Origin of the sequence: Pseudoalteromonas sp. SA25 (assembly GCF_011378705.1) — a bacterium.
Lineage (GTDB): Bacteria > Pseudomonadota > Gammaproteobacteria > Enterobacterales > Alteromonadaceae > Pseudoalteromonas > Pseudoalteromonas arctica.
In genome coordinates this window covers 1-57,671 of record NZ_WTKV01000018.1, presented here as the reverse complement: position 1 = coordinate 57,671, position 57,671 = coordinate 1, and the positions used below count along the sequence as shown (strand labels likewise).

General features: G+C 38.5%; 44 protein-coding genes and 1 pseudogene (1 of these 45 running past the window's edge). 29 read left to right on the top strand and 16 right to left on the bottom strand.

All coding sequences use genetic code 11. The annotated features are described in order from the left end of the window. Window positions 1-487 carry the 5' portion of an SHOCT domain-containing protein gene (locus GQR45_RS14860; protein WP_165726348.1) on the bottom strand. The gene continues 287 nt to the left of window position 1, outside the view, so the window shows 487 of its 774 coding nt (coding positions 1-487); the start codon lies at window positions 485-487; its stop codon lies off the left edge, out of view. A gap of 757 nt (window positions 488-1,244) precedes the next feature. On the opposite strand from GQR45_RS14860, the gene GQR45_RS14855 reads away from it, so the two are divergent. From GQR45_RS14855 to GQR45_RS14830, 6 genes are all read left to right on the top strand, one after another. Then, window positions 1,245-4,556, top strand: coding sequence for a transglutaminase family protein (locus GQR45_RS14855; protein ID WP_165726347.1), 3,312 nt, complete (start codon window positions 1,245-1,247; stop codon window positions 4,554-4,556). Between the two features lie 112 nt (window positions 4,557-4,668). Beyond that, on the top strand, window positions 4,669-7,188 hold the full coding sequence (locus GQR45_RS14850) for a circularly permuted type 2 ATP-grasp protein (protein ID WP_024611321.1): 2,520 nt from the start codon (window positions 4,669-4,671) through the stop codon (window positions 7,186-7,188). Further along, a complete protein-coding gene (locus GQR45_RS14845) occupies window positions 7,185-8,063 on the top strand; it encodes a transglutaminase family protein (RefSeq protein WP_024590933.1) in 879 nt (292 codons plus the stop codon). The genes GQR45_RS14850 and GQR45_RS14845 overlap by 4 nt, the downstream gene beginning before the upstream one ends. A 46-nt stretch (window positions 8,064-8,109) precedes the next feature. Continuing rightward, on the top strand, window positions 8,110-9,564 hold the full coding sequence (locus GQR45_RS14840; RefSeq protein WP_007585223.1) for a circularly permuted type 2 ATP-grasp protein: 1,455 nt from the start codon (window positions 8,110-8,112) through the stop codon (window positions 9,562-9,564). A 1-nt stretch (window position 9,565) separates the two neighbouring features. Continuing rightward, the gene (locus GQR45_RS14835) at window positions 9,566-10,498 is read left to right on the top strand and encodes an alpha-E domain-containing protein (RefSeq protein ID WP_165726346.1); all 933 of its coding nucleotides are present in this window, start codon (window positions 9,566-9,568) and stop codon (window positions 10,496-10,498) included. A gap of 389 nt (window positions 10,499-10,887) precedes the next feature. Beyond that, window positions 10,888-11,541: an MOSC domain-containing protein gene (locus GQR45_RS14830; RefSeq protein WP_101216456.1), complete on the top strand. Its 654-nt coding sequence runs from the start codon at window positions 10,888-10,890 to the stop codon at window positions 11,539-11,541. Between the two features lie 6 nt (window positions 11,542-11,547). Here GQR45_RS14830 and GQR45_RS14825 read toward each other — a convergent pair whose 3' ends face one another. Further along, window positions 11,548-12,456, bottom strand: coding sequence for a LysR family transcriptional regulator (locus tag GQR45_RS14825; RefSeq protein WP_165726345.1), 909 nt, complete (start codon window positions 12,454-12,456; stop codon window positions 11,548-11,550). 130 nt (window positions 12,457-12,586) lie between these two features. Here GQR45_RS14825 and GQR45_RS14820 point away from each other — a divergent pair, with 130 nt between their 5' ends. The 3 genes from GQR45_RS14820 to GQR45_RS14810 all read left to right on the top strand — a co-directional run bounded on the left by GQR45_RS14820 (window position 12,587) and on the right by GQR45_RS14810 (window position 15,215). Next, the gene (locus GQR45_RS14820) at window positions 12,587-13,024 is read left to right on the top strand and encodes a PACE efflux transporter (protein WP_197192923.1); all 438 of its coding nucleotides are present in this window, start codon (window positions 12,587-12,589) and stop codon (window positions 13,022-13,024) included. Window positions 13,025-13,314: 290 nt separating this feature from the next. After that, a complete protein-coding gene (locus GQR45_RS14815) occupies window positions 13,315-14,769 on the top strand; it encodes a HAMP domain-containing sensor histidine kinase (protein ID WP_024593786.1) in 1,455 nt (484 codons plus the stop codon). Further along, complete coding sequence (locus GQR45_RS14810; protein ID WP_010552557.1) at window positions 14,766-15,215, top strand: response regulator; 450 nt, start codon at window positions 14,766-14,768, stop codon at window positions 15,213-15,215. The genes GQR45_RS14815 and GQR45_RS14810 overlap by 4 nt, the downstream gene beginning before the upstream one ends. A gap of 158 nt (window positions 15,216-15,373) precedes the next feature. Here the strand turns inward: GQR45_RS14810 and GQR45_RS14805 are convergent, their stop codons facing one another. From GQR45_RS14805 to nirB, 6 genes are all read right to left on the bottom strand, one after another. Continuing rightward, on the bottom strand, window positions 15,374-17,092 hold the full coding sequence (locus GQR45_RS14805; protein WP_165726344.1) for a GGDEF domain-containing response regulator: 1,719 nt from the start codon (window positions 17,090-17,092) through the stop codon (window positions 15,374-15,376). A gap of 58 nt (window positions 17,093-17,150) precedes the next feature. Then, the gene (locus GQR45_RS14800) at window positions 17,151-18,341 is read right to left on the bottom strand and encodes a HAMP domain-containing sensor histidine kinase (protein ID WP_165726343.1); all 1,191 of its coding nucleotides are present in this window, start codon (window positions 18,339-18,341) and stop codon (window positions 17,151-17,153) included. Between the two features lie 279 nt (window positions 18,342-18,620). Then, window positions 18,621-19,883, bottom strand: a complete 1,263-nt coding sequence (locus GQR45_RS14795; RefSeq protein WP_165726342.1) for a nitrate- and nitrite sensing domain-containing protein — start codon at window positions 19,881-19,883, stop codon at window positions 18,621-18,623. Window positions 19,884-20,157: 274 nt separating this feature from the next. Further along, entirely contained in the window at window positions 20,158-21,021 is an 864-nt protein-coding gene (gene cobA, locus GQR45_RS14790; RefSeq protein WP_010552560.1) for a uroporphyrinogen-III C-methyltransferase, read from the bottom strand. 9 nt (window positions 21,022-21,030) lie between these two features. Continuing rightward, entirely contained in the window at window positions 21,031-21,384 is a 354-nt protein-coding gene (nirD, locus tag GQR45_RS14785; RefSeq protein ID WP_002959861.1) for a nitrite reductase small subunit NirD, read from the bottom strand. Then, entirely contained in the window at window positions 21,371-23,944 is a 2,574-nt protein-coding gene (nirB, locus tag GQR45_RS14780) for a nitrite reductase large subunit NirB (RefSeq protein ID WP_165726341.1), read from the bottom strand. Before nirB ends, nirD begins: the two co-directional genes overlap by 14 nt. 394 nt (window positions 23,945-24,338) lie before the next feature. Here nirB and GQR45_RS14775 point away from each other — a divergent pair, with 394 nt between their 5' ends. Then, window positions 24,339-26,489, top strand: coding sequence for a pyridoxamine 5'-phosphate oxidase family protein (locus tag GQR45_RS14775; protein WP_165726340.1), 2,151 nt, complete (start codon window positions 24,339-24,341; stop codon window positions 26,487-26,489). Window positions 26,490-26,698: 209 nt separating this feature from the next. Here GQR45_RS14775 and GQR45_RS14770 read toward each other — a convergent pair whose 3' ends face one another. Both GQR45_RS14770 and GQR45_RS14765 read right to left on the bottom strand, forming a co-directional pair. Next, window positions 26,699-27,088 carry a hypothetical protein gene (locus GQR45_RS14770; protein ID WP_165726339.1) on the bottom strand — a complete coding sequence of 130 codons (390 nt, stop codon included), beginning with the start codon at window positions 27,086-27,088 and terminating at the stop codon, window positions 26,699-26,701. A 374-nt stretch (window positions 27,089-27,462) separates the two neighbouring features. Then, entirely contained in the window at window positions 27,463-28,086 is a 624-nt protein-coding gene (locus GQR45_RS14765) for a glutathione S-transferase (protein WP_165726338.1), read from the bottom strand. A 117-nt stretch (window positions 28,087-28,203) separates the two neighbouring features. Between GQR45_RS14765 and GQR45_RS14760 the strand changes: the two genes are divergently transcribed. Next, window positions 28,204-29,121, top strand: coding sequence for a LysR family transcriptional regulator (locus GQR45_RS14760; RefSeq protein ID WP_165726337.1), 918 nt, complete (start codon window positions 28,204-28,206; stop codon window positions 29,119-29,121). Between the two features lie 76 nt (window positions 29,122-29,197). Here GQR45_RS14760 and GQR45_RS14755 read toward each other — a convergent pair whose 3' ends face one another. Next, the gene (locus tag GQR45_RS14755; RefSeq protein WP_165726336.1) at window positions 29,198-30,049 is read right to left on the bottom strand and encodes a universal stress protein; all 852 of its coding nucleotides are present in this window, start codon (window positions 30,047-30,049) and stop codon (window positions 29,198-29,200) included. Between the two features lie 10 nt (window positions 30,050-30,059). Beyond that, complete coding sequence (locus GQR45_RS14750) at window positions 30,060-31,550, bottom strand: SulP family inorganic anion transporter (RefSeq protein WP_121954540.1); 1,491 nt, start codon at window positions 31,548-31,550, stop codon at window positions 30,060-30,062. A gap of 581 nt (window positions 31,551-32,131) precedes the next feature. On the opposite strand from GQR45_RS14750, the gene GQR45_RS14745 reads away from it, so the two are divergent. From GQR45_RS14745 to GQR45_RS14725, 5 genes are read left to right on the top strand one after another with little or no spacing between them, the layout of a single operon-like run. Then, on the top strand, window positions 32,132-32,530 hold the full coding sequence (locus GQR45_RS14745; RefSeq protein ID WP_165721814.1) for a type IV pilin protein: 399 nt from the start codon (window positions 32,132-32,134) through the stop codon (window positions 32,528-32,530). Next, a complete protein-coding gene (locus GQR45_RS14740; protein ID WP_007585191.1) occupies window positions 32,521-32,973 on the top strand; it encodes a prepilin-type N-terminal cleavage/methylation domain-containing protein in 453 nt (150 codons plus the stop codon). Before GQR45_RS14745 ends, GQR45_RS14740 begins: the two co-directional genes overlap by 10 nt. After that, window positions 32,967-33,377 carry a prepilin-type N-terminal cleavage/methylation domain-containing protein gene (locus GQR45_RS14735; protein WP_007585189.1) on the top strand — a complete coding sequence of 137 codons (411 nt, stop codon included), beginning with the start codon at window positions 32,967-32,969 and terminating at the stop codon, window positions 33,375-33,377. The genes GQR45_RS14740 and GQR45_RS14735 overlap by 7 nt, the downstream gene beginning before the upstream one ends. Then, complete coding sequence (locus GQR45_RS14730) at window positions 33,374-33,886, top strand: prepilin-type N-terminal cleavage/methylation domain-containing protein (protein ID WP_007585188.1); 513 nt, start codon at window positions 33,374-33,376, stop codon at window positions 33,884-33,886. The genes GQR45_RS14735 and GQR45_RS14730 overlap by 4 nt, the downstream gene beginning before the upstream one ends. Further along, a complete protein-coding gene (locus GQR45_RS14725; RefSeq protein ID WP_165726335.1) occupies window positions 33,887-35,809 on the top strand; it encodes a PilX N-terminal domain-containing pilus assembly protein in 1,923 nt (640 codons plus the stop codon). 90 nt (window positions 35,810-35,899) lie between these two features. Here the strand turns inward: GQR45_RS14725 and GQR45_RS14720 are convergent, their stop codons facing one another. Beyond that, window positions 35,900-36,628: an NUDIX domain-containing protein gene (locus GQR45_RS14720; protein WP_007585186.1), complete on the bottom strand. Its 729-nt coding sequence runs from the start codon at window positions 36,626-36,628 to the stop codon at window positions 35,900-35,902. A gap of 364 nt (window positions 36,629-36,992) precedes the next feature. On the opposite strand from GQR45_RS14720, the gene GQR45_RS14715 reads away from it, so the two are divergent. From GQR45_RS14715 to GQR45_RS14675, 9 genes are all read left to right on the top strand, one after another. After that, on the top strand, window positions 36,993-38,348 hold the full coding sequence (locus GQR45_RS14715) for an MFS transporter (protein WP_007585185.1): 1,356 nt from the start codon (window positions 36,993-36,995) through the stop codon (window positions 38,346-38,348). 62 nt (window positions 38,349-38,410) lie between these two features. Next, window positions 38,411-39,478 (top strand): glycoside hydrolase family 43 protein, encoded by a 1,068-nt coding sequence (locus tag GQR45_RS14710; RefSeq protein WP_007585184.1) that lies wholly within the window; start codon window positions 38,411-38,413, stop codon window positions 39,476-39,478. 387 nt (window positions 39,479-39,865) lie between these two features. Next, on the top strand, window positions 39,866-42,895 hold the full coding sequence (locus GQR45_RS14705) for a TonB-dependent receptor (protein WP_165726334.1): 3,030 nt from the start codon (window positions 39,866-39,868) through the stop codon (window positions 42,893-42,895). Between the two features lie 177 nt (window positions 42,896-43,072). Next, window positions 43,073-43,816, top strand: a complete 744-nt coding sequence (locus tag GQR45_RS14700) for a SapC family protein (RefSeq protein WP_165726333.1) — start codon at window positions 43,073-43,075, stop codon at window positions 43,814-43,816. Window positions 43,817-43,826: 10 nt separating this feature from the next. After that, window positions 43,827-44,837 carry a cupin-like domain-containing protein gene (locus GQR45_RS14695; RefSeq protein ID WP_165726332.1) on the top strand — a complete coding sequence of 337 codons (1,011 nt, stop codon included), beginning with the start codon at window positions 43,827-43,829 and terminating at the stop codon, window positions 44,835-44,837. 22 nt (window positions 44,838-44,859) lie between these two features. Then, window positions 44,860-46,344, top strand: a complete 1,485-nt coding sequence (locus GQR45_RS14690; RefSeq protein WP_165726331.1) for a tryptophan halogenase family protein — start codon at window positions 44,860-44,862, stop codon at window positions 46,342-46,344. 5 nt (window positions 46,345-46,349) lie between these two features. Next, window positions 46,350-47,093 carry a DUF6445 family protein gene (locus GQR45_RS14685; protein ID WP_165726330.1) on the top strand — a complete coding sequence of 248 codons (744 nt, stop codon included), beginning with the start codon at window positions 46,350-46,352 and terminating at the stop codon, window positions 47,091-47,093. A 7-nt stretch (window positions 47,094-47,100) separates the two neighbouring features. Then, a complete protein-coding gene (locus tag GQR45_RS14680) occupies window positions 47,101-47,937 on the top strand; it encodes a ThuA domain-containing protein (RefSeq protein ID WP_165726329.1) in 837 nt (278 codons plus the stop codon). A gap of 207 nt (window positions 47,938-48,144) precedes the next feature. After that, window positions 48,145-49,425, top strand: coding sequence for a glycosyl hydrolase family 8 (locus tag GQR45_RS14675; protein WP_165726328.1), 1,281 nt, complete (start codon window positions 48,145-48,147; stop codon window positions 49,423-49,425). Between the two features lie 152 nt (window positions 49,426-49,577). Here the strand turns inward: GQR45_RS14675 and GQR45_RS14670 are convergent, their stop codons facing one another. Beyond that, window positions 49,578-50,552 (bottom strand): SMP-30/gluconolactonase/LRE family protein, encoded by a 975-nt coding sequence (locus tag GQR45_RS14670; protein WP_165726327.1) that lies wholly within the window; start codon window positions 50,550-50,552, stop codon window positions 49,578-49,580. 115 nt (window positions 50,553-50,667) lie between these two features. On the opposite strand from GQR45_RS14670, the gene GQR45_RS14665 reads away from it, so the two are divergent. Next, the gene (locus tag GQR45_RS14665; protein ID WP_165726326.1) at window positions 50,668-51,801 is read left to right on the top strand and encodes an endo-1,4-beta-xylanase; all 1,134 of its coding nucleotides are present in this window, start codon (window positions 50,668-50,670) and stop codon (window positions 51,799-51,801) included. A 252-nt stretch (window positions 51,802-52,053) separates the two neighbouring features. After that, on the top strand, window positions 52,054-52,176 hold the full coding sequence (locus tag GQR45_RS21520) for a hypothetical protein (protein ID WP_277344611.1): 123 nt from the start codon (window positions 52,054-52,056) through the stop codon (window positions 52,174-52,176). Here GQR45_RS21520 and GQR45_RS21385 read toward each other — a convergent pair. Both GQR45_RS21385 and GQR45_RS14660 read right to left on the bottom strand, forming a co-directional pair. Next, a pseudogene (locus GQR45_RS21385) lies at window positions 52,135-52,503 on the bottom strand (transposase); the annotation flags it as partial. The gene GQR45_RS21520 and the pseudogene GQR45_RS21385 sit on opposite strands and share 42 nt — an antisense overlap. Window positions 52,504-52,802: 299 nt before the next feature. Further along, window positions 52,803-53,561: a YciK family oxidoreductase gene (locus GQR45_RS14660; protein ID WP_165726325.1), complete on the bottom strand. Its 759-nt coding sequence runs from the start codon at window positions 53,559-53,561 to the stop codon at window positions 52,803-52,805. A gap of 206 nt (window positions 53,562-53,767) precedes the next feature. On the opposite strand from GQR45_RS14660, the gene GQR45_RS14655 reads away from it, so the two are divergent. Both GQR45_RS14655 and GQR45_RS14650 read left to right on the top strand, forming a co-directional pair. Then, a complete protein-coding gene (locus tag GQR45_RS14655) occupies window positions 53,768-56,197 on the top strand; it encodes a VolA/Pla-1 family phospholipase (protein ID WP_165726324.1) in 2,430 nt (809 codons plus the stop codon). A 135-nt stretch (window positions 56,198-56,332) separates the two neighbouring features. Next, entirely contained in the window at window positions 56,333-57,658 is a 1,326-nt protein-coding gene (locus GQR45_RS14650; RefSeq protein ID WP_165725782.1) for an IS4 family transposase, read from the top strand. Window positions 57,659-57,671: the final 13 nt, after the last annotated feature.

Genomic DNA, 57,671 nt, shown 5'->3' with positions numbered 1-57,671 from the left:
ATGTAAGAGAGGTATTATTGCCTTGCTGTTGGCTTACACCACCAATATTATGATCTAACGTGTCGTATACGCTCACTTGTCCATTTAATTCAACGGCTAAGCGATTAGGGAATATAGCGTAGCGAATATTATTTTGCGCACCACTGCTAAATGGGCTGCCTAGATTACCTGGCCACCACTGATTGCTGCCAGGCGATCCTGCAGGAATAACCGGAAATATTTGGTTATTGCTCAATATATTAGCAAGTTCGTTGCACAAGTTATCAACGGTTGATTTTAAGCCGTTGTTAAACATGTCGCCAACCATAGTCATTCCGCCACGCATCCATTGACCAGAACCACCAAGTTCTGGGCAATTAAACTGTGCCATGGAGCAACCGCCGTTATTAACGCTAACTAACATGTGAATTACTGCATCGTGACTGAGGTTATAACGAGATGCTATACCATTAACTAAGTTTTCACCGACATCTGTTAGCTTTTGCATAAGAAAATATCCTATTAGGTAGATTGGGTTGATTTAAAAAATCTGAAAATACGCCAGGGCTGCATTACCTTTAGCATTGATGATAATGAAAAATTAACAGGTTAGTGAGGTGTGTTGGTTTTTCAAATTGGACGTGTTCTGTTTTGTTTGAAATTAAAACACACCACTGCAAAACTAATCTTTAAAGTAAGCATCTATGTATTAAAAGTTGCTTTTTTTATCTCATCGAGATTGTTAGTTTTACTGTAACGTAAGCGGTTAAAAATCGATCTAGTATAGCACCGTTACTTACTTTAACAGCAGCTTTATTGTGAACTATTTCTTACTATTTAATGATTGTTTTTAATGATTTTTAAACTCTAAATAAATACTTTTAATTATAACCGTTTAGCGTTATAAATAACGGAGTAAGTATTTTTAAAAATTAACTTTATTTGTTTTATTTCAATATTTTAAATTAATTAGCTTTAATTGTAAGTTATTTTAAAGCACTATTTTGGTGCATTTTCTGCACCATTAAAAATCTAAAATTGATGGTTTAAATTACACTAAGTTTACTATTTATTGAATTGGTGTGCTTTTCCTATTAATTAGGTCAAAACCTTTATGCATAACGTTGCTTTGTGCAAGAGCCGCGAGTGGATGAACAGTACTACTTAAGCAAGTCTTTTGGTATAAAAATTGCACAAGTGAATTAGTCCAAATAATATTTTCAGCGTTATATTGTGGCCATACATTATTAAAGGGGAATTAATAGATGACAATTACAGTTGGGATTTCGCACCATACTCAGTATAAATACGATCGGTCAGTTAATATGGGGCCGCATATATTCCGATTACGTCCAGCGCCACATAGCCGTACAAAAATTAAAAGTTATTCTTTAAAAATAGTTCCAGAAGATCACTATATAAATTGGCAACAAGACCCTTTTGGTAATTACCAAGCGAGGGTGGTGTTTAACAAGCCAACTACCGAATTTAGTTTTACAGTAGATTTGGTCGCCGAACTAACGGTTATTAATCCTTTTGATTTCTTTTTAGAAGATTACGCCGAAAACTTCCCGTTTGTTTACGATGCTATTTCAAAGTCAGAACTCACTCCTTATTTAAAAAAACGTAAAGCGAGTCCAAAATTTAAAGAATTAATTGAATCTTTAAATCCTAAAGAGCCGCTTAGAAGCGTTGATTTTTTAGTGGCTGTTAATCAAGCTATTTATGAATTAGTAGGTTATGGCATTCGGCTAGAACCCGGTGTGCAAACGGCAAACGAAACAATAAGTAAAAAAACAGGTTCGTGTCGTGATTCTGCTTGGTTGTTAGTACAATTGTTTCGTCATTTAGGGTTGGCATCTCGATTTGTATCGGGTTACCTAGTACAGCTAACCTCAGATCAAAAATCACTAGATGGCCCAAGCGGTCCAGAAGAAGACTTTACCGATTTGCATGCATGGACCGAGGTGTATATTCCGGGTGCAGGTTGGATAGGGCTTGATCCTACCTCGGGTTTATTTGCTGGTGAAGGTCATATTCCATTGGCGTGTACGCCAGAGCCAAGCTCGGCAGCGCCGGTAACCGGCGGTATAGACGACTGTAAATCTGAGTTTAGCTTTTATAATAAAGTAACGCGTGTACACGAAGACCCACGTGTTACTAAGCCGTATTCTGAGGCGCAGTGGGCGGCAATTAACCGCTTAGGTCAGCACGTTGACAATGTTTACAGTGAAGAAAACATACATTTAACTATGGGTGGCGAACCTACGTTTATTTCTATTGACGATATGGAACATCCTCAGTGGAATACTGATGCCGATGGTAAAGAAAAAAGAATATTAGCTCAAAATTTATTTGTAGAAATGAATAAAGTATACACAAAAGGTGGCTTTACTCATTACGGACAAGGTAAATGGTATCCGGGTGAGCCATTACCACGTTGGCAATATGCGTGCTATTGGCGCAAAGACGGCGAGCCTTTATGGCAAGATGCTGCACTATTAGCCGATCCTAATAAAGATTATAAATTTGATTATACCGATACTAAAAAGTTTGCTGATAAACTGTGTGACTCACTTGGTCTTGAAACCAAGGCACTTACTACGGCTTATGAAGATATTTTATATCACATGTGGCAAGAAGCCTCATTACCTACCGAAATAAAGCCAGATCAACCAGAACTTCTCCATGCAATGAGCCGAAAAGGCTTTTTAGCTAAAATGGATAAAGGCATAGAAAAGCCTGTTGGCTATGTTCTACCTTTAAAATGGAACGATAGTAAAAACTGTTGGCAGTCGTGTACGTGGGAGTTTAAACGGGGTCATTGTTTTTTATTACCGGGTGAATCACCACTTGGTTATCGCCTACCTTTAGACAGCCTTGAGTGGAGCGGCAATATTATTGACCGCGACCCGTTTGATATTCCAGAAAATTTTACCAAAGCTAAAAAGCTTAAAAAGGGCTTTATTGGTAAAGAAATGGTTAAAACTGCGCTTGTAATGGAAGTGAGAGAGGGGCGTTTATATATATTTATGCCACCAACAAGTCATTTTGAACATTACATGGGTTTAATAAGTAGTATAGAGAGTGTGGCTAAAGACCTTAAAATGCCGCTTGTTATTGAAGGCTATAGCCCACCTAAAGATAGCCGCGTAGAAAAATACGCTGTAACGCCAGATCCAGGTGTTATTGAAGTAAACATTCATCCTTCAACATCGTGGGATCAATTAGTCAGTCGAACCACAACGTTATACGGTTTAGCAAAAGAATGCCGATTAGGTACTGATAAGTTTATGGCAGATGGTCGCCATACTGGTACTGGTGGTGGTAACCACGTAACGCTTGGTGGCGAAACACCTGAGCAAAGCCCATTTTTACGTAGACCCGATATTTTAAGAAGTTTTATTACCTATTGGCAGCATCATCCTGGTTTGTCGTATTTATTTTCGGGGCTTTTTATTGGTCCTACAAGCCAAGCGCCGCGAGTGGATGAAGCCCGTGATGAAGTTTTATACGAGCTAGAAATTGCCTTTTCGCATATGCCCGAAGGTGAGGTACCTGAGCCTTGGTTAGTTGATAGGTTACTGCGTAATTTATTAGTGGATTTAACGGGTAATACACACAGAGCAGAATTTTGTATAGATAAGCTCTATTCACCCGACTCAGCCACAGGTCGTTTAGGGATTGTAGAATTTAGAGGCTTTGAAATGCCTCCACATTCACAAATGAGTTTAGTGCAAATGCTACTGTTGCGTACTTTACTTGCTTGGTTTTGGAAAAAACCTTACCACAAGCCATTAATACGTTGGGGTACAGAGTTACACGACAAGTTTTTATTACCACAATATGTAGAAAACGATTTAGCTGAAGTAAGCCGCGATTTACAACAAGCAGGTTTTCAATTTCAGTTAAGTTGGTTAAATCCATTTTTTGAATTTAGGTTTCCGGTATGTGGCACGCGAGAACTTGATAACGTCACACTTGAGCTTAGAACCGCAATCGAGCCTTGGCATGTACTAGGCGAAGAGGCAAGTGCGTCGGGTACGGCGCGCTATGTAGATTCGTCATTAGAAAGAGTACAAATAAAAGTACAAGGAACAATGAGCGATCGCTATGTTGTAACGTGTAATGGTCGAAGAGTGCCGCTTAAACCGGTTAAAGGTAAAGCAAAAGATGAAATGGTCGCGGGTATACGATACCGAGCTTGGCAACCACCTACAGCGCTTCACCCAACTATTGGCGTACATGCACCATTAGTTTTTGATTTAATCGATACGTGGGAAGGACGTTCAGTTGGAGGCTTTGTATATCATGTGAGCCATGCTGGGGGTCGTAATCCTGAAACGCTACCGGTTAATGCATTTGAAGCTGAAGGGCGCAGAGTTGCAAGATTTTGGGAGCATGGGCATACACCATCGTTACTTGCATCAGCAGAACCAAGCTGGAGCCCATCGGCGGTTACGCATAGTTTTCAATCGGCGCAAAGCGCAAGTGAATACGTGGTACCTGATGAAGAAAGTAGTAATCCTGATTATCCAAATACCTTGGATTTACGCAGGCAGCCTAACTTTAAATAATAATTGATAGTTGTGTCATTCCACTTTGAAATTATTTAAAGTGGAATGACTAAATATTTTTAAAGCATCATTATGAACACGGCTATTTACTATAAATTGGAGCGCTTTCAGCTTGTATATTAACAATAACGCGATGCCGGAATTGCCTGAGTGGTTGTCTTTATACCTTGATAAATCACATGGACATGATGAACTAGCAAACCACAGTGGTTTAAACCCAGACCATTGGGATACTTTATTTAAGCGTTTAGCTAGTCTAACAGCAGATGATGTTAGTAGCCGCGCTACAGAAATTAGCCAATTGCTACAAAATGGCAATATTAAAAATGAAAGCAATAAACAGTGGCATTTCGACCCATTGCCATTTATGTTATCTAAAGCTGATTGGGCATTGCTTGAAGAGGGAATAAAACAAAGAACCCTTTTATTAAATAAAATTCAGCAAGATATTTACGGTGACCAAACATTATTAGTCGATGGTCATATTCCTGCAAAGCAGCTTTTTCAAGACCCTAATTACTTACGCGAAGGTTTTAGCTTACCTAGTAACGAATTAACACTATTTTTTACTGCATTAGATGTTTACCGCACGCCAACAGGCGAATTTAAAGTATTAAGCGATCATTGTCAGTGCCCGCTGGGCTTAGGGCTATTAATTAAAAGCCGTATTATTGCAAGGCGTGTAATGGCTGAAGAATTTGCCGAATGTAATGTTCAGCAAATTAAAGAATTTTTAAACCTATTCCAAGAGGGTATTAATGAATATACCCACTATATGGATGACCCACGAATTGTAATTCTCACCCAAGGAATTGATGACCCTAATTACAACGAGCATGCATTCCTATCTACCTACTTTGGCTACACATTAGTACAAAGCGCCGACTTAACCGTACGTGGTGGTGACGTTTGTTTAAAATCGTTACAAGGCTTGGGTAAAATTAATGTCATTTTACGCTGGGTTTCTGATCGTTGTATTGACTCTTTAGAGCAAACTGAATATTCACTTCATGGTATTCCGGGCTTATTACAATCGGTACGACAAGGGTCGGTTAAGGTTTTAAACCCGTTTGGTAGCGGTGTGCTCTCGTCACCTTCAATAAAGTGCAACTTAGAAAAGTTATCGCAGCAAATTTTAAAACAACCGCTGTTGTTAGGTGAGCCAAATTATTTAAGTGTAAAAGAAGCGCAAGCCGTTGATTGGAATAACCTCGAACTACTATCTGCTATAGACCCTACACTTAAGTTAGATGGAGTGTTAGACGAGCAAGAAATAAAGCTACTTATTAGCAAAGAACCCGATAATTACTTTTTCCAAGAAAAACCTTCTTTTAGCAGTGCACCATTTTGGCATGACGGACAATTAATCTCCAAGCCAGTGGTGTTTAGATGCTATGCATTAACCACAGAAAATGGCGTAGAAGTACTTCCTTCAGCACTGTGTTTTTCGAACGAAAAAAGTAACAATCCGAGAATATCTGGTTGGATCAAAGATACATGGATAAATACAGCCGATAGAGTTGATTTAGGCGAGCATAATCCACCGGTGCCAATTAGAAAAAGAATGGATGTAACGCTACTCGAAGGGGTTATTTCGAGCCGTACGGCTGAGCACCTTTTTTGGTTGGGTCGATACTTAGAACGCTGCGAAAACACCATACGTATATTGCGTATTTTTATAGACAAGTACACCGAGTTTTCTGTTTACCCAGATTCAATACGAAAAAGTATAGTGGCACGACTTTCTAATGCCATTAGGTCGCAATATATTGTTTATCCCTATATAGAACCTGATTTAAAACTAGATGGCATTGATGTAAATCTGTCTAAAGAAACTGCTTTTCAACTCCTTGCAGACGAGCAATGCGCTGGCAGTATTATTAATACATTAAAGTACATTGCTAATGCGTCGGTGCAAATTCAAGAATTACTATCTCATGATAGCCGCCGAATAATTGATGATATTAATGAGCAAATTAAAGTATTTAAAAATGTAAATATTAATATTCCAACGCGTGCAATGCAAAGCAGCCTAGATAGAGTTATAGGCTCAATTATGGCTTTTAATGGCTCGATTACAGATTGTATGCCAAATAGTAATGGCTGGTTTTTACTTGAAATGGGCAGAAGAGTAGAGCGTAGCTTACAAATAACATCATTAAGTGCGGCTTTATTAACCAAAGAGTTAGACGAGCCCGAAGAGCTTGGCTTACTTGAAGCAGTGCTAAGTTGCCAAGTTAGTTTAGTTACGCATAAGCGCCGATACAGAATGTATCAAACCATTGGTACAGGGCTTGAGTTATTACTTTTAGATGCTGAATACCCACGTTCTTTATTATTTCAGTTAGAGGAAATTAATAAGTTGTGTAAGCATTTACCCACAAAACGCAGACAAGGCGTAATTGCGGCACACGAAAAAGCAATTTTACTGTCTAAAACAAGTTGTTATGTAACTGAGAAAGATTACCTACAAAAAAGTGAAAATGGACAACGTAACCAGTTAATCGAATTTAACCATAATACGCGTATGAACTTAGATACATTTTGTGATGTATTATTACTACAGTATTTTTCTCATACCCAAACGGCAAATAAATTGAACTGGACTAATATTGAGCAAGCTCAATCGTGAAATATAAAATAAAGCACTCGACTACATACAACTATTCAGACTTTGTTAGTTTGTGTCAAAACCAAGCGCGATTAACGCCAAAAACGAATCGCGGGCAAATATGCCACAGTAGCCGTGTAGAAATTGAACCTACACCGACTTACTTACAAACATTTACTGATTATTTTAATAATCAGGTAACAGCGTTTGAAATAGCAATACAGCATAAAAAACTTAAAGTAACGATGATCAGCGAGGTAGAACTGTTAGTCGGCGCTAATAGCAATTTAGAGAGTGTTGATATTGCTTGGCGAAAAGTACGTGATTTATTGGTTAAACCAAATACAGCGGAATTATTAAAAACGTCTGAATTTGTACTACCTTCACAACTTATTCCAATAGATAAAGGAATTAAGGAATACGCATTAATTTCGTTTGATGCACACAAAAATATAATTTCTGCATGCAAAGATTTAATGGCACGGATTTTTCATGAATTTCATTATGATCCTGGTTTTACAACAATTAGTACGCCTTTGAGCACTGTTTTTGCACAAAAAAGGGGCGTTTGCCAAGACTTTGCACACTTTGCGCTTGCATGCTTACGCAGCGTAGGGTTAGCAGGTCGATACGTAAGTGGGTACATAGAAACCATGCCGCCAGAAGGCGAAGAAAAGCTAGAAGGTGCAGATGCAACTCATGCATGGTTTGCGGTATTTGTGCCAAACTTTGGTTGGGTTGATTTTGATCCAACAAATAATGTTTTACCACGCGATCAGCATATTACTCTAGCCGTAGGGCGAGACTTTTCTGACGTAACTCCTTTAAAAGGAGTGGTATTTGGTGGCGGTAGTCAACTGCTTGATGTAGCGGTTGATATGATTCGAATGGAATAGCAGTTTAACTACGTCATATATGATGATGGATAAGGTGAAAGAGTGTATGAAAATTGATTGGAAAGCGTACCAAACAAAAGGTTTCTTTGATGAATTAATTGATGCACAAGGAAACGTTAGATCGCATGGAACACAATTAGCACAATTTTTTGCTAATTTATCAGCAGAAGAATTAGTAAAAGCCAGAGCGGTTGCTGATTTAGCAATTAAAGAAATGGGGATTACTTTCACGGTTTACAACGAAGGTAATATGATAGATAGAGCCTGGCCGTTTGATATTATTCCTCGAACTATTGGTAAAAAAGAATGGCAAAGCGTAGAGGTTGGTTTAAAGCAACGTGTTGAAGCGCTTAACCTTTTTATAGATGATTTATACCACGACCAAAAAATAATAAAAGATGGTGTTTTTCCAAAAGGGTTACTAGAAAAATCAGTTAACTTTCGCCAGCAATGCGTGGGAATAAACCCGCCAAATAAAATATGGGCGCATATTTGTGGCTCAGATTTAGTACGCGATGGTAGCGGTACAATGTATGTGCTTGAGGATAACCTGCGTGTTCCTTCTGGTGTATCTTATATGCTTGAAAATCGCTCTGTAATGAAGCGTGTATTCCCTGAATTATTTGAGCAAGTATCGATTTTACCTGTTGATGATTACCCTTCACAATTATTTGATATGCTAGCGGCAATGTCGCCTCGTCCACAAGATAAACCAGAAGTCGTGGTACTTACTCCAGGGGTGTTTAACTCCGCTTATTTTGAACATTGTTACCTTGCCCAAGAAATGGGTTGCGAACTGGTAGAAGGGCGCGATTTAGTTGTTGAAAAAGATGACTGTGTATACATGAGAACAATCACAGGGCTACAACGAGTTGATGTTATTTATCGTCGTATAGATGATTTGTTTTTAGACCCAGAAGCCTTTTTACCAGAATCTCAACTTGGCGTTCCTGGATTAATGCGTGCTTGGTCTAAAGGTAATGTTGCTTTGGTTAATGCACCAGGCGCAGGTGTTGCTGATGACAAAGTAGTTTACGCCTATGTACCTGAGATGATTAAGTACTACTTAGGCGAGGAAGCTAAGCTTGCTAATGTCCCAACGTTCAAATGTTTAGACCCGAAAGAATGCGACCATGTGATTAAAAATATCGATAAGCTTGTTGTTAAACCAGCAAATGAATCTGGCGGATATGGCTTATTAATTGGTCCTAAATCGACTAAAAAAGAACAAGAAGCGTGTATTGCTCAAATTAAAGCGGACCCACGAAACTGGGTAGCTCAACCAACATTAGATTTATCAACAGTACCAACATTTGATGGTAATAAACCAGATGGTCGACATACCGATTTAAGACCGTTTATTTTATCATCAGGTAAAGATACGCAAGTTACCACTGGTGGATTAACGCGTGTTGCTATGGTTAAAGGCTCTTTGGTGGTTAATTCATCACAAGGTGGTGGCAGTAAAGATACTTGGATTGTTGACGAAGAGGCTAAATAATATGTTATCAAGAGTAGGCGAAACTTTATATTGGGTATCTCGATACATTGAGCGCGCGGAAAATGTGGCTCGTTTAATCAACGTTAACAATTTACTGATGATGGACTTACCCAAAGGCGTATGTACCGGCTGGGAGCCATTAATTGATATTATTGGTGTACGTAAAGCGTATTCAGAAAACCATACTGATTTTACTGAACAAAAAGCATTAAGGTATTTACTTGTTGGTAGTGATAACAGCTCGTCAATTTTAAACTCTATTACTTCGGCACGAGAAAGCGCGCGTACAATCCGCGATGTAATTCCTCGAGATGTATGGGAAGAAATTAACTCTCTTTATTATTATGTAAAAGATAATCAAAAAGAAGGGATAACAAAGCGCGGACGTTTTGATTATTTAAAAAAGATTATAGATTCAGCCCATCAAATATTTGGGGCGTTAGATGCCACAATTAATCATGATCAGGGCTATGTTTTTATCCGCTTTGGTTCGATTATAGAGCGCGCAGATATGACATCGCGAATTTTAGATATTCGCTCTGCTACGTTAATTACTAATGAAGAAGAAGTGAAGCCGTTTGATAATATTCAGTGGATCAGCTTATTGCGCTCATTAAGTGCTTATCAAATGTATCGCCAAGAAATGGGCGTTAGAGTACAGCGTGCAGATGTAATAGAATTTGTGATGCACAGCAAAGTATTTCCGCGATCTATTTTATTTTGTATGAATGAATTAAAAGCATTGGTTTTACCTTTGCCAAACTCAACAGAAATTATTAAATCAATTGACGATGCAATTATTGAGTTAGAAAATAAAGACGTACGAGTACTTAAAAATGGTCTGTTGCATGACTTTATCGATGAAATACAAATAGACTTAGCTGGAATACATAATGGACTAGCCGAGACGTATTTTTTAAAACAAGCAGAATAATAAAAACTGTATATTGTGAAATGACTGCTTAGGGCGTGTTGAACTTTGGCGGTTGAATTTACAGCAGACTGTTTGGTTTTTAGGCAAGGCAGAGCCTATGTAGTGTGGTTATTCCCCATTAATGGGCGATAATGCAGCATAAATACCAAACATGCGCTGCCCTCTGAGTTCTTTCTAGGGACGATTAACTCTTTGTTGCTCGGTTTTTACTTAGCCCACTAGGTTACAAACCTAGCGCCGCGATTTAATCGCCCCTAGATTGAATAAATTTCAATCCACAAAGATAAACACGCCCTAGTCTTGAGGGGTCATTTTTTTGCTTAAATTTATTTATAATAATTTTAAAACCTGCATAATTAATCTTTACTTCCTCATCCGTTGGTATCGCAATGAAAATCATCTCGACTAATATCTCTAAAATTAAAACTCTTATTCATAATGGTAAAGAGGTGAAAACGGGAATATTCAAAACCCCAACTAACGAACCTGTTGTTATTGAAAAACTAAACATTATAGGTGACGAGCAAGCTGATTTAGTTAATCACGGCGGTGTAGATAAAGCGGTATATGCTTTTTCGCACAATCATTATGAGTATTGGAAACAAACCCTCGAGAATGATGATTTAGCAGTAGGTGCCTTTGGCGAAAACTTCACGATTTCTGACCTTAATGAAGCGAATATACACATAGGTGACCATATTCGAATTGGTACTGCACTGCTTGAAGTAAGCCAGCCTCGTGTACCCTGTTTTAAACTCGCTATCGCCCTTAATAATAAAAACAGCCTTAAATTGTTTACGCAGCATTACTGCACTGGCGTTTATTTTAGGGTACTAGAGCAAGGCGTTGCAAAAACGGGTGATAGTGTTGTTATCGAGAAGAAAGCCTCGCACGACATATCAGTTAAAAAACTGTTCCAGGCATTTTTTGATAAAAAATACGTAGGTTATGAAGACATACTTTTAGAAGCATTAACTTTGCCAGAGCTTGCTGTAGAGTGGCAAGAAAAGCTAAAGAAGAAGCTTGCTATTAAAAGTGAATAAAGCAGTTTAAAACTGTTTTATTCCCGCGCTATCATTCTTTAAAAAGTGTTCCTGCAACCTATTTATTAAACTTTGAAGAACAGGTCCTGTTGATTGGCTTCTTGAAACAACGCATCCCACAGGAGTAAGCCAACCGCCTTGTTCATGAGTAACGGGTAGCGTTACCACTTCAGCTTGGTTTATATACCTCTTAATAGCAAGCTCGGGTACAAGCGCCCAACCAATACCCTGAACTACTAAGTCGATAAGGGTTTGATGTGTATTTGCGTACCAAATTCTAGAGCTAATTGCGTAGCTAAACCATAACTCTTTTTGGCTAAGGCTGCGATGAACACATTGCCTATGGGCTTTTAAGTCATTGCTTGTTACAGCCTTTAGCTTTGCAAGCGGGTGTTCTGGTGATGAAATCGTTAAAAATCGAGCTTGACCTAATAGAAAAAAATCCATATCAACTTTTAGTTCCCCATCACTATAAATGATACCTACTTGTGCTTTTCCTATTTTTACTAAGTTTTCTACATCGTCAGTTGTTGTCGATATTATTTCGAAATTAGTAATCGGGAACTGATCAGCAAGTGGGGCAATCACTTTTAAAATATCTTGATTATTTAGGCTTTCATCAATAGCTATAATTACCTCATGCTCATAATTTTTTGCTAATGCATCCACTTTTTGGTCAAAATATTTTTGCTGATGAAGTATAGAGTATGCGACAGGTAACAATGCCTTACCGCTAATCGTTAAGCTGGGTATATTTTTATTACGCGTAAACAATGTTTGATTAATCGCTATTTCAAGATTAGAAATAGCTTGGCTAATTCCCGATTGTGCACGGTTAAGCTTTCGGGCTGTTGCCGAAAAAGATCCTGTTTCTACTACGGTTACAAAAATTTTTAGTTGCTCAAAACTATACATATCATTCAACTTAAAGGTGAGTACTTATTTGCTCATCTTATCACTAAAGGTGATGGCTACTAACTTTGCAAATAATTAAATTATGTCACTATTATTTTCTTTAATTATTTGGCGTAAAAGGGGGGTAATTATGGATGCAAAAATGGGGTCGCTAGAGAGGATATTTCAGGCTGTTTTGTTTGAAGTATTAGCGGTAACGCTGTCGATTATTGGTTTGGCTGTATTTACAGAGCATGCAATATCGGCTTTATCGGGCACTATGATTATAATTGCAACGATTGCGATGTGTTGGAATTTTGTTTTTAATTGGTTTTTTGACAAAGTAGCTACCGGTGCAAAAGAGCAACGTTCTGTATTATTCCGTATTTTTCACGTGATTTTATTTCAAGGCGGGTTACTTGTTTTTACTATTCCCGTAATGGCGAGCATTTTAAACGTAGGCTTATGGGAAGCATTAATAATGGATATCGGCGTAACTTTTTTTATAACCCTTTACGCTTTTACTTTTAACCTAGTGTACGACCACACACGAGCCTATATTTTTCATTCAAAAAATGCTGCATGTTAATACACTTTTTAAATATGGTATGACTTAACAAAGTTTTGTATTTAGCTACTGGTGTATTTGCCAATGCACCAGTACTTTTAGAGGCGTAATATTACCCAAGTTTGCTTTATAGTGGCAAAAAACTAATAAAGGATCTTTTTATTAAAAGTGAATAAAGCTAAATATCAACTGTTATTCATAGAGGAGCTAGTAAAAAAGATAAAATCTGCTATACCTAAGGTTATAAATACTATAATTATTATAGTGTTATTTAAAGATTTTTGGGTTAGTAGCTAAAATAGGTGTCGTATATGAATATCTCAAGAAAACTGATGCTTATTGTAATATTAACTGCAGCAGAGATAAGTATTACTGTCTACTCAGCTTTTGAAATAGCTAAAGGGGCTAAGTTTCATCAACTTAACTTTCTTCATTTAAAGTATACACATCAACTTACCAAGTCAGTTAAAAAAATAGAAAATGATATCCCCATAGATATAAATGCCATTGAGTCGGATATATTGTTAATTAGGCAGCAACCTATTGAATGTATTGAACAAATAAACCCGTTAAATTATGCTGTTATGAAAGTTATTAACACAGATCATACATTAACAATCTGTGAAAACGATATTGAAATTGCTGATAAAGCCTTATTGTCAGTTAATCAGTATAAAAAGGGGGAACTTAGTAGAGACGCTTTTTTACTAAATCTTAATACTTCGCTAAGTGGCTTTAATAAAAATACGGAGCTGTTTGAGGAACCAATTAGAAAAACAGTATCGTTTATACTAATGACGTTAATTCCACTTGTTATAATCATATCTTTTTTTAATATTCTTTTTATAAGTTATCTTTCTCGCACAATATCGAGCTCTATTCGAAATCTAACTCTACTTTTATCAAGTAAGCCCGAAAACAATATTAATCTGGACGATGAACTTGATATAAAAACGTCGGGTGAATTAAAAGCACTCGTTATCGCGGCCAGACAGCGAATTAAAAATGATCTTTTAAATATTGAAAACAGTATTGAACTCAAAGAGATTATAAACAGCCAGACAGCTTCCCTGCAGCAAGCAAATGATGAGCTTGCCCAGTTTGCTTATCGGGCTTCCCATGACCTGAAGTCACCGCTGTCAGGGGCTAAATCCCTAGCGCATTTTGTTATCGAAGATATAAAAGCGGGAGACACAGAGGAGGCAAGCCGAAATGCACTGGTTATTTATCAACAAATGGAAAAGTTAGAAACACTTGTTGTTGATATTTTATTGTTAGCCAAAGCTGAAATTGGTAATGAGGATAAAGATTTAATTGACTTTAATCAGTTAATTATTGATATGAAAGAACGACTGTCTTGGCTCATGAAAGATAATCCTTGTACGCTCGAAACAACAATTAATCTATCAGTACCTATAAGGTCGGAAAAAGCGCGTTTTGCTCAAATTATTGAAAATTTGATATCAAATGGGTTGAAGTATTACGACAGAAATAAAGACTCGCCTTATGTCCGCTGTGACATTTTTAATGAGCAAGAGACGTTTTTTATTACTGTTACAGATAACGGAATGGGAATACCACAAAAGCATCAAAGTGAAGTGTTTGATATGTTTAAGCGATTTCATGCACAGACGAGCACAGGCTCTGGTTTAGGGATGGCGCTGGTTAAAAAACATATTGAGTATTTAAATGGTGAAGTATCACTGCAAAGCTCTGATGAAGGTACGACGTTTAAAATAATAATACCAATGGATAAGCTAACATGACAAAAATTAAACCCCCTATATTAATTGTCGATGACAATGAAGTTGACCGGTATATTCTTAAAAGATTAATTAAAGAGGCTGAATTAGATCTTACAATTTTTGAAAAAAAAGATGGTCAGGAAGCATTAGAATTTCTAGAAAATTATGAAGCTAACAGAAAAGAGTACCCTGATGGATTTCCTCCAATACTCATATTTTTGGACATCAATATGCCAAGAGTCAATGGTATTCAGTTTTTAGAAGAGTTTTCTAAACTGAGGAAGATGATAGAAATCAGCTCGTGTGTGGTTATGATGTTTAGCTCATCAGAAAGAGAAGAAGAAAAAAAGATTATAATGTCACACGATTTTGTTAAAGGTTACCTTGTAAAAGGAAGTTTTCAGGCAGCAGAGTTAAAAGAAAAAGTATTGGCTGTCATCGGTCAGCATTTGGAAAAACACAGCTGATTTGCATGTGTTTTAGGTTTTAACCCGCTAGGCGGTGCAAATTGGAGAACCTTTAGTTTGAGTATGTGGCACAAACCAAAGGTTTTTAGCTTAAGGTTACACAGATGTTTGATTTAAGCTTCAATTTTATTTTACAAAGGCTCAAAATAACCTATTTATTAAAGTTTTATTTTTTTACTATAGTCATCGAGCAGCAAATTAATTTCGTTTACAGGCATAGGCTTTGAAAAGAGAAAACCTTGCAAGTAGTCTATATTTAATTTTTTACACAGCTGATGCTGGGTTTCAGTTTCGATTCCTTCAGCTACCACAGAAAAATCTAGTTTCTTCAGCATTAAAGATAAGCTCTCGATTATTTTTAATCGTTTATTATTTTCTCCACCTAACGATTGCATGCTTTTGTCTAATTTTACTATATCAATAGGGTAGGAAATAAGGTGAGATATGGATGAATAACCCATACCAAAATCGTCCAAAGCAATCCTAAACCCTTTATTAGACAAAGAAGTTAATATTTCAATCACTTCTTTACTGTTTTCCATAAAAGCTGTTTCTGTTATTTCCAGAATAATACTACTGGTTTTTAAATTGTATTTTTCGACCGTCTCTAATAGATACGTTTGTAAAACTTCTCTTTGCAGTTGTATCGGTGAAATATTAATAGATAGAGTTAACGGCGTTTGATAGTCTTTCTGCCACAAAGATAACTGCTTTAAAGCGCTCGCAATTATCCATTTTCCAAGAGGGGCTATTAATCGGCACTCTTCAGCAATAGGAATAAACTCATCGGGGGTATAATTAACGGTTGTATCTGGCCAACGGATAAGGGCTTCGACACCTGTCATTATTTGTGTTTTTGAACAGTAAACAGGTTGATAAAATAGCCTAAAGTTTTTTTCCTCTATATGCTCTTTTATACTATTTTGAATATCTACCCGACGACTAAATTCATATTGATATTGCTCTTTGTAAAAGCTTATTCTACTTTTACCACTTTGTTTTGAGCGATACATTGCAATATCAGCACATTTTAGCAGTTCATGAGATTCAGTAGCATCATTTGGGTATATGGCGCTTCCAATGCTAACACTGCAATTTAAAGTTCTGCCTTCATGCAAAAAGGGTTTAGAAACTTCAGCTAAAATTCTATTTGCTATCATACCTATTTGATTAATATTGCAAATTCCACCTATTATAACTGCAAATTCATCGCCTCCTAAGCGTGCAAATCCTTCATTTTGCCTCAGGCAACTATGAATCCTTTCTACTGTTTGTATTAAAATTTCGTCGCCGACACTATGCCCAAGCGTATCATTAATATTTTTGAAGTTATCTAAATCTAAAGCAAGTAACGCCACGCAGTTTTTAGCACGTTTATTGTTAGCTATCATTACTTTTAGTATTTCTTCAAAATGATATCGATTAGACAAACCAGTAAGCTGATCCCGTTCTGCCATATGCTTTACAGCAAGATAACTGTTGTGCATACGTTGTTCTGCCTCGAAGCGTTTTTTGGCATATATAAGCGCTTTATTTAAACTATCCCTCGTTATATCACCTTTTGGTAAAAAGTCTTGAGCGCCGGCTTCTATACACTCAATAGCCAAAGCTGAATTTTCTGAGGAGCTAATCATGATAATTGCGGTGTTACCGAGTTTAGGCTTTGCACGCATTTCAATTAGCATTTCAATGCCATCTTCTTTAGGCATATTATAATCGAGTAGTATTATATCAAAGTGCGTGTCTTCAATGGCTTTCAAGCCCTCGGATACGCACGTTACCTCGGTAATGTCATGATGATGAGAGCCATCAGAAATAAGCATTTTTTTAATTAATTTGCGATCAACTAAGTCATCATCAACAATTAAAATATTCATAAGTTCCTTCTAAGAGCAGCATCTACATGATGCTCGTTTATAATTGATAATTTCATAGTTAAACTTTGGGCCAATAAATAGTGAATGTACTGCCAAGTTCCACATCGGAGGCTACTTCAATTTTGCCCCCATAATTAATAATGAGCTTATTGGCAATACAGAGTCCAATGCCGCTCCCTTCAACATCATCTCGAGATTGCAATGTCTGAAATAACTTAAATATGAGTGAAAAATATTTAGGGTCAATTCCAGGGCCATTATCTGTTATCTCAATAATGTAATATTGATTAGAGGGGATAAGTGAAATATCGATAACCGGGTGCTCTTTATTGTTATGTTTTATTGCATTACTAATAAGATTTTGAAAAACAGTTTTAAAAGGGATCAGCGGTATATCGAGTACTTCGTTATTGGCGTGTATATCAACAGTGACAGCTTGTGGAACTTCTAAAATTTGTTCTATATCTTGGTAAATACTTTCTAAAGATATGTTTGCATGAGTTGGATCACAGCTATTTATTCTCGAGTAGCTTAGTAAATCTTCTAGCAGTACTTGCATTCTATTAGCCCGGCTGAGCACAAGCTGAAAGTTTTCTAGGTGCTCTTGAGGGAGTAAATCTTTACAGTCATCATAAATCCACTCTAATAAACGTTTTATAGCATTTAATGGTGACTTTAGATCGTGTGAAGCAATACTGGTAAATTCATCTAGTTCATCGCTCATTTTTTGTAATTTTTTGATTAGGCGATCTTTTTCAGTTTCGTCTTTTTTTAGCTCGCTAATTGTTGAGTGAAACTTAGAACTGTTTATTTTATCTAATGAATTTTTACGTTGGACTAACTGATTAACAAAGTTTTTTTGTAAACTATTTAAGATTAATTTTTCTTTTTCGGTAAGTAGTGAATCACTTGCTCGGTCAAATATAAACCATCCAAATTTAAGGTTTGAGGGCAAAATAATAGGTGATACCACTCTAAATATTTTAGGAGCATGCTCGATAATCGATTCATTAAAAACGTCATCAGATAGTTGCTCTTTAGCTACTGTTATTTTTGAACCTGATTTATATAGCTCGACAGCACGTTGAGGCAGGTTAGCAACAATAGAGAATGAGCTCGTATCAAAAATGTTTAAAATTAGCTCAGCAAAGCTTTCTAAGCTTGTTTGAATGTCATTATCAAGAGAAGTCGTTAATTGCTGCTCATCTATTAATGATACACCTTCTAAATAACTCTCTACATTGGGCATTCAAACTCCTACAACAGTATTAAATAAATATGCCTCATTAAAATGAGATGCAACAAATGATTAACTTATTGTAGTTGATTATTTTGAATGTGTTGAATTATTCACTTTATAAATTAACGCCAAATTAAAGCCTTACCTTATTATAGTCAGTAGCTTATGAATCTATTTTCTAATAAGGTAAAACTAAGTCTGATCGTGAAATTTATAACTGAATAAATAAGTATTATGTAGGGTAGTGTTCTTACTAAAGATCAACATGCCCAAGTAAAAACAGCATATTTAATCGCTCATTTGTACAATTGTTTGCGCTACGCTAAATAAGGTTTTATGTGTATCCATTGCTTGTTTTTGTAGCTGTTTATGGGCTTGCTCTTCAGTGAGCTTTAACTGCTCAATAAGTATGTACTTGGCTTGGTGAATTACCTTTTGCTCACTAATTACTTTTTTAGCGTCAAGTAACGCTTGGTTTATTTGTTTAATATGCTGGCTTTGCTCGATAATTAAATCGTACATACTTTTATTACTATTGAGCTTATCGGCCGCTATGTTTTGGCTCACTTCTGGCTCTGGTTGCTTAACGGCTAATTGGCCAAAAGTAGGGGCTATGTGTTGCTCTACCATATTGTTAAGTACCTGCTTATTTGTATTTAAGCTACGTTGAGCACAGGCTATTTGCATTGCTGCGGTATCAATTAACTGATCTGCTATATTTTGTTCAATTTTGTGCATTATATCTATGCGCGTAGTGGTTACTTCGTACCATACTTCGCTAAGTTGTGAGAGCGGTTGAGCGTTCTCGTCATCGAGCTTTTGCAGTAAACTTCTAAGTTGCTCTACCTGATTATTAACCTGATGCGTTGTTAGTGTGCCAAAATATTTTAAAAGGTGCGCATCGGCGTACTCATTAAAAAAGTCAAAGCTGTGGTTTTGCTCTTGTACAAAATGCGCGAGTTGTTGTTTTTGTTCTGTGGTAAATTTACTCGCTGCAAATGCTTGTGCACCACAGGCACGCTCTTGTCCTGCGTATTCTTTACCTTGCATAAAATTAAAAAATGCGACTAATAAGCGCGTTATTTTGGGATCGCTTGCGCCATCAGCTGCCTCTAAAATAATATTGAGTAAACTAGCAATTAACTGAGTGAATGACTGCGTAGCATGTACCGCACTAATGTTTTGTTGTGCTATTTGCTTGCGCAATACCGGTAATGCATCGAGTGCTTGTAAGCTATAGGTAATTAAATTAAATAACCGAGTATGGCCAGTATCGGCGTTGTCGTTTATAAATGTTTGTTTAAGAGAATCATAAAATGCAGTTTGTGCGCTGTCGCTTAAAGGGATTTGTTCTTGTAATTGGGTTTTAAATCGCTCTCGATTTGAGGCCAAAAATATATTACTCATTGCGCGTTCTTTTTGTAACTGATGTACAAAATCGCCTAATTTAGTAAGCGAGGCACAACTGTTTTGTAATTGCTTTAGCGCGTGTATTTCTTGATACTTTGCTGCTAATAAAAACTGTTTTGTGAGAGGATTGCTTGTCGCCATTGGTATTATTCCACACTTTTTTGTTTTTAAAGTGCAACCATTGTTCCAATCATTAATAAATTTCATCATTGAATTTAAAATCAAGCTAATACAATTGCTTAAAGTGTTGTTTTTGTTTGCCACTGTTTTTCTATAATTTAAATTACCATTACTTTTAACTTATTTGGTGCATTTAAACATGTTATTGCACACAACTTGAACCCAAATTAAAAACAAAAAAAGCGCCTACTCCTGGGGAGGTGGTAAGCGCGAAAAGTGCATTATTCATTTTGTATCATGCGTTAACATTTATACTGTTTAATAACTCAGGGCTAATTGCCATTTTATGATTTATTACTTCACCAATCATAATAAGGGTAGGACCTTGAAGGTTGTGTTTAGCATGCTCATTTACTATCAGTTCAAGCGTACTGGTAATTACTTTTTGCTTAGTGGTAGTGGCATTCTCTATTAGTGCAATGGGTGTATTACTTGGCCAGCCCACTGATTGCAAACCGTTGCTTAGCGTTTGTAAGCGCGAAAGCCCCATATAAACCACTAAAGTGGGGTTGTTGTTTGCAGGCATAAACGCGTAATTTTGCCAATGAGGTTGCTTGTTAGGATCGGCAAACTGCGCCGTTAAAAATGTAACACTACGCGCTACATCGCGTGCAGTGAGCGGAATACCCGTATAAGCGGACGTAGCACAAGCCGTTGTAACACCCGGAATAATAGCAAAATTAATATTATGCTTGGTAAGTGCATCGGCTTCTTCGTTAATTCGTGCAAATATACTCGGATCACCGCCTTTTAAACGCACTACGTTTAAGCCTTGTTGCGCGTATTTAACCAGTAGTTCGCAAATGTTAGCTTGGGTCATCGAATGCTTACCAGCACGTTTACCTACAAATACACGCTGCGCTTTTTTAGGAAGCGTTTTTAATAAATCATCGCTTACTAACCAATCGTATAAAACAACATCGGCGGTATTAATTAAACGCTGCGCTTTTACCGTAATTAGCTCTGCGTCTCCTGGGCCCGCACCAATTATATAAACGTTGCCGCTTTTAGCACTGCGATCATTTGAGCTTGTTAGCTTAGTAACAAGCTTATTTAGCCACACGTTTTCAATACCCGAAAAATAAGACAGTACACTCATAATATTCCCCTAAGCCACAGCTGTTGTAACTTTTGGTTCAGAGCTTATAAATACACTGCCGTCTTCAATTTTTGCATTAAAAACCGGTAAGTGTATTGCTTCTGCTTCTAAACATTCGCCTGTTTCTAGGCAAAAGTGTTGCTTATATAAAGGCGATGCGACAACTAATTTATTGTCGATTGAGCCAATAATGCCACGCGATAATACATTGGCTTTGCCAATAGGGTCGTAGTTGCTAATGGCAAACACAGCCGTTGGGTTTTGCGGAATATAAAAAATAGCCACTTGCTGATTATTAACTAATGCGCATACGCCGCTATTAGCCACTAGGTTATCGATTGTTCCAATATTATGCCAAGACATCAGCTTGCTCCTCTTCAACTTCCATTACTGGAATACGGTTTTGTGTATTACGTTGCTCACGTTTTTCGGCTTCTGTAGCAGGGCGAATTTGGTTACGCTCTTGCACAAACAAAATGTTGTCGTCGGTTTCGGGGCTATTAACAAACTGGCGGAATCGTTTGGCAGCATCTGGGCTTTCAATCGCTTTTTTCCACTCACACGCATAAGTTTGTGTAATTAACTCCATTTGCGCTTCTAGCTCGTCGCAAATGCCTAAGCTGTCGTCAATTACTACGCTTTTAAGGTAGTCTAAACCGCCTTCAAGATTTTCCATCCATACCGACGTACGCTGTAATTTGTCAGCCGTTTTAATGTAAAACATAATTACGCGGTCAATATATTTAATAAGTGTTGGCGTGTCTAAATCGGTCGCAAATAAATCAGCATGGCGAGGGCGCATACCGCCATTACCACAGACGTATAAGTTCCAGCCGTTTTCGGTGGCTATAATGCCAATATCTTTACTTTGTGCTTCGGCGCATTCGCGGGTACAACCCGATACCGCCATTTTAAATTTATGCGGCGCACGTAACCCTTTGTAGCGGTTTTCTATTTCTATTGCGTGTCCAACGCTATCTTGCACACCATAACGACACCACGTACTACCCACACACGATTTAACGGTTCTAAGAGACTTACCATAGGCATGACCTGTCTCAAATCCAGCTTCTATAAGTCGCTCCCAAATAACAGGAAGCTCTTCTAAGCGCGCACCAAATAAATCAATACGCTGACCGCCAGTGACTTTACAGTACAGGTTAAAGTCTTTGGCTACTTGTCCAATTACAATGAGTTTGTCGGGCGTTATTTCGCCACCAGCAATACGGGGTACTACAGAGTACGAACCATCTTTTTGCATGTTTGCTAGGTACGTATCGTTAGTGTCTTGTAAGCCAACATGAGCGGGTTCTAAAATAAAGTCGTTCCATGTTGAAGCTAAAATAGAGCCAATGGCAGGTTTACATATTTCACAGCCATGACCGCTGCCGTGTTTAGTTAGTAAGTCATCAAAGCTTTTAATGCTTTCTACTTTTACCATGTGCAGTAGTTCTTGGCGTGAATACGCAAAGTGCTCACATACATGGTTGTTTACTTCAACACCGCGACTTGCTAATTCGTTATCAACAACTGATTTTAATAACGCAGCACAACCGCCACAGCCGCTTGCTGCTTTAGTGCATGATTTTACCGAGGCTAAATCGCATGAGCCGCCATCAATTGCACCTACAATGTCGCCTTTACTCACATTGTGACACGAACAAATAGTGGCTGTGTCGGGTAGGGCACTGCTAGATAACGACTGCGCGCCGCCGCTGTCTGGTAAAATTAAACACTCAGGGTTTTCTGGTAAGTCCATGTCGTTAAGCATGTACTGCAATAAAGTATCGTAGTCGCTGGTATCGCCAACTAGTACAGCGCCCAGTAATTTATCGCCTTTTTCACTTAGTATGATTTTTTTATAACAGCCGCGAATAGCGTCTTGATATATAAGCTCTTTACAGTCTGGCGTTTTTGCATGAGCGTCGCCAATTGAGCCTACTTCTACGCCTAATAGCTTAAGTTTGGTGCTCATATCGGCACCTAAAAACTCAAGCTCGCCACCACTTAATTGACTCGCTGCAACGCGCGCCATGTTGTAACCCGGTGCTACTAAACCAAATAGTTTTTTGTCCCACAGGGCACATTCACCAATGGCTAAAATATCAGGATCTGACGTTTGGCATTGGTTATTAATAATAATACCGCCGCGTTCACCGAGTTCTAAATCAGCAATTTTACCTAGCTGATCATACGGACGAATACCGGCAGAGAACAAAATTAGATCTGTTTCTAAAAATGACTCGTCCGAAAAATTTAATCTAAATCGACTGGTTGCGCCTTTTACTATTTCGCTGGTTGCTTTTGATGTATGTACTGTTACGCCGAGTTTTTCTATTTTATTTTTTAGTAGCGTACCGCCTTGTCCATCAAGTTGAACAGCCATAAGTTGTGGCGCAAATTCAACTACGTGGGTATCAAGCCCTAGTTGCTTAATGGCGTTTGCGGCTTCAAGCCCCAACAAACCACCACCAATAACTACACCGCTTTTACTTACAGCGGCACTGGCTTTTATTTGTTCTAAATCTTCTAATGTGCGATACACCAAACAATGGGGTTGGTTGTTACCTTTTATAGGCGGCACAAACGGAAACGAACCTGTCGCGAGTATCAGTTTGTCGTACGGGTATTGCTCACCGGTTAATGTGGTCACTATTTTTGCTGATCTATCAATGCCCTCAACCCACTGGCTGGTATGCACATTAATATTAAGCTGTTTGTAGTTGTCGTGAGTGGTAAGTGCTAAATCGGCGGCGGTTTTGCCATCAAATACACTTGATAAGTACACGCGATCGTATGCAAGATTTGCTTCTCCGCAAAGTACAGTAATGTCTGCGTTGGCATCGCTTTGGCGCATTTGCTCAACAAAGTGGTGTCCGACCATACCATTACCAATAATGAGTATTTTTTGCGAGGTTTGCATAGGGCATTCCTTAAAGTGACGGTTTAAATACAAATAACAAAAAAGCCCGCCACAAATACGCAATATGCATAACTGTGTGCGGGCTTCTTTGCCGATGGTTGCTAATAGCTATTGTGCTCACAACCTAAATTTTTGCCGTAAGTAAAATGGGCTTGTTAATAGAATGTTTGCAAAAATACAGCCAGTTTTTTAAGTTATTGTTTAAATAGTATTTAATGTGTTTTTAGAGTGAGGATAAAACCTATTTTGTTATATGTTGGTGCGCGCCTGGCACTAAGAGGGTGCAAGTATTGTCATTGTTTTGTGCATTATCAGTCAATAAAACACCCATTATCATTCATTGTGTATTGGGTTAAATTTATCCCATGAAATACGCACACGAATTACGAGCAAAATGATAAATACAAACTCAATAGATGCTTCACCTTTTCACGAAGGCGAGCTGGCAATACAAGACAAACTCGGTAAACGAGAAATAATGGAAACATTTGGCAAACGTGCCGTGCGCTCATTTATGCCAAAGCAGCATCAAGCCTTTTTTGAGCAGTTACCATTTGTGGTTGCAGGCAGTGTTGATGAAAATGCTAATCCGTGGGTATCTATTGTTTCAGGACAGTCAGGCTTTTTAAGCACCCCAACTCCTACGTCGTTATTAATGAAGCACGCGGTTGATAAAAACGACCCCTTACATAACACGTTAAATATTGTCGGCTCGCCAATTGGTTTATTAGGCATTGAGCTGGGCACGCGTAGGCGTAACCGTTTAAATGTGCGCGTAGGTGAGGCAATTGACGATAATCAGGTGAGTTTTAATGTTGATCAATCCTTTGGAAATTGCCCACAGTATATTCAAACGCGCGACTTAACGTTTAATAGAGATCCTTTACTTAAAAGTAATGCGGTACAAAAAGTTGAATTTAATACACTTGATAACGCAGCCAGTATGTTAATTGACACAACCGATACATTTTTTGTTTCAAGCTTTATAACCGCCAAAAACAATCCAAAAATTGAAGGTGTTGATGTTTCTCACCGTGGTGGATTGCCGGGTTTTGTAAAGCGAGAAGGTAACACATTAACGATTCCTGATTACGCAGGTAATAATTTTTTTAATACCTTGGGTAACTTTTTATTAAACCCAAAAGCAGGTTTGTTATTTCCTGATTTTGACACGGGTAATGTATTAATGCTTACCGGCAGTGTTGAAATTTTATGGGACGGGCACCCAGAGCTTGAAGGCTTTATTGGTGCAGACCGAGGCTGGAAATTCACCCTCACTAAAGGAATGTGGCTTAAAAACTTACTCCCGTTTAGTGCTAAATTTGATGCTTATTCCCCTAACACTAAAATGACGGGCACGTGGCTTGAGGCTGATAAAAACAAACAAGCCGAAAAACTAAAACATACTTGGCAGCCTTTAAAAGTAACCAAAATAATTAAAGAAAGTAATGTAATTACCTCCTTTTATTTAGAAGGGCATAACAATACAACCTTGTTACCGTTTAAAGCTGGGCAGCATTTAACTGTACAAATACCGTGTAAAAATAGTAGCAATAACAGTAATAGCAAACCTGTTATTAGAACCTACACCGTGTCATCAAGCCCTCATGAACTATTTTATAGGTTATCGATTAAAAAAGAGCTCAGTGGCGAGGTATCTAACTACTTTCATAATAACGTAAAAGTAGGCGACGTTATTTTAGCTAAATACCCACAAGGGCAGTTTTTTATTGACCCAACCAGCATTAAACCTGCGGTGCTAATTGGTGGCGGAATAGGCATTACACCTATGATCTCAATGGCTAAACACATTGCACACGAAGGGTTAAGAACCCGTTATACTCGCCCGTTGCATATTTTTCACAGTGCTAAAAACACCCAACAGCGTGCGTTTTATAACGAGCTAAAAACACTTGCAGATACGAGTGGCGGGGCGATAGATTACTACTCACTTTTATCGCAGCCTGAGCTTAGTGAAAAACAAGGCGATGGCTTTAACGTAAAAGATGAGAGCTTTAATTTAAAAGACAAAAGCTTTGATTTAAAAGGGCGCATAAATGCGGATGTATTTAGATACTATTTACCACTTGATGATTACGAGTTCTTTTTATGCGGACCAGAAGCGTTTATGCAGCACGTATATAACGAGCTGTTATTGCTCGGTGTGCAGGATAAAAATATATTTGCTGAAGCATTTGGGCCCTCCAGTATTAAGCGCCAAGTGCTTAACACAAAAGAAGCACCTAATAAAAGCAAAGAGATTAGCACTGAGGAAGCCGACAACACCGTAATTAAATTTAGCAAATCAGGCTTTGAACAACGCTGGAATAAAGGCGATAACACTATACTTAATGTAGCCGAATCTCATGGTTTAGAACCTGAATTTGGCTGTCGAAACGGCAGCTGCGGCAGTTGCGCTGTAAAAATAAACGCAGGCGCTGTGGTTTATCGCAATACCGTAAGTTACCCAGTAGAGACAGGGCAGGCGCTAATTTGCTGCGCCGTACCTGCTAAAGGCGTTGATGAGCTTGATATAGAGCTGTAGTGTTTTGCAAGAAAACACTAAGTTTTAATTTAATTTGGAATGTAAAACTTGTGAAGCAAAAGTACTGGGGTGGCTTAATGTCATTAAGAGATGTTGATAAATACTCTTTATGAGAGGCGAGTTACCCGTTTGTACTCCTATTAATAATAAGCGCAGAGATGGAAGGTATAATGCCTTCCAACCTGATATGTAAACTCTACCTAAGGTACTTATCTCACTAAGTTGTGATACAGTGGCACACCTATTGCAAATATAAGCCCTAAGAAAAAACCGACTAAAGCAGCCGTTACACTCCAAAATGACCACTTGCTCTGAACAACTTGAAAGTGTTCAATACTATCCCATCTCTTATTTCTCCATGCCCATTCTCGTCCTTTAAAACCTAAAACAAATGCCATGATAAAACCAATATAAGGTACAAGAACAAGTAGGCCAATCCATGTGCGATTATTTACCGCCCATATCCAATTGCATAAAAAGGCTCCCCAACTCCATCCTTTTATTCCTTCGGGTAGATTATGATCTTTTCCCATACCTGATGTATTAGCATCACTCTTTATATTTCTACCAAGCTTGGGTTTTGAACGTTTTGCACTCACTTACTCTCTCCTTGAATATATACAACGGCCCTGCAAATTAAATAATTTTTAATTTGTTATAAAAAATAATAACTTGAATCCTATTTGCATTCAATAGTTTACTGTATTTTATGCAGGAAATGATAAAGAGTTTTTCTTTGTCACTATTACTTATTTACACTGTTTCAAAATCATATTTATGTGTAATTGCTTTACCAGAAAGTATTTTCCTTGTTTTATATAAAAATGTCTGCACATTTTAAGAAACCATTCGCAGGATATATTTTAACTTATTGTAAAATAAAAATATTATTCACTAAATTCAGATTTCACTTAAACAAACACAAAAAAAGAGGCTTAATAGCCTCTTATAAAACACTTTTAAAAACTTAAAACTAAGCGAGTAAACCCGCTTTTGTTTCAGGCATTGCTATAAAACCATCAAGTTTACGAACGTTGCTTAGCCATCTTAAAATATTGGGATATTGCTCAAGTGATACGCCACCCTCTGGTGCGTGTGCTATGTACGAAAAATTGGCAATGTCGGCAATAGTTGGCTGAGTGCCTACTAAGTACTCGCGATTTTGTAAGTATGCATCCATTGTTTTAAATAATGTATGGGCAATGTTTATCGCGTTTTGATGATCAAGCTCTGCGCCAAATACAGTAACTAAACGCGCCGAACACGGACCTGAAGCCACAAGCCCTGCAGCAACGCTCAACCAGCGCTGAATGTGTGCTTGAACAGTTACATCTTCAGGGTACCAGGTTCTGTTAGCATCAAATTTTTGTGCCAAGTACAGCAAAATAGCGTTTGAATCGTTAATAACGTCATCGTTATGTTTAAGTACGGGTACTTGTCCAAAAATATTCATATTTAAAAAGTCAGCGTGCTTTTGTGCGCCGTTTTGCAATGCAACATCAACCATATTTACATCAAGCTTTAAAAGCGATGTAAATAGCTCTGCACGATGTGAATGACCAGATAAAGTAAAACGGTATAGCGTTAGATTGCTCATGGGTTGTCCTGTTTTTTTAATTTGAATAGTGATTTTTAATAACGCTATTCTTTCATCATTATGGGTTTTGAAAAACCGAGCTAGTAAGGAATAAATGTCAATGCTATATTGACAATCATGGATACTATTATTGGCATTAAAACAATCATCGCGGTTGTTGAAACAGGCTCTTTTACAGCCGCAGGCGACAGGCTAGGGCTTTCAAAGGCACTGGTAAGTAAATATGTGGGCATTGTAGAGGAAGACTTAGGGGTTAGATTATTTAACCGCTCCACGCGCAGAATTTCAATTACCGAAGCGGGGCAAAGTTATTACACAAGCGTAGTGCCTGTAATTGAAAGCTACAGCGAAATGCTCGATAACTTATCGGGTCAAACAGCACTTGCCAGCGGCAAACTTCGGGTGAGTGCGCCGGTGTCGTTTGGCGAATCAAATCTTGCGCCGTTAATGCCTGAGTTACTGAGCCGTTATCCTGATTTAAGTATTGATTTAGTGCTTTCAGATAAAACAATTGATTTGTTAGAAGAGGGGGTTGATTTAGCAATTAGAATTGGCAGTGTGTCTGACTCTAATTTAATCGCGAGGCAAATTACCAGTTACCCTTTAATTTTATGTGCATCAGCCGAATACATTCAGCGCTTTGGCGCACCAGCGAGTGTTAACGAGCTTGAGCAACATGCTACGGTGATTGATAGTAACTTTAAAATAGGTCGCCATTGGCCTCTAGTTTCACCTAGTGGTGAGGCATTAACGGCAAGCGTAAACTCGCGTGTTTCGGTTAATAATCCGCAAGCAGTAAAAGAGGTGGTTGTGGCGGGTGGCGGTATTGGCTTAATTCCTGAAATAGTGGTGAGAGACGATATTGCATCGGGTAAGCTTGTACAGGTTATGCGGGACTATAAAACCTTTGAGTTTGGCTTATTTGCTATTTATCCGCATAGAAAATTTGTGGCTCAAAAGGTTACGTCGTTTATTCAGTTTTTATTTGAAAAGTTTGAAGCTAAGCCAAAAACAAAAAAGCCTAAAATCAGTTAAGTGATTTTAGGCTTTTTAAAGTAGGTCATTTAAAACAGTTGCTTACTTAAAAATGGCGCTTACTTAAAACAACCACTTACTTTAATATAATAACTGGCACATCGTTGTTTTCGAGCATTTTAATGGTATTACTGCCCACAAAAAACTGCCTTAACTTAGAATGCCCAAAAGCCCCCATAACAATTAAATCAATGTTATTTTGTTCTTTGTATTGCATTAACGAGTCAAAAACATTGCCCTCTAAAAAGCTTGCAGACACTTCAAAACCCATACTACTGAGTTTAAATTGAGCGTTAAGAAACTTCTCTTCTAAGTTCTTCTCATTATTATTAATACTCACTAAATGACAATGAAGCCCATGTAATAAACCGCCATCAATGACTTGTTGCAGTGCTTTGTCGGCTGTTTCGCGGCCATCGTACGCAATCATAAATGATTTAGGTTGCTTAAACTTTCTAGAAATAAGCAATATTGGTTGCGAGGCGCTACGCACGAGCGTTTCGATGTGTGAACCAAGTGCATTTAAATCAACACGATGATCAACACCATTTCGACCAATAACGATTAAGCGAGTATCATCTTTAAAATCAATAATAGCGTCGATTACATCACCGTGACGTTTAATTAATTCATAGTTTTGAATATGAGCAATTTTTGCTTGTACAGCAACCGAGTCGAGTAATTCATCTGCTAGTTTTAAAGAAACTTTACTACGGTGTTCATCGAGTTTTGTCATTTCTTCAAGCAAAGCCGATTGGGCACCTAAACCAATTGTACCGGTGTAGTTACCTACATTAGTTTGTTGTATTTTTTCAAGAATATGTATAAAGCTAATTGATTTATCTAGCTTTTTTGAAGCCCAAATAGCAGCTTCGGTTACAGCGTGTGTAATGACAGAGCCATCGATACAGGTAATTATTTTTTCCATTACATTCTCCTTAATGACCGCCAAGTAGTTTATCGACTTCTTTGGGGTCGTTATGTACGCCAAACTTATCAACAACTGTTTCGGTTGCGCTATTCATACCAACAATATTAACTGTTGCGCCTTCGCGTCTAAACTTAATAACCACCTTATCGAGTGACGATACACCGGTTATATCCCAAAAGTGGGCATGGGTTAAATCAATTACTACGTTAGAAACCGCATTTTTAAAATCGAACGACGCTATAAACTGCTCAGCTGAGGCAAAAAATACCTGGCCTACAACTTCATAAGTTACTAGGTTTTTAGTTTCATCGTGCTTAGTTGTAACAACCATAAAGCGACCAATTTTGTTCGCAAAAAACAACGTAGCTAGCAATACGCCAACTAAAACACCAATGGCTAGATTATGCGTGGCAACAACCACAATAACGGTTGAAATCATCACTACGTTTGATGAAAGAGGGTTCTTTTTTAAATCTTTAACTGATGCCCACGAAAACGTACCAATCGATACCATAATCATTACTGCAACTAATGCAGCCATAGGAATTAAACGCAGCCACTCATCTAAAAACACCACCATGATGATTAAAAATAAACCAGCAATAAAGGTTGAAAGTCGTCCACGACCGCCCGATTTAACGTTGATGATTGACTGTCCAATCATGGCGCAACCCGCCATACCACCAAATAAACCTGCGCCAATATTAGCAATACCTTGGCCCTTACATTCTTTATTACGATCGCTCGTTGTATCAGTTAAGTCATCAACAATGGTGGCGGTCATCATTGATTCAAGTAAGCCCACAACCGCAAGACCAATTGAATACGGTAAAACAATTTGCAGTGTTTCGAGTGTTAGTGGTACATCGGGCCATAAAAATATAGGTAGGGTGTCTGGCAGTTCGCCCATGTCGCCAACGGTTCTTATATCAAGACCCAAAAACAGTGAAACCAGTGTAATAACAACAATACACACTAAAGGAGAGGGAAGTATTTTGCCAATAGTTGGAATGTATGGGAATAAGTAAATAATACCTAAGCCTGCAGCAGTCATGGCGTAAACATGCCAAGTAACATTGGTAAGCTCAGGTAACTGTGCCATAAATATTAAAATCGCTAATGCGTTTACAAACCCTGTAACAACAGAGCGCGATACAAACCGCATTAACTCACCAAGCTTTAAAAAGCCTGCAAATATTTGCAGTACACCGGTAAGTAAGGTAGCAACCAGTAAGTATTCCAGACCATGATCTTTAACCAGCGTTACCATTAACAGCGCCATTGCACCGGTAGCCGCCGATATCATGCCTGGGCGACCGCCTACAAAGGCAATAATAACCGCAATACAAAATGAGGCGTATAAACCCACTTTAGGATCAACACCCGCAATAATAGAAAAGGCAATAGCTTCCGGTATTAGGGCAAGCGCCACAACAATACCAGCAAGCACATCACCACGAACATTAGAGAGCCAATCTCTTTTTACGTGATCAAACATGTAATAAACCTAATTAGTTAGTTTCCCAAAGTATAGGGGAGTATTTTATTTAAATAACAATGATTCTCGCGCAGATGGCGATTAAGGGTGCACGCAACGTGCTGATGAAAAAGGGAGTGGTTGCCTAGGGCGGCGTAAGTTTCAAGTAAAAAGCTCCTTTTTGATTAATTAATTTACTAGCTACGTGAAAATAACATAAGAAAAAGTTTGTTTCTAGCGAATAGAAAAATAGAAGGTTACGGCTGATGAATAAAAGCCTAGTTACATTTTAGAAACATATACAATAAATAAGTTATTAATTATATAAAATAACTTAGTATATTAACAGTGAGCTATTAAGGTAATTATAATACTATGTTATTTAAAACACTCGTTATTTGCACTGTTTTAGTGCACTCAAACGTTTTTTTATTTAATCTGGTGCGTAACTGGAGTTAAATAAATGCTTCTGTATATTCTAACGTTATATTGTTGACAAGATGTAACTTGTCGCTATTATACATTCTTCAAAAAACTCCAAATTACTTTTTATTTTACGTAAAAATAAAACATGTTTGATATAAATAATGGAAATTAAATAAGTGAAAACGGAGCAATTAAGGATACCTTACGGTTTTACCCTTATTGAATTAATGATAGTAATTGCTATTATCGGGATTTTATATGCAATTGCACTTCCAAGTTATACGAGTTACATACAACAAAGTCGAAGAGCTGATATCCAACAGGTTTTACTACAGCAAACAGCTGTTTTAGAAAGGCAATACACTCGTGTTGGTGGTTACCCAAATACATTTACTTTTCCTACCTCAGATTATTACTCCTTTAGCTATACAACCGATGCAACTACAGGCGCTTCAAATGGGTCTGAATTTACAATACAAGTTACACCTAAAGGTGCTCAGAAAAGTGATGAGTGTGGCAAGTTGTCTGTAAATCAAAGTGGTACTAAGTCAGCAGATAAATCTAAATGCTGGTAAAAAAAAGCCTTGGTTTTACTTTACTCGAAGTTTTAATCACGATGACCATTATTGGTATTTTAACTGCAGTTGCGACTCCTTCGTTTATTACTTTTATAAAGCGGGATAGATTAGTTACAAATTCGAATCAACTGCACAGTGTTTTTAAATTTGCGCGTAGTGAAGCCATTAAAAGAGATCAAAGTGTTTCTATCAAAACGTTGAATAAACAATGGCTAGTAAAAACTGCTATTAATTCGACGCAAACCACGTTAAATATTTTTGAAACTACACATAGCAGCATTTCTGTAGATTTAAAGAATATTAATATTTCAAGTACGGGTGAATTAGGCCAAATGTATCAAATCTTGGTGAGCGATAAGGACAGTACAACTGGCGACTTTACTTTATGTATTTTACAAAGTGGACAAAGTTGGTTAGTTGAGGCCCCAGAGACATGCTAATAAATTACAGCAAAGGGTTTTCTCTTTTAGAAGTTATGGTTGCTTTAATTGTCGCGACGGTTGCATTGTTAGGGCTTGCTTCAGGTCAACTAAAATCATTGCAATATATTACAAACAGCTTTAATTATACGGTGTCAATAATTGAGGCTAATAATGTTTTAGAGCGTATTTGGCCTCATTTATGCGAGCTACAACAAACAGATCCAAGTTTGTACAACGATACTGACTTTAGAAATTATTTATCCCCACAAATTGATGCATATACACTCACTCTACCTGCTAACTTTTCAAATGATTTATCGGTTGAAGTAACCTGGCAAGATAAGCGTTTGACTGACAACTTAGAAAATCGCGTTGTAATTACAGGAAGCTTCCCAACACTACCTGATGGTTGCACGCCATGAAACATCTAATAAATAAACATAAAGGCTTTACTTTAATAGAGCTTATGGTTGCACTTGCTGCAGGTATGTTTCTATTAGGCGGTGTGAGTCTGGCTTATTCTTCAATTAATAGCAGTACCAGCACAGCAAAAGATTTAGAAAATGCATTAGATGTAATCCGATTTAGCAGTAAAGTATTTACACGAAGTCTAAAACAAACCAACTCAGTCCCTACTTACACAAATAATATTCTAAGTGTTGAGCAAGAGATGGGGTCATCTGCTTGTACTGGCTTAACTATTAGTGCGCCATTTATCGAAAAATATAGCCATGAAGATGACTCATTATTTTGTGATGTAGGGAATGGGAAAGTAAAAATATTAAAAGGTGTTAATGCAATTAGCTACGTAATTGATAACAACGTAGTGAGTGTCCTTGTAGAACCTACAAACTTACCAAGCCAATTCAATAACAGCTTAGTGATTGATATATCTTTGTCGCAAATGGTAATGAATAAGGCATTTCAATAAATGAAAAATACATCTGGTTTTACACTTGTTACTGTACTTATTTTAACATCTATGGCTTCAATTGTTGTACTTAGTACTCTTAGAGATAGTGTGATCCAGGAGCGCTTGAGTGGTAATTTTCAGAAAAAATTGAACGCAAGGCTGATGTCTGAGAAAGGGGTATTTTCAAGTATTGAAAAACTAGAAACAGCAATGCTTGCAGACCCGACTATAAATATTAACGATTTAATAGCCCATAATAGTGAAGTTTCTGGTACAAGTTCGCTTGAATCTAGTATATACAATGCAACCATTGAGATTGACAGTAATGGCGATATTTTAATTTCTAGCGAAGGTACTCGCTTTGAAGGTGAAAATCAAATGCAAGCTATATTCGAATATGTAGCTGGTGGGGGCGGAACGACCAGCAGTGCCTCAGCTTTTTCGAATGGAATTACAGGATGTTCTGGTGTTGCAATTAGTGGAAGTGGCTTAATTGATAGCTATGATTCGTCTTTAGGGGATTATAACGACACACTAGCTGATGGTAACAAAAATACATCAGAAGAATCTTTTGTTAATACAGTTAACGACTCTGGTGATATTACGCTCAATGGTAGCGGTACAATTGAAGGTAATGTTCTATCCTCTAGTAATTTATCAATTGTTCAAGGTGCTGATATTACAGGCAATATTCATAGTAATGGAAATTTAATACTCTCTGGTGGCGTGGTCGTTGGAGGGGATGCATCGGCATATTTAAGTTTCACACAAAGTAGTGGTACTGTTTCAGGTAGTATTTCAGCAAACCAATCTGTATCAGTAAAGCAAACTCCAGTTGGTGGTGATATTAGTTCATCAGGTCCAATTTCTATTACAGGTAAAGCAGTCCAAGGAACAATTCGTTCATATGATTTAGTCGCTCTTAATCAAACAACAATATGGCACGGGGTGTATACCTCCGGTAATTATGAGCAAACAGGGGGAAGTGTATACGGTGGAGTACGTGTTCAAGGTAATGTGACGCTTAAACAGTGGGGCAGTACTATTGATAGTAAAGACCTTAGATACGCAGGTAATGGCTCTTTTAAGGGCGACACACTAGAGTATGCTCTTTCACCTTATAAAGTATCAAGTACAGCCATATCAATACCAACTATTGAGCCAGTTGAAAAAATAACACCAGAAAGTGAAAATAATAGAGGGTTAACTGCGTGTGATCCACTTGATATTGCAACAGCAATTGATAGCGTGTCAGTTAATACGACAAGCCCTGACCTTTTTATAAATAACAATAGCAGAGCTGGTGACTTACTCGAGTTAGAAACTAACACGGCTAACTTTTTAGTAGACTTTGGAAGCACTCCAGATGGTACCATCACTGCTAAAGCTGCAACTTTCCTTGATTCAGAAACTCAAATATTTTATTTTGATGATGTAACAATTAAAGGCCGAATGCAGGTAAAAAGTAATCATAATGCAGTTATGTTTGTAGATGGTGATTTTACAATGAATGGCGCAAGTTCGCTAACAATCCCTGATAACAGCAGCTTAACTATCATAATTAAAGGAAAGCTTAAGATAGGAAATGGGGCACAAGTTTACGCACCTGACAATGGGATTACAAATGAAGGCAGGCCCGTTTTTAGTATTTATAGTTCTTACAGTGGAAATGATACTGGAATAGAGTTTTCAGGTGGTACACGAGAGCTTTATGCTGTTATATACGCACCACTTTCACAAGTTAAAGTTACTTCAGCAGTTGGTTTTAAAGGGTCTATTTTAGGAGATACTGTTATTGTAAGCGGCGCCGGTGGTATTCACTTTGACACGGCATTAAATGAAGCCAGTTTTGGTGGTTCTTCATCTGGTGGTAATGGATCTGCAAGCAAATTAGTTTTCAAAGGATGGCGCTTTACCCCCGTTGAAAAAAGCAATGAATAACAAAGCTATTAGGTCATTATTCAAAGCCCAATTCTATAAGGGAATCTATCAGGATTATTAAATTAATTACTTTGCTCAAGATTTGCTTATTTAAAACTCAAACGTAAAACCAAACTCTCTTAATTTTTCGTACACGTTTATGTCAAAACGGTACAAAGTCGCGGCTCTGTGAGCTACATTTGTTTGTTTTTCTTTGCAGTTTATTAGTAAGTTCATTTTTTGAAACTTACGTCTAAAGTTAGGTTTATCGAGTGATTTATTTAAAATCGACTCGTAAATTCCTTGTAGCTCAAGCAGGGTAAATTTTTCAGGGAGTAAGCTAAAACCAATAGGCTCGTGCCTTACTTTATAGCGTAAGTAGTCTAAGCCACTTTTTAAAATATCGGCATGGTCAAACATTAAAGCCGGTACACTATTTACATCAAACCATTCACATTCTAAAGCATTATCGCCGCTCACAAGGTTGGTTTCTTCAAAGCGAACGAGCGAATAATAAACAATAGTAATAATGCGTCTAGCAGGGTAGCGGTCTACGTTACCAAAAGCACCTAACTGATCTAAGTACAGGTTTTCAACACCGGTCGTACTTTTAACAACACGTAAAGCTGCAAGGTCTAAGTTTTCATCTTTACGAACCCAATGACCAATTAAACCCCACTGGCTTGTTGCAAGGCCGCGGTTATATTTAACCAGCAACACCTTTAACTTACCTTCATGAATAGCAAATACAATATTATCTACGGTTAGATTACTAATGCAGTCATCAGGAATCGATTCTTCGTCGATGTTGTTAGAAATGTTTGATGTTTTATAGTGCATAAATTACTCAGCCAAAGCTATACGAAGATATTGTTATAAAGACTATTAAGGGTATATAAAAGGTGGGTAAAGCGCAAATAAAAAGCTTTTATAATTCCTATTTAAAACAATCACATCTATTTAATTAATCACTTTATACACTGTACCTGTTTTTACGCGTTAACGCCGATATTCGACTTTGGTTTGGTATTGGTTTTTTATTGAACGAATAATACCTTTGTATGTTAGTAAATTTAACGCTTAATTAGCGCCATGTATTAAATAAATTACTGGCTGATTAAAAATGTAACATAAATGTTTACATGCGCTAAAAATGCATATAGTATTTTTGACTATATCGATTTGCATTGAAAATTGAGCACACATGAACAACACAAAACACACACTCACAATTAAAGAAAAAATAGGGTACGGCCTTGGTGATACAGCCAGTAATATTGTATTTCAAATGGTCGCTAACTTTATGTTGATATTTTATACCGATGTTTACGGTTTATCTGCAGCCGCTGCGGGTACCTTATTATTAGCGGTTCGTTTATTTGATGGTATTACCGACCCTATAATGGGCAGCATTGCCGATAGAACGCGCAGCCGTTGGGGCTCTTACCGCCCATATATATTATTTTTAGCCGTGCCTTACGGTGTGTTTGCTTGCTTAGCATTCATAACTCCAGATTTTGATTCTACGGGCAAGCTTATATATGCCTACTTTACTTACGGGCTATTAATGACGTGTTATACCGCCATTAATATACCGTACGGCGCACTTGGCGCAGTAATGACAAACGACCCTAAAGAGCGTGCATCGCTTCAGTCATACCGCTTTGCAATGGCAATGGCTGCACTGCTTGTAATTGTATGGGCACTGCCTAAGCTAGTTGCTTTTTTTGGCGACGGCGACGATGTAGTTGGTTACCCGCTAGCCATGGTGTTTTTAGGCGGACTTGCAGCGGCTTGTTTTTTACTGTGTTTTAAAATGACCAAAGAAACCAAACAAGTTAAACCCGCGCAAAGTAAAAAGAATGCCTTCCTTGAATTTTTAAGCTTATTTAAAAACGATCAATGGGTTGTTATAGCCGTTATAAGCCTAGCAACATTAATATTAATTGGCGTTAGAGCTTCAGTAGCACCGCATTATATTAAGTACTACGTAGGAGAAGCCTCACTTACTTCTAACTTTTTAACACTCTCAGCAATTGGCTCAGTACTAGGCGCTGTGTCTACCAACTTTTTAACCAAATTTATTGAAAAGAAAACACTATTTATAGTCGCTTTAGTGGTCGTAATTATTTCTCACAGCATGTTTTACGTACTTGAGAGCGACGCCATAGTCACAATTTTTATCGTCTACTTTATTGCTAACTTTGCCCACATGATAATTACCCCAATTATGTTTTCGATGGTGGCAGATACGGTTGACTACGGCGCATTAAAAATTGGTCGCAGGTTAACCGCTGTTACGTTTTCGGGTCATTTATTGGCAATAAAACTAGGCTTTGCAATTGGCGGTGCTATTGCAGGGTGGATATTATCTGGCTATGCATACGTGCCTAATCAAGAGCAATCAGAACACACGTTATCAGGCATTTTACTCGCCTTTGCTGGTATTCCAGTAATTTGTACCGTGGCATGTTTAATTTTTATAACACGTTACAAACTTACCGAGCCTGAGGTAAAGCGCATTCAAACGCAGCTGGCTGATAACAAAACCATAAACTAATTTAGCAGCCCATTTTACACCTTTTAAAAGTGCAAAGTGGGCAGGCAATACTAGGAGTAAAAATGCAAAATACAGCACAAGCAGCACCGCCATCTAATGGATTAAGTGACGCTGAACTTAAACAGTTAAAAGACTTACAACGAGCCAACTCGTTAATACAAAATCATAATGTATTAGTTGATCACATGTATACCGCCGATCCGTCTGCGCATGTGTTTAACGGCAAAGTGTATATTTATCCATCGCACGACATTGAATCGAAAAATGAAATTAATGATAACGGCGACCACTTTGCAATGCGCGACTACCATGTGTTTTCCCTTGACGAAAGCTCAGGCAAAGCCATAGACCATGGCGTAGCACTTTGTGTAGACGACGTAAAATGGGCAAGCAAGCAAATGTGGGCACCCGATGCTGCGCATAAACTTGGTCAGTATTACCTTTATTTTCCGGCGCGCGATCAGCAAGGTATTTTTAGAATTGGCGTTGCAAAAAGTGATAGTCCAACAGGTCCATTTAAAGCCGAAGATGATTACATTCAAGGGACGTTTAGTATTGACCCTGCTGTATTTGAAGATGATGACTCAAGCCATTATTTATATTTTGGCGGTTTGTGGGGCGGCCAATTACAAAATTGGCAAACCAGCGAATTTAATGAACAAAGCACGTATCCAAAAAATGGTGAACCTGCAATTCCTGCGCGCGTTGCAAAATTATCGGAAGATATGATCAGCCTAAGCGAAGACGTAAAAGAGGTTGTTGTACTAGATGAAAGCGGCTCGCCAATTACAGTATGCGATAACAACCGCCGCTTTTTTGAAGGCCCTTGGGTACACAAACACAACGGTGTTTATTACTTTTCGTACTCAACGGGCGATACACACAAAATTGTATACGCAACGGGCGATAATCCATACGGACCATTTACCTATCAGGGCGTTATTTTAAACCCAGTACTTGGTTGGACTACGCATCACTCAATTGTTAAGCACAATGATGGTTGGTTTTTATTTTATCACGACAGTACGTTGTCGGGCGGGCAAACCCATTTACGCAGTATGAAAATGGCTAAGCTCGAACACGACTCAAACGGAAAAATTCAAACAATAAGCCCATATGAACACGCTTAACAAAAATAGTTATAAACAATGCAAATTATCTGCATAAGCACCGCTACAGCTTTTATTTGCACAAAAAAGATATAGTCAATATGACCATTAATTTATTTTGTTAATGGTCTAAATAAGAGGAAGCTGAGGACATATGACAAAATGAAAATATTTTAAAGCAAAAAATTAGCACAAAGAATTAGCATAAACATCCTGTTACTTAATGGTTTCTAGTTGAGTAGCACATGTTTAAAACTGGTTGTGGTCTTTGTAAAACGTTTAAAACATACACACACAATAATTATTTATTGACCGTAAAATGAAACAAATAGTTTACAATTATGTTTCGAGTAATTCTTAAAGTCTTGCAGTACGTCAATAATAATTAAATAAGAAAAAGGCATCATGATGTTTAAGAAAAAGATAATTTCAACAGCCATACTCGCTGCAATGGGTACCGTTACGCTTCCTCACCAAAGCTACGCTGCAGAAACCATTGTTGACGAAGATGTAGAAATAATACAAGTAACAGGCATTAGAGGTTCATTGCAGCGCTCTATGGATGTTAAACGCGATTCTTCTGGTATTGTCGATGCAATTTCGGCTGAGGATATGGGGAAATTTCCTGATACCAATCTTGCTGAATCGCTACAACGTATTACCGGCGTATCAATTGATAGAGCGGGCGGTGAAGGTAGCCGCGTAACAGTACGTGGATTTGGACCTGCTAATAACTTAATTACTATTAATGGCCGCCAACTTCCAAATACAACAGGTGACCGTACATTTGATTTTGCAAATGTTGCATCTGAAAGCGTATCGGGCGTGCAAGTTTATAAAACATCAGACGCAAGTGTTACCTCAGGTGGCATTGGTGCAACTATAAACTTAACAACAAACAGACCTTTAAATAGCCCAGGTATAAAAGCATCGTTTGGCGTAAAAGCTGTAGACGATCAATCAACCGACGAGGGCAGCATTACACCAGAGGTAAGCGGTTTATATTCGCAAACATTTGGGGATGACAAGTTTGGTATTTCGATTTCAGGTAGCTACCAAGACCGTGAAAGCGGTATGCAGCAGTTTATTCAAGATCAAGGCTACAGAGCATCTGATTACACAAATACAGGATGGGGCGGTGTACCAGCAGGCGCAGAAGGCGGAGCAAACAGACCTACATCAGGCATTTACTCAAACCCGCAACAACCACGTTATGTGTTTGAAGAACGTCAACGTGAACGTGTAAATGGTCAGTTGGTATTTCAATATCAACCTGTTGAAAATATTACAGCAACCCTTGATTACACGGGCTTTCAAACAACCGTTGAAGAGCAGCACACTGATGCCTCAGTTTGGTTTAACTACGCTGGCGACAGAAGTGAATCTGTTTGGGCGGGCGAGCCTAACGCGTACCCACTCATTTACTCAGAAATTTATGACATTCAAAGTGATGCCGATTACCGCGATACGTCGCTTACGGTAGGTTCTTGGGGTCGCGAAGAAAAAACAGATTCATTAGGCTTTAATCTAGAATGGGCGGTGTCTGATCAGCTTAACCTAGAATTTGATCACCACAGTTCAAAAGCATCAATGAAAGCAACTGATCCACGCCACGGTACACGTAATAATATTCAGTTACCGTCGTACACACGTTCGCGCTCAGGGCTTGATTTAACAGGCGACTTACCAGGTATTGCTATTGGTAATATTGAAAACTTTAACCCAAGTACTATGCGTTTATCGGGTAGCTGGTTTGCAAACGATAAATACGATTCAGAAATCGATCAAACGCAAATTTCGGGCGACTACTACATTGACGACAACCTAAGCATTGACTTTGGTGTTGCGGTTAATAAAGTAAATAACCATTACCGTCATACACAAGTACAGCGCCCAGATTGGGGTGGTGTTGGTGTTGAGGGTGACTTTGCTGATATTGATTGGCGCCAAGATACTATTTTAGATAAGTTTCAAGCTAAGGCGGGCAATTTTGAAGGCACTGCAACACAAGGCGAATACGATTTATTTAATACAATCTTTTTTGCCGACTTTGATGCGATTGTAAATGCAGCAGAGTACGCAGATCCTATTGCTAACGTAGATAACCTTTATGGTGATTGTAAAGCAGCCGACGGCGCAGCTGCAGGACCAAACGGCGAAGGACAATTTTGTGCCTCAACCGACTGGGATGCAGCAACAAACCGCTTTACTGAAGAAAAAACGCAGTCTGCTTTTGCACAAGTAAATTACAAAGGCGAATTGAGTGGCATGTTCTTCGACCTGCAAATTGGCTTACGCTACGAAAAAACAGACGTATTTTCTAAAGCAACTGCACCAGGTTACAGCCGCGTAGAGTGGAACGAAGATACAGCTACATCAGTAACCGGTGTTACCGGTATTGAAACGCTAAGCCAATCGGCAGATTACAGCCAGTTCCTGCCAAATATTAACTTTAATATTGAAGTTGTTGAAGATGTAATGATTCGCGCAGCAGCGAGCAAAACTATTTCAAGAGCAGGTTATGGTCAACTGCAAGGCGGTACAACTATTAATACCGGCGGTAGCTTAAGTGGTTATTCGGGTGGCTCTGGTAACCCAGGACTTAAACCGCTTGAATCAATTAACTATGACTTATCAAGTGAATGGTATTACGGCGAAGGTAGCTATATTTCGTTTGGTTACTTTAAAAAAGACGTAACAAATTGGATCACTACAGGTACTATCGACTCAAATATATTTAACTTAGCGGATCCATTAAATGGTGAAAAGTTTAGAGCTGCTACAGCGGCACTTGGCGCTAATGCATCTAACGAAGATATCAGAACCTATATATTTGAAAACTTTGCTGATGATCCAAATGTACAACCTAAATTTGATGAAGATGGCGAGTTAGACGGCGGCACAATTGTTGGTGATCCAGACTCAGATGATCCAATTAACTTTAGAATAAACGTGCCTGTAAATGGCGACCAAGAATACACCATTGATGGTTTTGAATTTAATATTCAGCACTTATTTGGTGAGTCAGGCTTTGGCGGTATTTTTAACTACACCATGGTTGACTCGGGTCTTGAATACGACAACGATTCGCTAGAGGATACAGAAGCACTTGTAGGGTTAAGTGATACTGCAAACGTGGTGTTCTTTTACGATAAAGAAGGCTTACAAGCACGTATTGCGTATAACTGGCGCGACTCGTTTTTAAATGAACGTCGTGTAAATGGCGATTTAACCGCACCAATTTACACCGATGAGTATTACCAAATAGACTTTAACGTAAGTTACGAAGTACCCGCAGTAGAGGGACTTACTGTATTTATTGAAGGTATAAACATTACTGACGAGTATGTAACATCGTACGGGCGTAAGCAACAGTTGATTTATAACATCACTCAAACAGGCTCTCGTTACGGTTTAGGTGTTCGTTATAATTTTTAATAAATTACTCTTGTAGCAACCTTATAAAAGCCGCATTTTGCGGCTTTTTTATTTGCCTAAAATAACCTAGTAATAATAATATCCAGCTGTTATAGTCAATGTGAATTTAACTTATTTGTTACATTTTATTTGTAGCAGTGGGTAAAGGCACACAACAACAATTGGAGCACACAATCCATGGCCAATCATGCATTATTAAATAATGTTGAACATCAGCATTTAAAAATAAACCCTGCACGCAGCACACACTTAGGTGACGGGGTTTGGTATAGCGAAACATTTGTGAGCGAATTTAGAGTCGCTCAAGCACATTACCCAATATTTTTTACCAAAGACGATACAACAAATACATTTTCGCCGGTGTGTTTGTACGGGATAAATAAAGACGAAAACTTATTTTTAGTAAACCAGCAATGGCAAGCACACTATATTCCACTAAGTATGCAGCGACTGCCTTTTGCTATCGCTACTCAAAATACAATGCAAAACGGTGTGGCAACGCAAGAGCGCATGCTTAGCATTGATTTAGACTCGCCAAAAGTGTCAACAAAGCAGGGTATTAACTTATTTTTAGAACACGGCGGGAATAGCGATTACCTCGAAAACATAATAAATGTGCTTGATAACCTGCATCATGGTTTGCAAGAAAATCAGCCATTTATTAAAACTTTGATTAAACATGGTTTGCTTGAATCGGTATCGCTAGAGCTTGATTTAGTAAACGGGCTTAAACACAACTTACTTGGTTTTTATACAATAAACGAAGACTCGCTTAACCAGCTAAGTAGCGATGCAATTACACAGCTGCATTCGCAAGGGTATTTAGCGTGTATATACATGATCATTGCATCGCAAGTACATGTGCGTGATTTAGTGGCGCTTAAAAACGAGCAACTTATGCTACAAAAGCACGCTGTGTAAGTATTTCGCTATGGAAAATTTAGCAAATAAAATTCAAACGCTTAATGGCTTAACTCCCAGCACGTTGCCCAAAGAGCTTTTAAACTCGTCTGTGCCTATTGTACTAAAAGGGTTTGTGACCGATTGGCCCCTCGTTATTGCTGCTAAAAAGTCAGACAGTGCAGCGATTGATTATTTAGCGCCGTTTTACGAAGGTTTTTTAGTTAATACTTGCACAATACCCGCCAGTCAAAGCGGGGTTATAGGGTATAACCCCGATATGAGCGGTTTTAATTTTACTAATCAGCAAGCGGCATTTATTAATGCGCTTGAGCAAATAGCGCAAAGTGCAAATAATCCACAAGCCGACACTTTATACATTGGCTCTACTAGCATTGCACAGTGCTTACCTGGTTTGGTTAATCACTGCCACGTTAACGCATTAAACGAAGGCTGTTTATTTAATGTATGGGCAGGCGGAAAGGTTACCGTACCAGCACATTACGACGTAGCGCAAAATTTAGCATGTTGCGTTGCAGGCAAAAGGCGTTTTACTTTATTTGCCCCCGATCAAATAGATAATTTATACATAGGTCCGCTTGATAAAGCACCCGGTGGTCAGCCAATAAGCTTAACCACCACAACTGCGCCCAACTTCACGCAATACCCTAAATTTGAGCAGGCAATAAAAGCGGCAATTACCGTTGATCTTGAAGCAGGCGATGCCCTTATATTACCCTGCATGTGGTGGCACCAAGTAGAGGGGCTTGGCAGTTTAAATATACTGTTTAATTATTGGTTTAAAAATACGCCAGCGGTGTATGGGCAGCCTACTAATGCGTTGCACCTTGCTATTTTAAACATACGTAATTTACCAAAGCATGAGCGCGCAGCATGGCAACGTTTGTTTAATTACTATGTATTTGCTGATAACGAATTTACCCACATACCAGAGCCCGCACAGGCTATTTTAACAAAGCCAATGAATGAGCTAACAGCGCGTAAATTAAGAGCCGAATTACAAAATAAATTAAGACGCTAAGCGTACTAGTAAGGTTTGAATTATGAATCAAAATGCAATTAGAAAAATCGTAATAGCAGGTGGCGGTACCGCCGGTTGGATGTGCAGCGCTGCAATGGCAAAGCTACTAGGTAAAAATATTGAAATATGCTTGGTTGAATCCGATTTAATACCTACCGTAGGGGTCGGTGAATCTACTATTCCTACGCTGCATATATTTCATGATTTACTAAAAATTAGCGAATCAGAATTTATGGCAGCGACTAATGCCACGTTTAAATTAGGCATATCGTTTGAGGGTTGGAAACAAAACCAGCAAAGCTACTTTCACTCATTTGGTTATGTGGGGCAAGGCTGCTGGGCTGCAGGTTTTCAGCACTTTTGGCTAAAAGGGATGCAACAAGGTGTAGCAGCCGATATTGGCGATTATTGCACAGAGCACGTAGCAAGTCGCTTGGGTAAATTTGCTGTAGTACCGAATCAAGACCGTAACCATGCTTATCAGTTAGATGCAGGTTTGTACGCTAAATTTTTACGAAATTTTGCACAGCAAAACGGCGCTAAACGTATAGAAGGCATGATAAGCAAAGTTAACTTAGAGCCCACTAATGGCTTTATAAAATCGCTTACTTTAGGTGACGGGCAAATTATTGAGGGCGATTTATTTATAGATTGCACCGGCTTTAAAGGTTTATTAATAGAGCAAGCGCTACACACCGGATACGAAGATTGGAGCCATTGGCTCCCGTGCGACAGCGCAGTAGCAGTACAAACCGAATTAGTAAGCCCAATAGTGCCATATACGCGTGCAATGGCACATAAATGTGGTTGGCAGTGGCAAATACCGCTGCAAAGCCGTCGTGGTAATGGCTTAGTGTTTTGTAGTAAATACATGAGCGATGATGAGGCCAAAACAGCGCTACTCAATAACGTAGAAGGCAAACCGATTAATGAGCCGCGCGTTATTAAATACCGCACCGGTACACGGCGTAAACATTGGAACAAAAACTGTGTAGCTATTGGCTTAGCAAGTGGTTTTATTGAGCCGCTTGAATCAACCAGTATTCATTTAATTCAGCAAAGCATTATAAGATTAATGCAAAACATGCCAACCAAAGCAATCGAGTCGTGCTATCAAGATGACTTTAATAACAAAATGCGCTTTGAAGCCGAAAATATTCGCGACTTTATTGTGCTGCATTACCATGTAACACAGCGCACCGACAGCGACTTTTGGCGTTACTGTAAAAACATGCCAATTCCAGAGTCGCTTGCCAAACGCATTGAGCTATTTAAGCAAAGTGGGCATGTTTATAAAGCAGAGCAAGAGCTATTTGGTGAAGCCTCGTGGTTACAAGTGATGTTAGGGCAAGGGCTAGTGCCGCAAAATTATCACCCCATTGTAGACAGCATGAGCGATGATGAGCTTAAACGATTTTTAGAATCAATAAAAAATCATGTGGCTAAAAAAGCAAATAGCTTACCGAGTCACATTGATTTTATTAATCATTATTGCAAGGCTAAGTAAGTATTATGCTAACACTTGGCAATAACTTACAGCCGCAGTATGAGTTTATAGGGCAAGAGCAAACGCCAATTATTATAATTGACAACTACCTGAGTGAGCCGCAAAAACTTATAAACTTAGCGCAAAGTGCTGATGAAAGTGCTGCCCTAAGTGATGAAAATCATGCGCAAAATAATGGCGAGTTTAAACCCGACGAACTCACTCAATACCCAGGTTTACGCATGCCGCTGCCAAAGCAATGTGTGGTTGATTACTTAAAGCCGCTTATACAGGGGCTTTATAACGTATTTAATATTGGGCAAACACTTACCCCATGCCCAAAAGATAATACCTTATCGTTAATTACTAAAACACAGCAGCAGCTATCACCAATACAAACCTTGCCACACTTTGATACCAACGATCCTAACCTAATTGCCATTATTCATTACCTTGGCGAAGGCGAGCATGGCGGCACTGGATTTTTTAGACATAAAAAAACAGGGTTTGAAACAATCAGCTCAAAGCGCAAAAACACTTATTTAACATATGCTCAGAAGTACCTTGAATTAGATAATGCAAAGCCTAGTTATTGCACCACGCAGCACAGTGAGTTTGAGTGCTACAAGCACATAGAATATAAGCCAAATAGGCTTATTGTGTTTCCTGGGTATTTGCTGCACACCAGTTTACTTAATACGTCTACCGATATTTCGTCGTGTCCACAAACAGGGCGGCTAACGGCTAATATGTTTGTTCATTTTAAATAGGAATACTATGTCTTTTTCTTTACCTAGATTCGCATATAAAGGTTGGCTATTAAGCTTTGTTGTATTGGCGCTGAGTACGGCAACAGTGCAAAAAAGTAATGCTACAGGGTTTGATACCCTCCCTAAAAAGCAATTTAATGTGCTGCTATTTACAAAAACCGCAGGGTGGCACCATAAGTCGCAAACCGAAGGCGTTAAAGCGTTAGAGGTCTTAGCCGATAAGCACTTTTTTAACTTAATTTGGCACGAAGAAAGCCATTATTTTAACGACGATTACTTAAAAAATGTTGATGTAGTGGTATTTTTATCAACTACGGGCGATATTTTAAACCCAAAAGAGCAAGCCGCGCTTGAGCGATTTGTAAAAGCAGGTAAAGGTTTTGTTGGTATTCATAGCGCATCAGATACCGAATACGACTGGCCGTGGTACCAAAAGCTGGTGGGGCGCACCTTTAACATTCATCCTGTTATTCAAACTGGCTTACTAAGTAAAGTACCTAATACTCGCTTTATTGGCTTAAACCATATGCCGCAGGAAATACTTTGGACCGACGAGTGGTACGAATTTGGGCCCGAGCTAACTAAGTTAAACTACTTACTCACAGTTGATGAGCAAAGTTACGACCCAACTGCCGATTGGGGTAATAACAAAACAGGCTCAGGTATGGGGGCGTTTCATCCTATTTCGTGGTATCACAATTACGATGGTGGTCGATCATTTTATACAGCCCTTGGGCATACTAATGCTGTGTATAAAAGTGAGTTTTTAATCGAGCATATTTATGGCGGAATTTATTGGGCTGCAACGGGTAAAGGGTTAAAAAAAGTAGCAATTAATAAATAACCAATAAATACGCTTTTAACACTATTTATGTCGATTTAGGCTGCTTTTTAAGCGGCCTTTTATATTTTTTAAGAACGTATTAAACACCTTCACACATTTCACTTAGTTTATAAAATAAACAAATAATTTTGAGAATTCCTTGATCAAATGGTCAAAAAGACTATATTGGATTTGCACGCTGATATAATTCAAATAAAGAGGATAAACATGAAAGTATTTTTTAAAATAACAACTTTATTGTTAACGCTAATAAGCTATCAATCACTTGCTGCATTTAATAATAACCCATCGAGTGTAGGCGCCGACAGTTCAGGAGCATACCGTAACCTCGCACAAGAAATGGGTAAAACAAATATACAGCAAAAAGTGAATAGTACTTTTGACAATATGTTTGGCTATAACAACACACAACAACTTTACTACCCGTACACCGAAAACGGTGTTTATAAAGCACACTACATAAAAGCAATTAACCCAGACGAAGGCGACGATATAAGAACAGAAGGGCAATCGTGGGGAATGACCGCCGCTGTCATGCTTTATAAACAAGAAGAATTTGATAACCTATGGCGCTTTGCAAAAGCGTATCAAAAAAATCCAGACAATCACCCTGATGTAAAAAAACAAGGCGTTTACGCGTGGAAACTAAAGCTTAATCAAAACGGCTTTGTTTATAAAGTGGATGAGGGCCCCGCTCCCGATGGTGAAGAGTACTTTGCGTTTGCACTACTTAATGCCTCTGCTCGTTGGGGGAATTCTGGTGAGTTTAACTACTACAACGATGCCATTACCATGTTAAACACAATTAAAAATAAGCTTATGGAAAACCAAATAATCCGCTTTTCACCTTACATTGATAACCTAACAGACCCTTCTTATCACATACCTGCGTTTTATGACTACTTTGCAAATAACGTAACTAACCAAGCAGACAAAACTTACTGGCGACAAGTAGCCACAAAAAGTAGAACCTTACTTAAAAACCATTTTACAAAAGTAAGTGGTAGCCCGCATTGGAACTTACCTACATTTTTATCGCGCTTAGATGGCAGCCCTGTTATTGGCTACATTTTTAACGACCAAGCAAACCCAGGTCAATGGTATGAATTTGATGCATGGCGCGTAATTATGAATGTGGGTTTAGACGCGCATTTAATGGGTGCTCAAGCGTGGCATAAAAGCGCAGTAAATAAAGCACTGGGCTTTTTAAGTTATGCAAAAACTAACAACAGTAATAACTGTTACGAGCAAGTGTATTCGTACGGTGGAGCGCAAAACAAAGGCTGTGCAGGCGAAGGTCAAAAAGCCGCGAATGCAGTAGCGTTACTTGCTTCAACAAACTCTGGGCAAGCAAATGAGTTTTTTAACGAATTTTGGTCTTTATCGCAACCAACAGGTGACTACCGTTACTACAATGGTTCGTTATATATGTTAGCTATGCTGCATGTATCGGGCAATTTTAAGTTTTATAACAACACGTTTAATTAAAATACCGGTGCCTAAGTAGCAAAAACCTAAGCATCAAAAGTTTAGGCGGCAAAAACTTAGATAATAAAAAACCGGTGTAACTAAGTTACACCGGTTTTTTGCTTAACTAATGTGCTTAACTTTCTCTTTAATACGTTGCTTAACTAATTTAGCTAATTAGCCAAACCCGCTACTTTTACATCAAGCGTAAACAAGCCCTTTGCGGTGGTTATTAATAAGGTTTTGCGATTTTTACCACCAAAGGCAAGGTTGGTTACATTAGGGCCCAGTTCAATTTTATCGATAAGTGAGCCGCGTGGCGTGTAAATATTAATAACGCCTTTTTTGTGGCTGCTTACGTAAATATTGCCAGCAGAGTCTACTTTTATACCATCGGGTGAGGTTACTTTAATAAAGTCTTCGCGTGGTGAGATATCACCATTTTCATCAATAGTGTATTTGCTTATGCGGTTACTAAAGTCGCCAACATAAAGGGTACGTTGATCTGGCGAGAGCGCAACACCATTGGGCTTTTCAAGAGTGGCGTCAATTAAACTAAGTACGCCTGTATTACTTAATTTATACACACCGGTATAAGACATTTGCTGAGTGCGTTCGCCTAGTTGCCAATTAGGATCGGTAAAAAATATATCGCCATTTTTATGCATAGTCATATCGTTTGGCGAGCTAAAGCTTAGCCCATCAAACTTATTAACTATTACGGTATTGGTCTTACTTTTTATATTAATTTTAGAAAGCGACTGCGTACTATGGTTAAGCGTATAGAGGCTCTGCCCTTTGGCATACAAGCCGTTTGTACCACTGTGTTTTAAATAAGTGGTGAGGGTATTGGGCAGCACTAATTTATAAATGGTCGAATCAGGGCCAAGTGCTTGCGAGCTAGCAAAGTTCATTTCTGAAAAATAAAACGCATTGTCTTGGCTTGACCACGTTGGGCCTTCTAAAAATAATAAATTGTCACTAACAAGTGTGGGTGTTACGCCCTTTATTAATGGCGACTGCTCATTGCTTTGGCTGTTTACAGTGTTTAACAAAGGTGTATTTTCAGGTTGTTGTGCCAGCGCTGCTTTATTAAAACAGAGCATTAATACAACTAAGCTTAGCGTTTTTTTGTGTGTTTTTAGCATAGACGTTTACTCAGGTTTGTTTAATTTATAATTAATGGTCATTTTGACTATATCATTTATTTTTTTCGTTGTATGATATTTATCGAAAATAATAACGATTCAACGGAGCACACACATGCATAAAAAACACACACTCAGCCTGCTTTTACTTGCAGGATCATTAAGCGTAAACGCTGCACAAGACCAAGGCCTTAAAAACACCTTTGTAGACTCATTCAAAATGGGGGTTGCTGTAAATCAAGATATAGTGACAGGTAAAAACGCAGCCGCGCAGTCAATTATTGCTAAGCAATTTAATACAGTCACCCTAGAAAACGCCATGAAAGCAGAAGTAATTTACCCACAGCAAGGTAAGGTCGATTTTAATGGTGCAGATGCGTTTATAGATTTTGCCAAGCAAAATAATATGTTTACCGTAGCCCACACCTTAGTGTGGCATAACCAAACGCCCGACTGGTTTTTTACAAATAGCAAAAATGAGCCAAATACCCCAGCACAGCAGCTTGAGCAAATGCGCAAACACATAGAGCTTGTAGCAGGGCGCTATAAAAACAAAGTAGATGCGTGGGATGTAGTTAACGAAGTGATTGCTGATGACGGCTCTTATCGCCCAACTGTGTGGGTTAACCGCGTAGGTGATGGCGATACTATGGTAAAAGCCGCATTTAAATACGCCCAGCAGTATTCACCTAATACCGAGCTTTACTACAATGACTTTAATGCATGGCGACCAGAAAAAAGAGACGGCATTATACGTATGATCAAAATGCTGCAAAAAGAAGGTATTCGAATCGATGGCATTGGCATACAAGCGCATTGGGGGCTTAACTTTCCTAAAATGCAAAATATTGAACAAGCCATTGACGCCTACGCTGCGCTGGGTATAAAAGTGATGATCACTGAGCTTGATATAGACGTGCTGCCTTTAACAAAAGAAGGGCAGATTACCGGCACCGATATGATGAAACCACAGTTTCAGTTAGAAGAGTTTGAAAACTACCTCGACCCATACAAAAATGGCTTGCCGAGCGACGTAGAAGCGCAACTAAACGCCCGTTATAAAGCCTTGTTTGAACTGTTTTACGCAAAACGCGACAAGATAGACCGCGTAACCTTTTGGGGGTTACACGATGGTATGTCGTGGAAAAACGACTACCCAATCCCAAACAGAACAAACTATCCATTACTATGGGATCGTAATTTAAACCCTAAGCCAGTTATTAAAACCATTGCTGAAGTAGTTCAGTAAACTGAATTGTGTAGTCAAAGCCGAGTATTTTTAAATACTCGGCTTTTTTTTGATACTTTCACAAAGAGTAAAGAATGAGAAGTGCCTCATGACTTTAAAGCATCATGATAAGAAAAAGAGCTTAAAGTTTATAACTAGCAATAGGTTATAGTATTTGGTACTAATGTAGTTAAAGAGCATGCCGTAATCATAAAGTGAAAAAGAATTTCTGATTGAGCTTTTATTTGAATCTCTAATTGGGAATTTTATTGAATGATTAATATTTTAGGAAATTTTGCTAGATTAGAAGAGCTTTTTTTGATGCTTGATGCAAAATTATCCGAAATAGATTTAGCGATTACAAGTTTCATTTATCATGAAAGTACGACAAGCTAAGGCAATACTCATTTTATTTGTGTTAACGACTTCATGTGCCAATACTTTGCGCTCAGAAGCCTTTACCACTTTTTTCCATTGCCTCTTGAATGACCTCAGATTTTAGCCGCTCTTCGGTATACATTTTCTTTAAACGGCGATTTTCATCTTCAAGCTCTTTCATTCGTGTCATTAAAGGTGCACCCATGCCGCTGTATTTAGCGCGTCATTTATAAAAGGTTGAGTTCCCATACCATGTTCAGGGCATAGCTCTGGGGTAGGCACTCTGCTCTCGGCTTGCTTCAAAATAGCGAGGATCTGGCTGTCTGTAAAATGTGCTGTTTTTATAATTTTCTCCAGTGTTTACAACAAGAGAAAATTCTACGTTTGGCTTCATATTATTTTTCGGGGGTATTACCATGGCTTATTTGGTTATTTAATTTTATTTCCTATTGGCTTGAGACTATTTATAAATAGTAAAAAATGAATGATTACTTCTAATACAGTTTGATATTAATTTAAACGGTTTATATGAAGTGACCCTCAATAGTTGGGCATTCCAATTATCAAGGGTTTTTATATTTAAACATTATTGAACATTTAAGTTAAAACTCAATTAGCTTACCCAAAAACTTGGTTTTAGGGCTTTAGACATCAAGTTGTTTTTTCACTTGAGCATCTAACGATTCGCCATTCACTTCACTAGAATCGTCACTCATTAGATATAAATATGTAGGCATTAAATCCTCTGGTGTAGCAAGTGCGTCTCTATCTTCACCTGGATATGCCGCAGCTCGCATTGAAGTGCGAGTAGCGCCTGGGTTAATACAGTTTACACGAATATTCGTTTTACCTACTTCACATGCCCATGTTTGCATCATACCTTCTACTGCAAATTTTGAGATGGCATAAGGCCCCCAAAATTCACGACCTTTGCGGCCTACACCTGATGACGTAAATACTATCGATGCATTATCAGACTTACGAAGAACAGGAAAAAGTGCTTTAGTGATCATTGCTTGTGCAGTCACGTTTACTTTCATTATGTTTTCGAACGTAGATGAGCAAAAATGTTCAAGCGGACCGAGTGACCCTAAAATACCTGCATTATTAAGCAACCCGTCAAGGCGTCCAAACTGATATTCGATTGTTGCAGCAAGGTCACGGTAGTTTTGCTTCGTTGCGCCTTTTAAATCCATAGGGACTATTGCAGGTTTAGGGTAGCCAGCATTAACAATTTCATCGTAAACACATTCAAGTTTATTAGTTGTTTTTCCTAATAAGATAACTGTAGCGCCGTATTTTGCATACGTAATTGCTGCAACTCGGCCAATACCATCACCGGCGCCTGTTATTAAAATAACTTTATCTTTAAGTGCGTTTTCAGCTGCTTGATATGTGTGCATAAAAGTACCAATTCATATAATTTTTTTGATTTTAACATAGCGAAACGTGAAGTAATCGAATTTATTGTAAAATTAGGTGGCGAAAATAGAAACTTTACGTTAAGTTTAACTGGTCTAATGTCTCATTAATAACCTGATTACATTGTTTTAACTTAATACACTGATTAAACACACTATAAAAATAAAATACGTGCGGAGCCAACAATATGAAAAAAATGCTACTTTCACTCTCGGTTACAGCTGCTTTAGCAGGTTGTGGCGGTGGAGAAACGTTAACAGATGTCAAAAACGACACAGCACCAGTTATCCCAACAGCAACAGTTACATTTGATCCAGCAGCAGGTATCTTATCGGTACCTAATGATTTATTAATGAGTGGAACTCAAGACGGTACACTTAATATTCCTGGTGAATTAGATGACAACAATGTGTCTATTTCGCGCGCAGCTTATGCAAACCCTCAGCTTGCACTAGGTGCACTTGATGGTTGGTCTTCGCAGGTTCCTTATAAAATCGATTTAACATTCCCACCAAATGTGAGTTTAGATGAAGCGTCTGCTGGGACCCCTGGTACAGTAAGAATTTTTGAAGTTGTAATGGGTGCAAGTTTAACTGATGCAGAATGTTCAGTTGTAGCTGCCGGTACTGCTTGTAAATTGCTCGGTGAGCTTACTTTTGGTGTTGACTTTGTTACTCAAGCTTCAGGTGATGGCGTTGCAATTATTCCTTTAAAACCATTTACGGCAGGTAGCTCATACATCAATGTATTAACTACTGGTCTTAAAGATTCATTAGGGCGTTCTATTGAGCCTTCTTCTACTTATGGGCTGGTTAAACAAGAAGCGCCATTAATTACAGAAGCCCAACTTGGTTTGCAGGGGGCTGTTAACAGTTACGAAAATGTAGTAGTTAGCTCAGGCGATATCACAAAAGAAGATATTATTTTTTCTAGTGCGATGACTATTCAATCAGCAGGCCCTGTACTTGGGACAATTAAAAAGTTACTAGCTGCAAGCTTGCAACAGCCTGCGTTACCAACTCCTGCGCTTCAAGTTCCTGAACAACCTATGGTAAATGTACAACAAGTATTTGCTTCTCAGGGTGTAGAAGTCTCTGCTGCATTCTCTGGTGTGCAATATCAAAAAGGTAGCATTATGTTACCGATGTACTTAGGTACACCAACGGGTACTGATATTAGTGATTTAAGTGATACATATTGGCAAGGTATGTGTGATAACGCGGTGGCAATAATTGGTTATAAGGCCGTTGCAGGCGATGCATTTCCTGCAGATCCTATTAGTGAAAATGATGGTTTATGTTCTGCATTAAGTGACGGACAATTACGTGACTTAGGACTAGACAGCACACGCCATTTAACAAAATACAACTCAATTCCAAAAGTACAAAGCATGGCAAATGTGCCAGTGCAAGTTACTAAACCTATTTTACCGATAATTAATGGTGTCCGTGCACAGTTACAATTAGATCCTATCGCAATGCCTGAAGGTGGATGGCCTGTTGTGATTATGCAGCACGGTATTACAACACAAAAAGAAAGTATGCTTGCTTTAACTGCGCAGCTTTCTATTCAAGGCTTTGCAACGGTTGCTATTGACCATCCAAGACATGGTGAGCGCGGAATAGATGTTGATGGTGATGGAACAGACGACTTTAATGCAACAACGGGTTCTGTGCTTAGTTACATGAACTTAAGTTCATTACTTGTTGCACGTGATAGCTTACGTCAATCGGCTGCTGATTTATTAGGCCTTCGTTTAGGCTTAAACTTTATTAACGATACAACTATTAATAGTAAAGACGTTACCTACATTGGGCATTCGCTAGGTTCTATTGTTGCTCCAGCATTTATTGCTCAAGCTAATACGCCAATGGCAGAAACGCTTGATCCGCTATTTAATGTAAACACGGTAGCTCTTGCAAGTGGTGGTGGCGGTATAGCAAGCTTCTTACTTGAATCTGCTGCGTTTGGTCCATTTATTCAAGGTTCAGTACTTTCACAAGCGGGTACAACAGAAGCTGATGAATTTACTGCATACTTACAAGGAGATGCAGTTTCTAACTGTGGCTCATTAATACCAGACATGGAAGCTTACTTGACATGTGGTTACAACGAATATATTGCATCACTTACCACTGCGGGTGAAACGACTAAACTTACTAACATTCAAGGTGTATTTACACAGTTTGCTTTTGCGGCGCAAACTGCGCTAGATAGTGGCGACCCAACTAACTACGCAGCCACTGTGAAAGCATTAGGTACTCCTGTTTATACTAATGTTGTTGTGGGTGATGGTGTTGATAACAAGCCTGACCAAGTGATACCACCAATGGCAGCTAATAATCCTATTTCTGGCACAATTCCATTAGCTAACTTGATGGGTCTTGAGACAGTAAGTTCTTCGCAAGCATTGAGTGAAACACCAGCAAGCTACTTAGTTAAATTTACTAAAGGGCATCATGGTTCTATATTAACACCAGCTCAAGATGCTGCACAGGCTGCAACTGTTGAAGGCAGTGCTGCCGCTAATGCAGAAATGCAGTTGCAAGTAGCTACTTACTTAGCTGCTCGCGGACGGATGTTATTAGTTTCAAACCCTGAGGTTGTGACTGATTAATAACCAGTAAAATAATTAACCTTTAAAAGCCACTGAAAAGTTAACACCGATCAGTTAAGGTATTTTTGATCGGTTGACCGATCTTTTGGTTGCTTCACAATACCCTTATCATCTTTTGATTATGAGGGTATTTTTATGCTTAGTCATTGGTTACTTGATACGGATATATTCGCCACTCCTGACTCTTTATCTACATTTCAGAAACATATCCCTCTTGAGTGGATTTCTAATGTGCTCGAACAGACCGATAAAGCAAGTATTCGCAAACGTAAGTTACCTGCTGAGCTTGTCGTCTGGCTTATCATTGCAATGGGTCTTTTTCGCGACCGCTCTATTAGTGACGTTGTTGAGAAGTTAGATTTAACACTCACTGATACCCTGGGCGATACGGTTGCTCCAAGTGCTATTCCTCAAGCGAGACAGCGCCTGAGTAGCGACCCCCTCCAAGCCTTATTTCACCTATGTGCAGCCCATTGGACACAAGAAGAAGATGCTGATGATACGTGGTATGGACTCCGGTTATTTTCTGTCGATGGAACGCAATTTCGTGCACCCGATACACCAGCTCTTGCTGAGCACTTTCACTATATTAAGCACAGTAAAAACCGTCATACAGAATATCCTATTGTACGCCTATGCGCCTTAAGCTCCTTGCGTAGCCGGTTGATACACCACGTTGCCTTCGGGCCCAGTTATCAAGGTGAGGTGAACTACGCAAAGCAGTTATTTGGTCATGTAAGTGATAACAGTCTAACTATTTTTGACCGATGTTATCTCAGCGCTGAGCTACTGATTAATTGGCGTAAGCAACACCCACAGTCGCACTGGATGGTCCCGATTAAAAGCAACACGCAATACACCGTCATTGAATCTTACTCTGAGCATGACTTCAAAGTAGAGATGAGTGTATCTGCGCATGCCAGAAAACAAGACCCTTCGCTTCCTGAGTGCTGGCAGGCCAGACTGGTTCTTTATCCTGAGCCAATGGGGCCTGGAAAAATAAAAGGTCTGCTGTGCTCTTTGGATGATAAACAGGCTTTTGGTGCACAGGCCATTCTTGATGTCTATTTCGAGCGCTGGGAAATTGAAAATAGCTATGGAGAAATAAAACACCAGATGCTTGAGGATAGTATTCTTTTGCGTAGTCAGACTGTGGATGGAGTCAATCAAGAGCTATGGGGTATATTGCTAGCCTACAATTTAATTCGAGTAGAGATAAGTCGAATAGCCAAAGAGGCTAAAGTCTCCCCGCTGAGAATTAGTTTTGTCATGGCTTTGCGGGATATACAGGATGAAATACTCTGGTGTGCCATCGCTTCGCCAGGTTCAATTCCAAAGAAATTAAGGGCAATGCGAGAACGAGTGAAACGTTATATTCTTCCAGAAAAAAGAAAACGGCCCAAAAGTAGGACCGTTCGAATTTCAAAAACTCGGTACACCATTAAGTCAAAGCATGCTTAACTGAATGGTGTTA

What these genes read in the sequence shown, in the direction of transcription:
- GQR45_RS14855 (WP_165726347.1), top strand. Translation starts at nt 1,245, where the DNA reads ATGACAATTACAGTTGGGATTTCGCACCATACTCAGTATAAATACGAT.
- GQR45_RS14840 (WP_007585223.1), top strand. Translation starts at nt 8,110, where the DNA reads ATGAAAATTGATTGGAAAGCGTACCAAACAAAAGGTTTCTTTGATGAA.
- GQR45_RS14835 (WP_165726346.1), top strand. Translation starts at nt 9,566, where the DNA reads ATGTTATCAAGAGTAGGCGAAACTTTATATTGGGTATCTCGATACATT.
- GQR45_RS14830 (WP_101216456.1), top strand. Translation starts at nt 10,888, where the DNA reads ATGAAAATCATCTCGACTAATATCTCTAAAATTAAAACTCTTATTCAT.
- GQR45_RS14825 (WP_165726345.1), bottom strand. Translation starts at nt 12,456, where the DNA reads ATGTATAGTTTTGAGCAACTAAAAATTTTTGTAACCGTAGTAGAAACA.
- GQR45_RS14820 (WP_197192923.1), top strand. Translation starts at nt 12,587, where the DNA reads ATGGATGCAAAAATGGGGTCGCTAGAGAGGATATTTCAGGCTGTTTTG.
- GQR45_RS14815 (WP_024593786.1), top strand. Translation starts at nt 13,315, where the DNA reads ATGAATATCTCAAGAAAACTGATGCTTATTGTAATATTAACTGCAGCA.
- GQR45_RS14810 (WP_010552557.1), top strand. Translation starts at nt 14,766, where the DNA reads ATGACAAAAATTAAACCCCCTATATTAATTGTCGATGACAATGAAGTT.
- GQR45_RS14805 (WP_165726344.1), bottom strand. Translation starts at nt 17,092, where the DNA reads ATGAATATTTTAATTGTTGATGATGACTTAGTTGATCGCAAATTAATT.
- GQR45_RS14800 (WP_165726343.1), bottom strand. Translation starts at nt 18,341, where the DNA reads ATGCCCAATGTAGAGAGTTATTTAGAAGGTGTATCATTAATAGATGAG.
- GQR45_RS14795 (WP_165726342.1), bottom strand. Translation starts at nt 19,883, where the DNA reads ATGGCGACAAGCAATCCTCTCACAAAACAGTTTTTATTAGCAGCAAAG.
- cobA (WP_010552560.1), bottom strand. Translation starts at nt 21,021, where the DNA reads ATGAGTGTACTGTCTTATTTTTCGGGTATTGAAAACGTGTGGCTAAAT.
- nirD (WP_002959861.1), bottom strand. Translation starts at nt 21,384, where the DNA reads ATGTCTTGGCATAATATTGGAACAATCGATAACCTAGTGGCTAATAGC.
- nirB (WP_165726341.1), bottom strand. Translation starts at nt 23,944, where the DNA reads ATGCAAACCTCGCAAAAAATACTCATTATTGGTAATGGTATGGTCGGA.
- GQR45_RS14775 (WP_165726340.1), top strand. Translation starts at nt 24,339, where the DNA reads ATGATAAATACAAACTCAATAGATGCTTCACCTTTTCACGAAGGCGAG.
- GQR45_RS14765 (WP_165726338.1), bottom strand. Translation starts at nt 28,086, where the DNA reads ATGAGCAATCTAACGCTATACCGTTTTACTTTATCTGGTCATTCACAT.
- GQR45_RS14760 (WP_165726337.1), top strand. Translation starts at nt 28,204, where the DNA reads ATGGATACTATTATTGGCATTAAAACAATCATCGCGGTTGTTGAAACA.
- GQR45_RS14755 (WP_165726336.1), bottom strand. Translation starts at nt 30,049, where the DNA reads ATGGAAAAAATAATTACCTGTATCGATGGCTCTGTCATTACACACGCT.
- GQR45_RS14750 (WP_121954540.1), bottom strand. Translation starts at nt 31,550, where the DNA reads ATGTTTGATCACGTAAAAAGAGATTGGCTCTCTAATGTTCGTGGTGAT.
- GQR45_RS14740 (WP_007585191.1), top strand. Translation starts at nt 32,521, where the DNA reads ATGCTGGTAAAAAAAAGCCTTGGTTTTACTTTACTCGAAGTTTTAATC.
- GQR45_RS14735 (WP_007585189.1), top strand. Translation starts at nt 32,967, where the DNA reads ATGCTAATAAATTACAGCAAAGGGTTTTCTCTTTTAGAAGTTATGGTT.
- GQR45_RS14730 (WP_007585188.1), top strand. Translation starts at nt 33,374, where the DNA reads ATGAAACATCTAATAAATAAACATAAAGGCTTTACTTTAATAGAGCTT.
- GQR45_RS14725 (WP_165726335.1), top strand. Translation starts at nt 33,887, where the DNA reads ATGAAAAATACATCTGGTTTTACACTTGTTACTGTACTTATTTTAACA.
- GQR45_RS14720 (WP_007585186.1), bottom strand. Translation starts at nt 36,628, where the DNA reads ATGCACTATAAAACATCAAACATTTCTAACAACATCGACGAAGAATCG.
- GQR45_RS14715 (WP_007585185.1), top strand. Translation starts at nt 36,993, where the DNA reads ATGAACAACACAAAACACACACTCACAATTAAAGAAAAAATAGGGTAC.
- GQR45_RS14710 (WP_007585184.1), top strand. Translation starts at nt 38,411, where the DNA reads ATGCAAAATACAGCACAAGCAGCACCGCCATCTAATGGATTAAGTGAC.
- GQR45_RS14705 (WP_165726334.1), top strand. Translation starts at nt 39,866, where the DNA reads ATGTTTAAGAAAAAGATAATTTCAACAGCCATACTCGCTGCAATGGGT.
- GQR45_RS14700 (WP_165726333.1), top strand. Translation starts at nt 43,073, where the DNA reads ATGGCCAATCATGCATTATTAAATAATGTTGAACATCAGCATTTAAAA.
- GQR45_RS14695 (WP_165726332.1), top strand. Translation starts at nt 43,827, where the DNA reads ATGGAAAATTTAGCAAATAAAATTCAAACGCTTAATGGCTTAACTCCC.
- GQR45_RS14690 (WP_165726331.1), top strand. Translation starts at nt 44,860, where the DNA reads ATGAATCAAAATGCAATTAGAAAAATCGTAATAGCAGGTGGCGGTACC.
- GQR45_RS14685 (WP_165726330.1), top strand. Translation starts at nt 46,350, where the DNA reads ATGCTAACACTTGGCAATAACTTACAGCCGCAGTATGAGTTTATAGGG.
- GQR45_RS14680 (WP_165726329.1), top strand. Translation starts at nt 47,101, where the DNA reads ATGTCTTTTTCTTTACCTAGATTCGCATATAAAGGTTGGCTATTAAGC.
- GQR45_RS14675 (WP_165726328.1), top strand. Translation starts at nt 48,145, where the DNA reads ATGAAAGTATTTTTTAAAATAACAACTTTATTGTTAACGCTAATAAGC.
- GQR45_RS14670 (WP_165726327.1), bottom strand. Translation starts at nt 50,552, where the DNA reads ATGCTAAAAACACACAAAAAAACGCTAAGCTTAGTTGTATTAATGCTC.
- GQR45_RS14665 (WP_165726326.1), top strand. Translation starts at nt 50,668, where the DNA reads ATGCATAAAAAACACACACTCAGCCTGCTTTTACTTGCAGGATCATTA.
- GQR45_RS21520 (WP_277344611.1), top strand. Translation starts at nt 52,054, where the DNA reads ATGATTAATATTTTAGGAAATTTTGCTAGATTAGAAGAGCTTTTTTTG.
- GQR45_RS14660 (WP_165726325.1), bottom strand. Translation starts at nt 53,561, where the DNA reads ATGCACACATATCAAGCAGCTGAAAACGCACTTAAAGATAAAGTTATT.
- GQR45_RS14655 (WP_165726324.1), top strand. Translation starts at nt 53,768, where the DNA reads ATGAAAAAAATGCTACTTTCACTCTCGGTTACAGCTGCTTTAGCAGGT.
- GQR45_RS14650 (WP_165725782.1), top strand. Translation starts at nt 56,333, where the DNA reads ATGCTTAGTCATTGGTTACTTGATACGGATATATTCGCCACTCCTGAC.